The sequence below is a fragment of the Mesorhizobium sp. M0778 genome, from assembly GCF_040320105.1.
In the GTDB taxonomy this organism is placed as follows: domain Bacteria; phylum Pseudomonadota; class Alphaproteobacteria; order Rhizobiales; family Rhizobiaceae; genus Mesorhizobium.
In genome coordinates this window covers 1-55907 of the sequence record NZ_JAMYPA010000002.1, presented here as the reverse complement: position 1 = coordinate 55907, position 55907 = coordinate 1, and the positions used below count along the sequence as shown (strand labels likewise).

Genomic DNA, 55907 nt, shown 5'->3' with positions numbered 1-55907 from the left:
AGCCTGGGATCGAAACCCTCGGCATAGAGATCGCAGTCGTCCACGACATGGCCGGCGGCCTTCAGGCGCTCGACGATGGTCCGGTGCAGGCCGGCATTGAAGCTGGTCTCGACCGGATGAGCGTAGAGGACGAGGACGTTCAACCCGTCTTCTCCAGCCCCTTGAACAGGAACGACTTGCCTGAGCGATAATCATAGTCCGGGTTTTCCCAGGCGATCATCTTGCCCGGATTGAGCAGCCCTTGCGGGTCGGTCTCACGCTTGAAAGCCAGTTGCACTTCATCCGTCCGCTTCATGCCGCCTTCTTCCAGCGTGTAGCGGTGCGGGTTGAAGATCCAGCAGCCATTGTCTTCGTGGATGCGGATGATCTCGTCCAGCCGCTCCGCCGTGGTGAAGCGCACCAGCGGCAATCCGGCGATGCCGATGGCGCCATCGAAGCGGATAAATTCGAGATGCGCCGGCACCTCGTCGCCGAAGCGTTCGACCATCGCCTTGACGTGACCGAGGTGGTCCGGCGACGGGTAGCGGGTCTGCAGATAGGTGATCGTCGGGTCGACCCGGATGGCGCGCAGCGTGGTGTGGTTCCAGGTCAGCTCATAGGCCGGCGGCAGCCCCTTGAGATCGGCCTCCTTATCGGCGCGAAAGACGATCTCGCCCTTACTGCGCGCAGTGAAGGCGAGGAAGGCATCCATCGCATGCGGCGCGATCATCAGGACGACGATGCTTTGGCCGCGCCGAAAAAACCGCTGGTGGCGCTTGAAGTAATCGTAGGGGATGGGTGCTGCTATCGGCGTGATCAGCTTCGCCAGGATGCCGTCCTGGATGGCGAGATCGTTGCCGAAGCCGGCCGCATCCATGAAATCGTCGAAGCCGACGATGACGTCGATCCAGTCATAACTGGCGGTTAGCGGCATCTCGACTTCGGTGATGATGCCGTTGGTGCCGTAGGCGTGCATCACTTTCAGCACGTCCTCGCCGGTGAGCTCCATGACGCGGGGCTGTGCCTCCATCGTCACGGTCCTCAGCCGGATGACGTTGCCGAGGTCGCGCAAGCCGCCCCAGCGGATCGAGCCAATACCGCCGGAGCCGCCGGCGACGAAGCCGCCGATCGATGCCGTGTTGTAGGTCGACGGCGACATGCGGAGCTCCTGGCCGGAATGCGCCCGCGTCGCCTTGTCGATGTCGGCGAGCACGGCGCCGGGACCGGTGACGACACGACCGGGCGCGATCGCCTTGATCGCGTTCATCTCGGCGAGATTGAGCACGACGCCGCCGGACAGAGGCATCGCCTGCCCGTAATTGCCGGTGCCGCTGCCGCGCGGCGTCACCGGCACGCCATGCCGGTGGCAGGCGGCGAGCACGCGGACGACCTCGTCTTCCGTTTTCGGCGTCACGATCAGGTCGCCGGTGACATGCTCGAGCTGCTGCTTCAGCACCGGGCTGTACCAGTAGAAGTCGCGGCTCTTCTGCTGGACGATCGCCGGATGGTCGTCGACCTTGAGGCCGTCCAGGTCGCGCTTGAGCGCCGCAATATCCATCATTCCACCATCAGATCATCGAGTTCGGCATAATCGGGCAGCTGGCGTTCGATCGCCTGGCCGTCGCGCACCACGATGCGATCCGATTCGGGCCGCGACAGCAATTCCGTCCAGCTTCGCCCCTTGAAGACGACGAAATCGGCCGGCCCTCCGGCGGCAAGCGTGCCGAAACCATCGAGCCGCATCACCTTGGCCGGCGTCGCTGTCACCGCTTGCGGCCAGTCAGCGACGGGATGGTCGAGATGCAGGATGCGCGTCGCCATGCGATAGACCTCCAGCATGTCGAGATCGCCATAGGCGTAGAACGGGTCGCGCGTATTGTCGGAGGCGATGGCGACGGCAATGCCGCGCGCCTTCATCTCGTGCAGCAGCGTCACCCCGCGCCAGCGCGGCGTGGTGTTATCGCCGCGCCGGTCCTGCAGATAGAGATTGCACATCGGCAGCGACACCACCGCCAGGCCGGCCTTGGCGACCTTGTCCAGCGTGTCGAGCACGTCGAGATCGGGCTGGCGCGCCAAAGAGCAGCAATGGCCGACCAGGATGTTCCCGTCAAAACCGTTCCAGAGGGCGGCTTCGGCAATCTTCTTGAGCGAGATCGCCGAGACATCGTCGGTCTCGTCGGCATGGAAATCGAGGTCGAGGCCATGCTTGATCGCCTGCGCAAACACCTGGTCAAGCAGTTCCTCGAGGTCCGGCACCATATAGGGGACGACGCCGAGCACGCCCTTGGCGGCAGCCACCCGCTTGGCCAACCTCTCGAACCATTTCCTGTCGCGCACGCCTTCGATGCCGAGCAGGCAGGCCGCCTGCAGCTCGATGCGGCCGCGCCATTTCTCCCGCATCGTCTCGAACACCGGCCAGGAGATCTCTTCCTGCGGCGCAACGCTGTCGAGATGCGTACGCAGCGCCTTGGTGCCATGCGCATAGGCAGAGCGCAGCGAAAAATCCATGCGGCGGGCAACGTCGTCGGCGCTCCAGCGCGCCGCGCGGTCGGCGCCGGTCGCGTTCAACGCGCCCATGAAAGTGCCGTCGGGATTGGGCTTTCGCGGCCAGATATGGCCCTTGTCGATATGGGTGTGACAGTCGACGAAACACGGCAAGACGATCCGGCCGCCGAGGGCGAGGGCGTCCGCCGATGCGTTGGATCGATGCGCCGTAATCCCGGAGATCTTGCCATCGGCGATGGCGATATCGGCGAGCCCAAACCCGTCGGTATCGAAGGCTCCAGAAAAGCCCGGCGTCAGTGAGGCATGAAGCCGAACCTTGGCGAGATGGTAGGAACCAGAAGCTAGTATCAAGGCGTACCCCCCTCTGTCCTGCCGGACATCTCCCCCTCAAGGGGGGAGATTGGCAGCTTCGCCGATGGCACTCGTCTTGCAAGGTTGGCGATTGGCGAAATCCTGTATGGCATCCAATCTCCCCCCCTGAGGGGGAGATGTCCGGCAGGACAGAGGGGGGTGCTGGCGCTGCCCACCATCACCGCTCCTGCCTCAGCGCGCTCTCGTGCCAGCGCCGCAAAATGAGATGCGAAATCAGCGACAGCACCAGGAAGATCAGGATGCCGGTGAGCGAGATCAGGATCAGCGCCGCGAACAGCCTCGGCGCGTTGAGCCGGTAGCCGGCCTCGATTATGCGCGAGGCGAGGCCGGACGACTGGCCGGTGGCGCCGGCGACGAACTCGGCCACCACCGCACCGATCAGCGACAGGCCGCCGGCGATCTTCAGCCCGCCGAGGAAATAAGGCATCGCCGCCGGCAGCCGCAGATAGCGCAATTGCTGCCAGCGGGTGGCGCCGTTGAGCTTGAACAAATCGCGCAGATTGCGGTCGACGGAATTGAGGCCGAGCGTGGTGTTGGAGAGGATCGGGAAGAAGGCGACGATCCAGGCGCAAAGCAGCAGCTTTGTCGTCTGGTTGTCGACATAGATGTTGATCAGCGGAAAAATCGCGACGATCGGCGTCACCTGCAGCACGACGGCGAACGGAAAGAACGACATCTCCACCCATTTCGACTGCGCGAACAGCACCGCCAGCCCGACGCCGCCGACCACGGCGAGGAGCAGGCTGAAGAAGGTGATCCTGAGCGTCACCAGCAGCGAGGAGAACAGCAGCCCGGCATCGTCGTGCAGCGTCTGCAGCACCACGCCGGGACGCGGCAGGATGTATTTCGGGATGTCGTTCCAGACGCAGACGCGGTCCCACAGCCAGATGGCCAGGATCATGATTGCCAGCGGCAGCAGCCATCTGCCGATGCGCTCGAAGCGCTCCTGGCGAACGCGGCGCGCCTCCTCCGGGTCGAGCGCCAGGACTTGTTCTTCAATGGCCGTCATGATGCGGTCCGGCAGTTGAGTTGATGGCGCCGATCAGCACGTCGGATGCCTGGCGGCAGAGCGCGGCATAATCGGGCGAGGTGCGAAACGCCTCGTCGCGCGGATAGGATGCATCGACGGCAAGCTCGGCAAACACCCGGCCCGGCCGCGCCGCCATGACGACGACGCGGTTGGAGAGGAAAACGCTTTCGAAGACGCTGTGAGTGACGAAAACGACGGTAAAACGCTCATCCTGCCATAGCTCCAGAAGATCGTTGTTGAGCTTGAAGCGGGTGATCTCGTCGAGTGCGGCGAATGGCTCGTCCATCAACAGAATGCGCGGCTTGGTCACCATGGCGCGGGCAATCGAGACGCGCATCTTCATGCCGCCTGATAATTCGCGCGGCACGGCATTCTCGAATCCGGTCAGGTGAACCCGCGCCAGCATCTCCATCACCGCCGGCGCCGCCTTGGCCCGCGACACACCCTTCAGCCGCAGCGGCAGCCAGACATTGTCGAAGACATCGGCCCAGGGCAGCAGCGTCGGCTCCTGGAAGACGAAGCCGATATTCGAGCGGTCGCCGATATTTGAACGATCGAGGGCGCCGCTGCCGCGCCAGTCGAGCACACCCGAGGTCGGCGTCGACAGGCCGGCAATCAGCCGCAGCGCCGTCGACTTGCCGCAGCCCGACGGTCCGAGCAGGCTGAGGAAATCGCCTTCCCGGATCGTCAGCTCGACATTGCTGAGCGCGGTGACGCCGTTGGAAAACACCTTGCCGACGCCACGCAGCGCCAACAGCGTCGGCCCCGATACGCTTCCTGGCTGTTGCGCCACTTTCTCCAGCTTCACGGCCTACTTCTTCAGGTCGAGCCCGACGCTCTTGTTGACGAAGGCCAGCGTGTAGGCCTTCTTGATGTCGATGCCCGCCGGTGTTACCTTGGCCTTGACCATCTTGTCGTAAAAACTCTGGATGCGCGCATCGGTCATGGCGCCGATGCCGAGCTTTTCGCTGTCGCCGGAATCGACCACGCCGAACTTCTTCAGCTGCTCGATCGAGAAGGCGATCTGCTCATCCGTCATGTCCGGATTTTCCTTCTTGATCATCTCGTTGGCGGCCTTGTTGTCGCCGTAGAGATAATTGTACCAGCCCTTGGCCGAGCCATCGACGAAGCACTGGACCACCTCGGGCCGCTTGTCGACCGTCTCCTGCATGGTTTCGACCGTCGTTGCATATGTGTCCCAGCCATAGTCGGCCAGCAGGAACTGGTTCGGCGTGAAACCGCCCTGCTTCTGGACGGCGAATGGCTCCGAGGTGACGTAGCCCTGCTGGATCGACTTCTTGTTGGCGATGAACGGAGCCGGGTTGAAAGTGTAGGGCACGCGTTTTGCGGCATCGAAGCCGAGGTCGGTGACCATCCACTGGAAGAAGGTCTGCGCACCTTCGTCGCCGAGGATGTACTGGTCGGCGTTCTTCAGGTCTTCCCATTTGTCCAGCCCCTGGCCGGGATGGGACATGATGACCTGCGGGTCCTTCTGGAAGTCGGCGGCCACGACGCGCATCGGTATGCCTTGCTGCACGGCATCGAAGGCCGACAGCAGATTGCCGCCCATGTAGAAATCGATCTTACCTGCGAGCAGCAGCGGCCGGCCGCTGACCTGTGGGCCGCCCTGCATGATCGTCACGTCGATGCCGCATGCGGCATAGGTACCATCCACCACGGCTTGGTAGTAACCGCCATGTTCCGGCTCGGCCAGCCAGTTGGTGCCGAAGGTGACTTTTTCGTTCGCTGCCGCGGCAAGCGTACCTGCGCCAAGCAGCACGATCACGCCCGCCGAAATCTTGAGTCTTCCGTACATCCACACCACCCTTTGTTCGCTCCGGCGCATCACGCGCCGGGCTCGACACCATTGTTTCAAGAAGCAAGACACATGCCACCGGCGCGTTGCGTCGGGACCGCCCGCTTGTGCAATGCCCGCCTGTGCAATGGCGGCGCGAAGGCCGGACGGGTCATGCTGTACGGAAGGCATCGTGCCTATTTTTTGATCGCCTGTCCACAATCGCCCTCGTGACATGCACCGCCATCTTGATGCCCGCCTACATCCAGCTTTACGCTGCCGTGAACGGAGATTGCCATGTTCAAATTTCTCACGCCGAAGTCGATCAAGCCGCCCTTCGCCCGCTACAGCCATGGCGTCGAGCTGCCGCCCGGCAAGCGGCTGGTGCTGTGTTCGGGCCAGGTCGCGATCACAGCGGACGACCAGATCCCCGAGGAGGCCGGCGCACAGGCCGAGCTCTGTTTCCAGAACATAGCGGCGATTCTCGGCGAGGCCGGGCTCGGCCTGTCCGACATCGTCCGCATCAACGCCTACGTCACCGACCGCGCCTTCCTGCGGCCCTATATGGAGGTTCGCGACCGGCTGTTCGCCAGTCCGGCGCCGGCCTCGACGCTGATGATCGTGTCCGGCTTTGCCCGGCCGGAGTTTAAGGTCGAGATCGAGGTCATCGCGTCGGGTTGAGGAGCGCTGGCCAGCGGCTGGAATCGACAGGCCGATGATCTCAAGTTACACGACAAAGGTTGGTGCCGCCCCTCATCAAGCGCGCATCCAGTCTCTTCGAGGTAAAAAATGGCCGGAACAAAAAAACGCGTATGGTGGGGTGACTACCGGACCACCGAATACGCGACCGTCGATCCTGAGGCGACCATTGCCGTTCTGCCGCTGGCGGCGATCGAGCAGCACGGGCCCCATCTGCCGGTTTCGACCGACACCTCGATCATGAACGGCATGCTGGAAACGGTGATCGCGCGCCTGCCCGGCGATCTCGACATCCGCATCCTGCCGGTTCAGGCGGTGGGCAAGTCGAACGAGCATTTGCATGCGCCCGGCACCCTCACTCTGCCGGCGACGACCCTGGTCGAGGCGTGGACCGAACTTGGCCTGTCGGTCGCACGCGCCGGCGTGCGAAAACTGATTGTCGTCAACTCGCATGGCGGCAATGAGGAGATCATGGGCATCGTCACCCGCGAATTGCGCGTGCGGGCAAAGATGCTGGCGGTAAAGACCAGCTGGCAACGGTTTGGCCGGCCGGCCGGCATGTACACCGACCTCGAAGACCGCCACGGCATTCATGGCGGCGACGTCGAGACCTCGCTGATGCTGCACTTCCGGCCCGACCTCGTCGACATGGCCAAGGCCGACAATTTCGTCTCCAAGGTTGCGCGCGCCGAAAAGGAATTTTCGCTGCTGCGCCACACCGGAACGCACGCCTTCGCCTGGATCGCCAGCGACCTCAACCCGAATGGCGTGGTCGGCGACGCCAGCATTGCAACCGCCGAAAAAGGCCGGCTCACCGCCGAGCATCAAGCCGACGGCTTCATCAGCTTGCTGAAGGACGTGCGCAAGGCAAAGCTGGCGGATTGGCTGGCGTAACTAGCCCTCGATCCTCAGCGCAAACGGCGTGCCCTCAAACGCTTCGGCGCCGCGCCCGATCGCCTCGATGGCGCGGCTCATGCGGCCGTCGCGCTCGAGCAGTGCGTCGGCAATTGCGATCAGCCGCGGATTGGGTGTCGCCGTGGGCGACAGCGCGCGCAGCGTCTTGGCCAGTTCGGCTTCGTCGCGCTTCGGCGCCAGCGCTGCCGCGATAATGTAGGCCGAGGCGGTCGACCGGCTGATGCCGGCATAGCAATGCACCACCAGCGGCCGCGAGCGATCCCATTGGCGGGCGAAATCGAGCAGGTTCAAGACATGCTCCTCGCCCGGCATGGTCATGCCCTCCTGCGCTACCGCAATGTCGTGCATGACCAGGTGCAGATGGTTTTCCCTGGTGATCGAGGCCGGCCGCATCACCTCCGTGCCGGCAGCGAGCAGCGAAAGCAGCCGCCCGGCCCCGGTCTTCGTCACCGTTTCCTCGACTTTGGACAGCGAGCAGACATGGATCATTGGATCGTTTCTCCCTTGGCATCATCGTCGCGCCGCGAGGCCCAGCCGGCAAGCGCTGATTCGAGCCGCCGCCATTCTTCGTCGGCTCCCGGCAGGCCGGCGCGCAACACATCCGGCCGGTCGGCGAAATGCCGAAGCAGGATGCCGCGCTGGCCGAGCACCGAAAACAGGCGGGCGGCGTTCGCCAGCCTGATATAGCGGAACAGCGCGGTGCCAGCGGCGACAGGCACGCCGAACCGGCCGAACAGCGCATCGAGCCGTGCGGCATCCTCGGCCAATCGGCGCCGCATCCCGGCCTGCCAGCCGGTATCGGCAAGCGCCCTTATGCCATATTCGAGCGCCGGCCCGGAAATCGCCCATGGCCCGAATTGCGCCTGCAGCCGCTCGACCGTCAGCGCCTCGGTCAATGCAAAGCCAAGCCGCAGGCCGGCCAGGCCGAAGAACTTGCCGAACGAGCGCAGCACGACGATGCCGCCCTGGTCGACGTCGCCAGCGAGACTTTCGCTGCGTGGGCCGACATCCATGAAGGCCTCGTCGACGACCAGCAGCCCGCCTCTGGCGCGCAATTTTGCGGCAAGTCGAAGCAATCTTTCGCGCTCGACGACGCGCCCGTCCGGGTTGTTGGGATTGACGACGACGGCAAGGTCGGCCGCCGCCAAGGCTTCGAAATCATCGACTTCAGCCGCCGCATGGCCGGCGATCGCCGCTGCCCGCCGATGCTCGGCATAAGTCGGCCCGAGCACCAGCGCCCTGCCCGGGCTGACCAGCGAAGCGACGCGCGGCAACAGGATCTGCGTGCCGGGCGCCGCTGCGACATTCGCCGCCGATGGAGCGCCATAGGCGCTTGCCGCGACTTCGGCCAATTCGCGGGCACGCGCTGCTTCCGGCAATCGCGACAGGGCGGTGGCGGGCAAATCGAAAAGCGGGTAGGAGTGCGGATTGATCCCGGTCGAGAGGTCGACGAAAGGCAGCGGCGCGTGAGGGAAAAGCGCCCTCGCCCGGCCAAGGCTTCCGCCGTGGTCCACTGCCGCCGTCACTCCATCAAGAGACTTCATGTCGATCCTGATCACTTTCCTGTCGCTGGCCATCGAACTTGTACTCGGCTACCCGGCCCAGCTCTTCGATGCCATTGGCCATCCCGTCACCTGGTTCGGCAGGCTGATATCCTTTCTCGACGGCAGGCTCAACCGCGCCACTGATTCCGACGCCCACCGTCGCCGCTGGGGCGTGCTCGCGCTGCTGGTCATCGTGCTGGTGCCGGCCGCCCTCGCCTTCTGGATCGAAGCCATGCTTTGGAGCATTCCCCTCGGCTTGTTGGTCATCGCAATCCTGGCGACGTCGCTGCTGTCGCAGAAGAGCCTGGCCGAGCATGTCGAAGCGGTGGCCGACGCCCTCGACAGCGGCGGACTGGACATGGGCCGCATTGCCGTCTCGCGGATCGTCGGCCGCGACCCGGAAAAGCTCGACAGGGCCGCTGTCTGCCGCGCCGCGATCGAAAGCCTGGCCGAGAACTTCTCCGACGGCGTCGTCGCGCCGGCGTTCTGGATCGGCGTTGGCGGGCTCGCCGGCGGCGTCGCCTACAAGGCCGCCAACACCGCCGATTCGATGATCGGCCACCGCACCCCGCGCCACGAGGCCTTCGGCTGGGCGGCGGCGCGCTTCGACGATTGGATCAACCTGCCGGCATCACGGCTGACGGCGCTGCTGATCGTGCTTGCCGCTTTCCTGGTCAAGGGCGCCGATGCCAAAGCCGCCTGGCATGCTGTGCGGCGCGATGCGAAAAAACACCGCTCGCCCAATGCCGGCTGGCCGGAAGCAGCGATGGCCGGTGCGCTCGGCCTGGCGCTCGCCGGCCCCCGTTCCTATGACGGCGTCATGGTCGAAGACGCGTTGATGGGCGAAGGCGGCCGCCGCGACGATATCGAGAGCACCGACATCCGACGGGCGCTGAAACTTTACCGGGTCGCCGACTTACTGCTGATCGCGCTGTTCGGGGTGATCGCAGTGGTTGTTATCTTGGCGTGACCTGCGCCCGAGATCGAGCGGAAACAAAAAACCCGCCAAGCGGCGGGTCGTTGGAGCCAGTTAGCACCATAGCGAGATTAGTACCATAGCTGCCGGCACAAAGCAAGAACAAAATTGCTGTGCCCAAAGAATAATCGCCCCAGCTTTGCGCTTCTCATTCCCTGCCTTTGACGTTCGAGGTTGGCGAAATCCGAAGCGCCATCCAATCTCCCCCCTCGCGGGGGAGATGTCCGGCAGGACAGAGGGGGGCGCGAAGGATCGCCAGCCTCTTGACCGTTCACCTGCTAATGACGGTCTGACGACGTAGTTGTCTCCGACTGACAGGCCGAGGGACAGTGCCCCCCTTTGCCCTGCCGGGCATCTCCCCCACAAGGGGGGAGATCGGCAGCTTCGCCGGCGCCGCCTGCTCCGAAACGCCCTTCCCCGATCGCCAAACCCCTCAGAACTCTATCCCTTGCTGCGCCTTCACGCCGGCGGAGAAGTGGTGCTTGGTCACGCCCATCTCGGTGACCAGATCGGCTGCCTCGACCAATACCGGCTTGGCATTGCGGCCGGTGACGACGACATGCAGGCCCTCGCGACGCGCCTTCAGCGCTGCGACCACCTTTTCGAGGTCGAGATAATCGTAGCGCAACGCGATGTTGAGTTCGTCGAGCACCACGAGGCTGATCGACGGCTCGGCCATCAGCTCGAGCGCCTTGGCCCAGGCGGCCTCAGCGGCCGCGATGTCGCGCTTCAGGTCCTGCGTTTCCCAGGTAAAGCCCTCGCCCATGGCGTGCCAGACGACGCGGTCGCCGAAGCAGGCAAAAGCATCCTTCTCGCCGGTGTGCCATTTGCCTTTGATGAACTGGACGACGCCGACGCGCTTGCCGTAGCCGAGCATTCTGAGCGCCAGCCCGAAGGCGGCCGTGGTCTTGCCCTTGCCCGGACCGGTGTTGACGATCAACAGCCCTTTCTCGACCGTCTTGGCTGCAACCTCGGCGTCCTGCACCGCCTTGCGCTTGGCCATCTTCGCGCGGTGGCGTTCCTCGTCCTTGGGATCGATGTGGTCGGTATCAGCCATGTCATTTCACCCTGAGCGGCAGCCCCGCCACCATCAAAAGCACGGTGTCAGCGACGGCGGCAACGTCCTGGTTCAACCGGCCGGCCGCGTCGCGAAACCGTCTTGCCAGCGCATTCTCCGGCACGATGCCCTGGCCGACCTCGTTGGACACCACGAACCAGGGTCCACGCGGCCGCGACAGCACATCTGCCAGCCTTCGGCATTCGGCCTCGACATCATGTTCGGCCAGCATATGGTTGGTCAGCCACAGCGTCAGGCAATCGATCAGCACCGGCTGGCCGTCAGGCAGTGCCTCGATCGCGCCGGCAAGGTCGAGCGGCGCCTCGATGGTCGTCCAGCCGGCGCTGCGGCGCGAGCGGTGCAGCGCGATCCGTTCGCGCATCTCCTCGTCATAGGCTTGCGCCGTCGCGATATAGCTCCATGGCGCCGGACAGGCACTCACCAGCCTCTCGGCATGCACGCTCTTGCCGGAGCGCGCACCGCCGATGATCAGGGTCAGCGCCCCGGCAGCGCGGTCAGGCAAAGCTGTCGCGCAGGCTGGTCGCCGTGCCGGTGAAGCGGCCGCGCACCACGCCGACGACCGCGCCGAGCACCAGCCAGAACACCAGATTGGTCAGCGTCACCGCCACCACGAACTGATGATGCAGGCCTTCCGGGATTGTCGTCTCGAAGCTGTCGGGCTGCGGCGCGCCGACAATATGCGGCGCCACCATCAACGCCACGGCAAGGACCGCCAGCGGCAGCGATCTGCGGAAGGCGAGCAGGCCGAGACCGGCGGCGGTCGCCACCACCGTTGCCCACCACCAGATCTGGCGTTGGACAAGGTCGGCCGCCGGCATTGCCGGCAATTCCGGCGGCAGGCCGAGGCCGGGCGCCAGCGTGAACACGGCAAAGCCGGCAAGCCCCCAGAACAGGCCCTGGCGCCAATTGCCGATGCCGCCGGCGAATTCCGAAACCGCAACCAGGATCAGTGCGAAGCCGATGCCGGTGACGATATTGGCAACGACGCTGAAGGCAAAGCGTTCGAAACCGTCGGCCGGCGCCCAGCCTTCGTCCTCAGCCGAAGCCATTGCTTCAGCCGGTGCCGGCGCGGCGCTGCTCATAGCCATCGTGCCCGTGGCGGCCGGTGCCGCAGGTGCGGCGGCATGGTCATGGCCGCCGCCGGCCTGTTCGTAGACTTCCGCCTTCAGGATCAGCGGCACCGTGGCATAGGCCTGCATGCAGGCGAGAACGACGCCGGCCACGAGCCCTGCGATCGCCGCGATGAACACGACGTTGCGAAACAGTGTCATGATGTCAGCCCCTTGTCAGTGGCAGGGAAAGCCCATCGAGTGGCGATAGTCGTGGGCGGCATTGTGGACCGCATCGATGTGCGAGAAGCCGACAAAGCCCATGACGAAAATGCCGAGGAATGCAGCAAGCGCCAGCTGCATGAAACGCGACTGCGAGGAGACGGAAGCGCCGAGCGAGACGGAAGCGGTATTCATGTCTTGTCCTTTCGCCCTCCACCCGAGGGCATAGAAGTCAGTTTCCTGTCGCCGGCAGGTCTCCTGGCTCGCGGATCAGCGCCCTTCCCCACCTTCCCGAAGAAAATCTTCAGTGGCATATGGAGAGGACTACCGCTCACAGTTGCGGGGGCAGCCACGGCATTGGGCAAGAATTTCGCCCGCACCGCATTCCCTCTTGGTTCCAAACGGAACCGACGACATCAGCGACTATAGGCAGAATCGCCGCGCCCGGCAAACCAAATTCCGCCGGATCGTGTGGCGAATGCGCCGCCTCGCCAAGCTCGCCGGCCGGCGCCGCAATTGACAATTCTCACAGCCGGGTGTCGGCTGGCGGATGGGGAGGAAGCCGGCATGCAACCCAGCCCGAATGAGCGCGGTCCCTATAACGGCCTGACGCGGGCCGAGCCGACGCTGCCGTCATCGGCCTATTGGGACATCGCAGGCTATCAGCGCGATCTCGAGGCCATCTGGTATCGCAACTGGCTGCTGGTCTGCCGCGAGGCCGACCTTGCCCAGCCGCTGGCTTTCAGGACGTTTCGCATAGGCACGCAGGAGGTCGTCGTGCTGCGCGACGAGACCGGCGAATTGCGCGCCTTTCACAACACCTGCCGGCATCGCGGCTCGCAGCTTTGCCAGCAGAGCGAAGGACGGCTGAAGGCGCGGCTCATCACCTGCCCCTACCACGCCTGGTCCTATTCGCTGCGCGGCGATCTGGTGCGCGTGCCGTCGAAATCGCTGCCGGACGGTTTCGACAAGGCCGATCATCCGCTCTACCGCGTCGCGCTTTCGGTGTGGCGCGGTTTCGTTTTCGTCAACCTCGCGCAAGACGCTGCCGGTTCGGCTGAAACATCCTTCGATCCGGCATCCGGCAACCTCGCCAACTGGCCGCTGGAAACGCTGCTGAGCGGCCATGTGCTGCGCAAGGTTATGAACTGCAACTGGAAGATATTTTGGGAGAACTTCAACGAGTGCCTGCACTGCCCTGGCGTCCACAAGGACCTGTCGCGGCTGGTGCCGATCTATGGCCGCGGCCTGATGGGCCGGCACGACGACCCCGAATGGGCGCGCCACGCCGACAATGACGCGCCGGAATTTGCCGGCGGCTTGCGGGCCGGGGCCGAAACCTGGTCGCGCGACGGGCGCGTCCACGGCTCGGTCTTTTCGAGCCTGACGCCGGCCGAGCGTGCTGCCGGGCAGACCTATGCCACCAACTTGCCGTCGATGTTCGTCGTCGGCCATGTCGACTATGTCAGGACCGTGCGGCTGGTGCCGCTTGGGCCGGAGCAGACCGAACTCACCGCCGAATGGCTTTTTTCGCCCGAAGCGCTCGCCGATCCGGCAGCGGATATCGACAACATCGTCGCCTTCGGCACCCAGGTGCTGGAGGAAGATGCTGATATCTGCGAGGTCAACCAGAAGGGCCTGCGCTCGATGCGCCACAAGGCCGGCGTGCTGATGCCCGAGGAATATGACTTGCACCGCTTCCACAACTGGGTGCTCGAGCGGCATGCGGCGCTTGAACATCAAAGCGATTTGGGCAGATAGCGCCAGGTGACGAAGCCGCAGACCGCCGCCAGCAGGCCGAGCGTCGCGAAAACCGCGCCCAGGCCGCAGAACGCCAGCACCACCGAATAGACCAGCGGCGGCGTCAGCTCGGAAAAGTCGAGATAGGTGCGGTAGACCGCCGCCATCTGCGCCCGCTCATACGAGCGCACCGAGCGCATGAACGCGGTCGAGCCCAGCGCATCGAGCGCGATGGTGAAGAAGGCACCGCAAAGCAGCAACGCGCCGGTGACGAGCGGCGCGGCCTCGCCGACGGCGCCGGCCGCCAGCAGCGTCGCCGACATGGCGAAATAGGCAAACGTCATGGTGCGCCGGCCGCCGAAACGCTTTCCCGCCCTGCCCCAGAAGATGGCCATGAACAAAAGCGCATTGCCGGCCGAAATCAAGAGGCCGCCGGCGAGCTTGCCCTCGCCGGTGATCACCATGAACAGCGGCCCATAGACAAAGGACGTCGTCCAGAAGCAGGAACGGCCGAAGGCGATCAGCCAGGCCAGCCTCAGCCTTGGCTGCGCGACGAAGCGGCCGATATTGGCCAGCGGATTGACCGGCCGCGTCTTGCCCGGGCGGATCGACGGGTTGTCGCCAAGCCGGTAGGTCCAGAACAGCGCCAGCAGGGCCATGGCGAAGACGGCCACCGCGCTATGCGCGGCATAGATGCCGAAACGCGTGTAGAGGAAAATGCCGAGCGTCGGCCCGGCGGTCCAGGCAAGCATCGACCACGCCATGCGCAGCGACTCGGCCTGCATGAAATCGGTCTTGCGGATATGGTCCATGATGTAGAGGTTGAGCGTGATCGCCAGCGCGCTGGCGCCGATGACGCGGCAGAGCATGCCGACCGTTTGGCCAGCAAGCGTATGAGTGACGAAGAACAGCGAGCCGACGGCCAGCAGGCAGGCACCGGCGGTATAGACCCAGCGCCGGGCAAAGCGCCGGATCAGCATCGGCATGAACAGCGTCGCCGAGAGGCCGAGCATTGCCACGACCGTGTAGAGGATCGAGACGATCTGCTCGTTGTGCAGGATCTCATAGGCCTGGATCGGGATGACGCTGGAGACGGTGGCGCGCGCGAACGATTCGACCGCATAAAGCGAGGCGAAGGTGCGTGCATCCGCCGGCCGCAAGGCCGCAAGCCAGATAGGATGGCGCACATGGGTAGCCATTGCTTTCCCCGAAGCAGAATCGCCCAAAGCAAGGGTTTGGAGCACAAATCTGCCGCGGCGATTCCTGGCCGGGTAACAGGAAACCGACGCCTTCACGGCAAAAAGCGAAGCCGGCCAAAGGCTTTCCGGCTCTGGCCTAAAGCGAGTTCTAATGCTGACCCGCGCCAACGCGACGCGAGGACTGCTTCTTTTGACGGTGGCAACCGTGATAGTCGTCTTGCCGGGGCTGAACCAAGACAGCGAGACCGATGAGCATCGCCACGCCGACCACCGCCGTTCAGGATCAACCGAAGGCGAAGCGCATCGCCGCCATCGACATCGCACGCGGCATCGCTTTGCTTGCCATGGCGAGCTATCATTTCACCTGGGATCTCGAATTTTTCGGCTACACCGATCCCGGCCTCACCGCCTTCGGCTGGTGGAAAATCTACGCGCGCTGCATCGCCTCGAGCTTCCTGTTCCTGGTCGGCGTCAGCCTCTATCTCGCCCATGGCAAGAAAATCCGCTGGACAGGCTTCTGGAAGCGCTTCGCCATGGTTGCCGGGGCGGCTCTCGCAATATCGCTGGTCACCCGAATCGCCACGCCCGACGGCTTCATTTTTTTCGGCATATTGCACGAGATCGCGCTCGCCAGCCTGCTCGGCCTGGCGTTCCTGCGGCTGCCGGCGCTGCTGACACTGCTTGTCGCGGCGTTTGTCATCGCGGCGCCCTTCTACCTCAGATCCGAGGCCTTCGATCATCCGGCTTTGTGGTGGGTCGGTCTATCGGCGACCAATCCGCACTCCAACGACTATGTTCCGCTACTGCCCTGGTTCGGCGCCGTGCTTGCCGGCATCGCGGTTACCAAACTCGCCGCCACCTCCGGCGTGCTGACCCGGCTGTCGGCCATGACGCCAGGCCGCTGGGCAAACCCGCTGGTCTTCATCGGCCGGCACAGCCTTGCCTTTTATCTGATCCATCAGCCGCTGCTGATCGGCTCGGTCTGGCTGTTTTCGCAATTCATGCCGGCGCGGGTCGAAAGCAGGGAGGTCAACTTTCTGAAATCCTGCCAAATATCCTGCGAGCAGGCGCGCGACACCGAGTTCTGCTCCAGCTATTGTGCCTGCATGCTGGACACTCTCCAGGGCGAAGCCTCGCTTGACCGGCTCTACAGCAACGACCAGTCCCCGGAGTGGAAGACGCATATTGGCGAGCTCGCCGGCACCTGCACCGCCCAAACCGAGACGGCGGAACCGAGAACGCGCTAATCGAGGGAGGACAACAATGACCGACAGTCACCCGAAACCCGTGCAGCAAAATCCTGGGCAGCCGAAGCTGGGGCACATCCCATGGCCGCCGCTGATCTATGTCGCCGCCATCATCGTCAGCGTCGCGCTAGGGTTTTTCTATCCACTGCCGTGGATCGGCGATCTTCTCGGCGACATCCTGTTCGCCGCCGGCCTTGTGGGGTTGGTGGCGGTCGCCGCGCTCTGGTTCACCGCGATCCGCACCATGATCCGCGCCAAAACGACGCTCAACCCCAACGGCGTGCCGGACCATCTGGTGACCACCGGACCCTTCGCCGTCAGCCGCAACCCGATCTACCTCGCCAACACATTGCTGCTGGTCAGCCTCGCCTTTGTCTCGGGGATCGCCTGGTTCCTGCCGCTGGCGGTCATCGCGGCGTTCCTGACGCAGAAGCTGACGATCGAGAGCGAGGAGAAGGTGCTGACGGCCAAATTCGGCAAGAAGTACCGGGACTACGCGAAAAGGGTGCGGCGCTGGATTTGAGCCGGGGCTGACACCGCGCTTACGTGGTGACGCCGAGTTCAACCAGCCGCTCGACGCAGGATTCCTCGGCCTGGTCGAGCTCGGCCAGGGTCTCCTCGAGGTCGCGGCGTTTCTGGCGAAGATCCTCGCGCTTTTCCTCGATGCGCTTGATCATCAGCTTGAGTTGGCCGACCTCGCCGGGCGGCTCCCTGTACATCTGGATGATTTCGCGGATCTCGTTGATCGAGAAGCCGAGCCTCTTGCCGCGCATGATCTGGCGGATGAGATGCCGGTCCGACGGACGGAACAGCCGGGTGCGGCCGCGCCTTACCGGCTGCACCAGCCCTTCGTCCTCGTAGAAGCGTAACGTCCGCGTCGACACGTCGAATTCGCGGGTCAGCTCCGTGATCGAATAATATTCCCGCATCGCCACTCCAATGCCCCGGCCACGCCGCGAGTTCCAACTGGCCGGCGCCGCCGGCATCCAGGCGCGTACCAGAATCGGCGGACAAGGCACCTTCCAAAGCCTCGCACGGCATTTACGTAAAAGTCAATTGAGGTGCCGTTCAGCCTACGCCGAACCACCATGTGGCAAGCCCGAGAAAGGCAAAGAAACCGACGACATCGGTGACCGTAGTGACGAAAACCGCCGAAGCCACAGCCGGATCGATCTTGAAGCGGTCGAGCAGCAGCGGGATCAGGATGCCCGCCAGAGCCGCCACGAACATGTTGATGATCATCGCTGCCGCGATGATGCCGCCGAGATTGCGATCGTGGAACCAGGCAGCCGCGACGATGCCGATCAGGATGGCGAAGATGATGCCGTTGATGAAGCCCACCCCGATTTCGCGGCGGATGATGCGGCCGGCATTGTAGATATCGAGGTCCCTCGTCGCCAGCGCCCGCACGGTGACGGTCATGGTCTGCGAGCCGGCATTGCCGCCCATGCCGGCGACGATCGGCATCAGCACCGCCAGCGCCACGATATGCTCGATGGTGCGGTCGAACAGGCCGATCACCGAAGCCGCGAGGAAGGCCGTCAAAAGGTTGACCAGCAGCCACGGCACACGCGAGCGCGAAGTCGAAAGGATGCTGTCCGAGAGTTCTTCGTCGCCGACGCCGCCCATGCGCAGCAGATCTTCCTCGGCCTCCTGCTGGATGACGTCGACGACGTCGTCGATGGTCAGCACGCCGACCAGCCGCTCGTTCTCGTCGACGACGGCGGCGGACAGAAGATCGTATTGTTCGAATTCGCGTGCCGCCTCCTCCTGGTCCATGGTGGCCGGGATGGCATGCCTGGTCTCATGCATGACTTCTTCGACCTTGACCGAGCGCTTGGTGCGCAGGATCTGGTCGAGGTCGATGGCGCCGAGCAGCTTAAAGCTCGGATCGATGACGAAGATCTGGCTGAAACGGTCGGGAAGGTTGTTGTCCTCGCGCATGTAGTCGATGGTCTGGCCGATCGTCCAGAATGGCGGCACCGCGACGAACTCCGTCTGCATGCGGCGGCCGGCGGTCTCTTCGGGATAGTCGAGCGAGCGCCGCAGCCTGATCCGCTCGGTGAACGGCAGTTGCGACAGGATCTCGTCCTGGTCCTCCTGGTCGAGGTCCTCGAGAATGTAGACGGCATCGTCGGAATCGAGCTCCTGCACGGCCTGGGCGATCTGCGCATTGGGCAGATTGTCGACGATGTCGCGCCTGATCGCCTCGTCGACCTCGGTCAGCGCGGAAAAGTCGAAATCCTTGCCCAGCAATTCGACCAGGGCGCGGCGCTGTTCCGGGTGCAGCGCCTCGAGCAGGTGGCCGAGTTCCGACTGGTGCAGATCGTCGACTTCGCGCTTCAGCGTCAGCGTATCGCGATCGGCGATCGCGGCACCGATCTGGGTGAGAAACGACGACAGGATGACGCCGTCCTCGTCATAGATGTCGGCGCGGCGCTCCTCGGCGGCCCTGGTGCCGGTCATGTGTTCGTCTTGGCCTCCCACCAGCGCCTCCCGCCATCGGATTTCCGGATAAGGTGCCAGTCAGGTCTAGACCATGATCCTGAAAAGTGGAAACCGGTTTTCCGAAAAGATCATGGTCAAACACAAAGATGGAGCGGCGGCGCGATTGGCTTGAGAATCGGCCTCTCCGTGCGCAACGGACGGATATCAGACGACCTTGCGAGCTGCCGGTTGCCCAAGATTGATAATTCAAGATTGATAATTAGAGGATTCTAATTTAGCATCTCTATAATTACCGGTAATAAAGGGAGGGTGTTTATGGGGAAGTATCTGTTTACCAGTCTTGCGCTGGTTTGTTCGGGAATACTTTTGAACCCGATTGCCGCCGATGCAAAGGCCTTCAAATTTTTTCAGGGCAAGGAATGCAAGCCTGACTACAAACGGCTTTGCCCAATGACACCGATCGGCAAATGCGACCTTCAGAGCATGATCGAGCAGTTGTCACCCGCCTGCAAGGCTTTCGTCGAGAAGCACCGGTAATCCAGCTCTGCCATCGCCGCCGACCAACTGCCGGGTAGTCCGCGACAACGCCAGGTGTGGTGTGCCCCGGTCGGGGAATCGGTCGCCCAACAACATTAGTCCCGGTGGTCGGGCAGAACGGCATATGCTGCACCGGGAATGAGGCGAGGCCGACGCTGCGACGGCCTCGCTGGATATCGGGCTTAGAGGCCTGCCGATCAGGCAGCGTAGCGTTTGGCCTCAGCCGCGTAGGCGCCAAGGACACCACTCCAGCCACGCTCCGATTCGAAGGCCTGGCGCGCTGCTTCTGCGGTCTCGCCCATGTTCTCCAGAAGCCGGTGCTCGAGTTCCACCCGCGTCGAATTCTCGCCGAGCGCGACAAAGCGGATGTCGACCTCGGTCAGCAATGCCGGATCGTAGCGCCAGTCGGCCCCGATACGCCAGGCGAGCGTCAGCCTCGACGGCGGATTCCAGGCGAGAACCTCGCCCCAATCGCATTGTGACCCATCCTCGCCGATCTCGTACCAGCGGCCGCCGGCTTTCGGTTCGATCACCGCGGTCGTCAGGGCGGATTTGCCGATTGAGTGCGAAGCCGGCCACCACCGTCCGAACCCTGTCGTGAACACATCGAATGCCTTGTCGAGCGGCACCTCCACGGTCACCGACTTCCTGACCGGTGCGGGCTTGATCATAGTCGTCATTTCCTCTTCTCCTTGCTGTTGTCGACTTCCCGTTTGAAGGCGTCGAGCGCATCGCCCCACATGCGATCGAGCCAGGCGCGCATCTCGCCGAGCCCATGCGGGTCGAGATGATAGATATTGCTGGCGCCCTTGGGCTCGGCACGGACCAGTCGGGCTTCCTTCAGCACTTTGAGGTGCTGCGATACCGCCGGCTGCGAGACCGGAAGCACCCGCGTCAGATCGATGACCGAGCGCGGCCGATCGGCGATGAGCTCGAACACCTTGCGGCGTGTCGGATCGGCCAAGGCCACCATTCCTGCATAATCATAAACCATGACTTATGATAAGCTAAAACTTATGATAGGTCAACCGAGGGAGTGGCGGGCCCGTGTTTAAGCACCGGCCGGTTCGACCCCGAGGCTCCGGGCAATTCCTTCGCGCGGGGCATGGACAGCAATGCGGATGCAAGATTGCTCAGGGAATCAATCCACCGCATGCGAGCCGGCAGGTGTCGACCACCGGGGAAAAGTAAACCTGACGGCAAGGTTTTTACCTTATCGGTGTATATGTCTCTCCGGCGAAACATTAAGAACGGGTAAATTGGCTTGGCCCTAACTACGGAAGCCTCTCGCCACAGGCCCTCAGCCATATGGCAATTGCGCCTCTCCTTGTTTATGGCAATGTACGTGTTAGGTGCATCTGCACTATATCCAGAAGTATTCCGTACATCAGCCCTAATCTATTCTCACAAGTTTCTTATTGGCATGCCGGTCTTGTTTATCGGTGGCGTCTGTTGTGCCGCGCTCATCCATGGCCGACGGCAACCGGTTCGCTACGCCCTGGATTTGGTTCAAGGGCGCTGGCGCGGCTGTCTGTTGGTGCTGCTGTTCTTCTTTGCCAGCTTGACCGCGTTCTCCACCTACAAGATCGCCATCCCGTCCGTCGTCCCATACTATGCCGACCACTGGTTAGCCGACGCTGATGAATGGTTGCACGGGATGCCGCCGTGGCAGATCGCCCATAAGCTCGACAGCAACGGGTGGTCGCTCGTCGTCTTCAACAGCTATGAAGTCATTTGGTTCTACCAGTGGTTCGGCACCATCCTTTTCGTGGCGCTCTGGTCGGACGAGATTGCGCGCATCCGCTATCTCAGCGCGGCAGCGCTGACGTTGTGCATCCTCGGAACTGTCTTGGCTTTGGCGCTGGCATCGGTCGGGCCGGTTTACTACCACCAGTTTGTTGGCGTGGATCGCTTCCACGGATTGAATGCCGCCTTGGACAGACTGGACCATAATTACATGGTGCGGGAACCCGCAGCATATCTCCTGATGGCTTACCGGAGTGGCCGGCCAAGCCTTGGCGGCGGCATCTCGGCCATGCCAAGCATGCATGTCGCCTTTGCCGCACTGAACGCCTATTTGCTGTCCTCGATCAATCTCTGGCTGGGCGCTCTGGGTTGGGCGTTTGCAGCCCTGATCCTGTACGGATCGGTGTACACTGGATGGCACTATGCCCTGGACGGCTACGTATCGATCGCTGCTGTATCTGTGATCTGGTGGGCAACCGGACGCCTGGTGCGCGAATAATTATCCACGCAAACCGCATATATGGCTACGCGCCGATGGCGTTTTCGCATCGGCCAAACTCGCGATCGCAGGCAAAAAAGCCTCGCGCCTGACAAAGACGCTCTTTGCCGTGCTCGAACTCAACGGGGCGCTTTCGAATTTAATGGTGCGGTCGAGAAGACTCGAACTTCCACGGGTTGCCCCACAGCGACCTCAACGCTGCGCGTCTACCAATTCCGCCACGACCGCACGTGGTAGGAGCCAGAACGAACCGGCCCGCGGCGTGTAGCAAATCGTTTCCGGTGAAACAAGTGCGCGGCCAGCAATAATCGGCCGGATATCGGCTTAACTCTGCAAAGCGCCGAACGTGCCCGGAACTGGACGTTTGTACCGATTGCCGCCATATGAGGGGCGAGACGAGATATCATGACAGAACGCAGCCAGATCGCCACGTCGTTCCTGCCCTCGCCCGGCTCGGCGCCGGTCGAATGGCGCATTGAGCCCGGGCTCACCGCCTATCCCGATGCGCTCGCCGTGATGGAGGCGCGCGCCGAAGCAATCCGCAGCGGCGCGGCTGGCGAGATGGTCTGGCTGGTCGAGCATCCGCCGCTCTATACCGCCGGCACCAGCGCCCGTTTCGAGGACCTGATCGAGCCGGACCGCTTCCCGGTCTTTGCCGCCGGGCGCGGCGGCGAATACACCTATCATGGGCCGGGCCAGCGCGTCGCCTATGTCATGCTCGACCTCAAGCGGCGGCGCGAGGATGTCCGCGCCTTCGTCGCGGCACTCGAACAATGGATCATCGGCACGCTGGCCGCCTTCAACGTACGCGGCGAACGCCGCGAGGACCGCGTCGGCGTCTGGGTGGTGCGGCCGGATCGCCCCGCTTTGCCCGACGGCTCGGTCGCCGAGGACAAGATCGCTGCCATCGGCATCAGGCTGAGGCGCTGGGTGAGCTTCCACGGCATTGCCATCAATGTCGAACCGGACCTCAGCCATTTCAGCGGCATCGTGCCGTGCGGCGTCCAGGATCACGGCGTCACCAGCCTCATCGATCTCGGCCTTCCCGTAACAATGGCCGATCTCGACCTGGCGCTGAAATCAGCCTTCGAAGATGTCTTCGGCCCGGCAGCGCCTTTGCAGGTCGAGGCGGCCCGCAAAGTCGGCTGACAGAACCTCACTGAAGACCGTAGTCCTACGCTGCGCCCCTCGCCTCCGCGAAGAACGGGTCGTCAGCGTTCGAGCCATGTCTTTCAGCGCATCCTCACATCGCGCCGATCCAGATTGCCATGGAAATGAGGAACGTGCTCATGCACACCAGCGAGACGACATCCTGAACAAGATCGGTCATAGCTCTCTCCTGTTGTTAGTATGTTCGTATTTTGTTCTAATTTTGTTCGAATGTCAACGACCGTCAGGGCGCGTAGATAGGTGGAATTTGGCACGGTTAGTGAAGGGTTAACCGAGCGCTATCTCTTCCTAGGTCACTCTCAACGTTGACAGGTGGCGATGGTGTTACAATACAAAGGGGCCATTTTAGCTGCGGGGAAATCTATGACAGAGTTATACGGTTTCGTATGGATGGGAGTGTTGCTTGTAGTCTTCGGCGGCCTCTATTGGGCCGCGACGTCCCGAGGAAGAAGGCGATATCATGACTTCACCGAGAGATGGGCTAAGGCGAGGGAGGAATCGGTTGCCAACACCAAGGCGGTCGAGGAGAACACAGTTGCGATCCGCGAGCTGATCCGTAAGTGGGATGAGCAGAAAAAGTAGCCTCACGAAGTCTATATCAAACCAAATTCACCCTATCGCAGTACGGAAGCGCAGGAGCTGCCATCCGCAGGCAGGCATCACCTGAATATCAATACACCCTAAAGCGGCACGACCTTGCCGTCGGCAAGCGTCACGCGGCGATCCATGCGCGAGGCAAGCTCGTGATTATGGGTGGCGATCAGTGCCGCCAGGCCCGATTGCCGGACCAGCGCTGCCAGCGCCTCGAACACGTAGGAAGCGGTCACCGGGTCGAGATTGCCGGTCGGCTCGTCGGCCAAAAGCACCAGCGGCGCATTGGCGACGGCGCGCGCAATGGCGACGCGCTGCTGCTCACCGCCGGAGAGCTCGGAAGGGCGATGATGCGCCCGCTTGCCGATCTGCATGTAGTCGAGCAATTGCGCCGCCCGCTCGGCCGCCTCCTTGCGCGCCAGCCCTTTTATCAGCTGCGGCATCATGATGTTTTCCAGCGCCGAGAATTCCGGCAGCAAGTGATGGAACTGATAGACGAAGCCGACATCGTTGCGGCGGATCGCCGTGCGCTCGTCGTCGGAAAGCCGACCGCAGGCGCGCCCCGCCAGGATCACGTCGCCGGCGTCCGGCCGCTCCAGCAGCCCGGCGGTGTGGAGCAGCGTCGACTTGCCGGTGCCCGAAGGCGCCACCAGCGCCACCATCTCACCACGCTTTAGCGAAAAATCGGCGCCGCTCAGGATGGTCAGCTTGCGCGGCCCCTGCACATAGTGCCGTTCGACGCTCTTCAGCTCGATAATGGCCTCGGCCATCATTCGTACCTCAGCGCTTCGACCGGATCGAGCCTGGCGGCGCGCCACGCCGGAAACAGTGTCGCCAGGAACGACAGCGCCAAAGCCATGAGAACGACCGAGATCGTCTCGCTGGCATCCATGCGGGCCGGCAGCTGGCTTAGGAAATAAAGCTCGGGATTGAACAGCCGCTCGTTGGCCAGCCAGGAGAAGAACTGGCGGATGCGCTCGACGTTGAGGCAGATCAAGATACCGAGCAGCACGCCGGCGATGGTGCCGACAACGCCGATCGCAGCGCCTGTCATCAGGAAGATGCGCAGGATCGCGCCGCGCGTCGCTCCCATGGTGCGCAGGATGGCGATGTCGTGGCCCTTGTCCTTGACCAGCATGATCAGGCCCGAAATGATGTTGAGGGCCGCCACCAGCACGATCAGCGTCAGGATCATGAACATGACGTTGCGCTCGACCTGCAGCGCGTCGAAGAACGTCTTGTTGCGTTGCCGCCAATCGACAAGGCTGATCGGCCGCTGCGCCGCCTCTTCGACCTTCGGCTTCAGCGCGTCGATATTGTCGGGATTGTCGGTGTAGATCTCGATCGTCTGCGCCCGGCCGTCCATGTTGAAATAAAGCTGCGATTCCGAGAACGGCATGTAAACGATGGAGCTGTCATATTCCGACATGCCGACCTCGAAGATCGCGGTGACCGGATAGCCCTTCATGCGCGGCGTCGTGCCGAGCGGCGTGACGTCGCCCTCGGGCGAGATCAGCGTGATCGTATCGCCAAGCACAAGGCCGAGATTCTCGGCCATGCGGCTGCCGATGGCGACGCCCTCGCCGGTGTCGAAGCCGACGATCGAGCCCTCCTTGATGTTGTTGGCGACGATGGTGATCTTGCCGAGGTCCTCGCCGCGTATGCCGCGCACCAGCGCGCCGGTGCCGCCGCCGACATTGCCTTGCGCCAGCACCTGCCCGTCGATCAGCGGAATGGCGTATTTGACGCCGGGCACGCCGTTGATGCGGCCGGCGACCTGGGCATAGTCCTCCAGCGGCATGTCGAGCGGCTGCACGATCAGGTGCCCGTTGACGCCGAGGATGCGCGTCAGCAGTTCGGCGCGAAAGCCGTTCATGACCGCCATGACGACGATCAGCGTGGCAACGCCCAGCATGATGCCGAGGAAGGAGATCGAGGCGATGACCGAGATCACCGTCTCCTTGCGGCGCGAGCGCAGATAGCGCCACGCAACCATACGCTCAAAGCCGGAAAAGGGTCCTGCCCCCGAAGGTTTGGCTGCTGCCGCTTCGTTCATGCGGCGGCACCGAAACGCTTTTTCACGTCGCCGATCGGCAGCGTCTCGCGCTCGCCGGTCCTGCGGTTCTTGATCTCGACCTCGCCGGCTGCGACGCCGCGCGGCCCCACGATCACCTGCCACGGAAGTCCGATCAGGTCGGCGGTAGCGAACTTGCCTCCCGGCCGCTGGTCGGTGTCATCGTAGAGCACCTCCTTGCCGGCGGCGGCAAAGGCGGCATGCATCTCACCGCAGACGCGGTCGCATTCGGCATCGCCAGCCTTCATGTTGATCAGGCCGATGTCGAACGGCGCCACCGCTTCCGGCCAGATGATGCCGTTATCGTCATGGCTGGCCTCGATAATCGCCGCGACCAGCCGCGACGGACCGATGCCGTAGGAACCGCCAGAGACGAAATGATCCTTGCCGTCCGGCCCGGTCACCTTGGCGCCCATCGGCTTGGAATATTTGTCGCCGAAATGGAAGATATGGCCAACCTCGATGCCGCGCGCCGAGACCTTGTCGGCTTCGGAGAGCTTTTCCCATGCCGCCTCGTCATGCATTTCGTCGGTGGCGGCATAGGGCGTCGTCCATGTCTTGACGATCTCGGCAATCTCGGCGTCATTCGAAAAGTCGGTATTCGCCCCTGGTACATCAAGCGAGAGATAGTCGCGATGGCAAAACACCTGGCTCTCGCCGGTGTCGGCCAGGATGATGAACTCATGGCTGAGGTCGCCGCCGATCGGCCCGGTGTCGGCGCGCATCGGGATCGCCTGCAGCCCCATGCGCGTGAACGTCCTGAGATAGGACACGAACATACGGTTATAAGCGGCCTTGGCGCCTTCATAATCGAGGTCGAAGGAATAGGCGTCCTTCATTAGGAATTCGCGCGAACGCATGACGCCAAAGCGCGGGCGCACCTCGTCGCGAAACTTCCACTGGATATGATAGAGGTTGAGCGGCAGGTCCTTGTAGGACTTGACGTAGGAGCGGAAGATCTCGGTGACCATCTCCTCGTTGGTCGGGCCGTAGAGCATGTCGCGATCTTGCCGGTCCTTGATGCGCAGCATCTCCTTGCCGTAGTCTTCGTAGCGGCCGCTTTCGCGCCACAGCTCGGCCGATTGGATGGTCGGCATCAGGATTTCGAGCGCGCCGGCGCGATTCTGCTCCTCGCGAATGATCCGGCAGACCTTGTCCAGTACCCGCTTGCCGAGCGGCAGCCAGGAGAAGCTGCCTTGCCCCTGCTGGCGGATCATGCCGGCGCGCAGCATCAGCCGATGCGAGACGATCTCGGCCTCGCGCGGATTTTCTTTGAGGATGGGCAGGAAATAGCGCGACAAACGCATGAACTGGTCCGTGAGAGAGGATGGCGGCGCCGGAATCGGCGCAGCGCAGGCTTGCTTGCCCCGGCTTCATAGCCATTTCATGGCGGAATGGAAACCCGGCCCAGGCGCTGCACAGACGCCGCAATTGCCGCACACGGCTTGCTGGGCGTTTCGCAAGCAACGCCTGCCGTACTATTGTGCACTGCAGCACGAGATTGCCTGTTTCCGGGCAAAATTCTTCGTGACATTTTCACCCGCCTTAGGCTAGTGTGCCCCGATAACCGAGAGGGCGGAGAAAAATCTGCCCTCCTACGCGGTCAAAGTCTTGGGAGGATGCGATCTAGGCGCGGTAACTCGCTGCCGCCGGACACCGGAAACAGATCGGACGCGTTTAAATTGCAAGGCCTCGCGCCTTGCATTTTTTTTGTGCAATCATTTGGTTAGCAAGACAGATTGCCAAACTACATGACGTTGCGTCAGCCCAAATCCGGCCCACGGCCTTTACTTGGGTTGACCTTGCTGGCTGAGCTTGATTTCAGGGCGTCGGCATAGGTCTTGGATAGCAGGACATTGGGTAGCCGGCTAATGCGCTGGGCTCTGGTTGAAATCCGGCACGATGTGCGGGATGTCGTCGATGCCGAGACCAAGCCCTCTCGTGATGCCGTAGAAGATGCCCATCAGGACCAGTGTGGCGATCGTCGTGCGCAGTGCGGCGCGCACCATATGCGGTCCGCGCGGCGCGCTCGGAACCGTACCCAGCGTCACATCCTGGTCCTCGTCCTGCGTCCGCATGCTGAACGGCAGGACGGCGAACAACACCACCCACCATGTGGCGAAGAACAGGGCGATGAAAGAGACCCAGCTCATGCTTGCTCCAGTTCGACCAGCGTGCCGAAAAAGTCCTTGGGGTGCAGAAACAATACCGGTTTGCCATGCGCGCCGGTCTTCGGATTGCCATCGCCCAGCACGCGCGCGCCGCTGGCCTTGAGACGGTCGCGCGCCGCAACAATGTCGTCAACCTCGTAGCAGACATGGTGCATGCCGCCGGACGGATTCTTCTCGAGGAATGCCGCGATCGGCGAGCCTTCGCCGAGCGGCTCCAGCAACTCGATCCTGGTATTGCCGACGTCGACGAACACCACCGTCACGCCATGCTCCGGCAGCGCCTGCGGCGCGGTCACGCGGGCGCCAAGCGTATCCCGATAGGCCGCCGCCGCCGCAGCCAGATCCGGCACGGCAAGCGCGACATGGTTGAGGCGTCCGAGCATTGACTGCGTCCTTAGGGCAGTAAGGCAATAGGGCAGTATGGGAGTAGGGAAAACTACTTTCTCCCCTACTGCCGTACTGCCCTACTCCCCTATTCCCTTACCGCGTGACGAACACCGTCACCAGCGGCTTCTTGCCCCAGGCTTCGTTGGCCGCGCCGCGCACCGCGCGCCGCACCGCCTCCTGGACCAGGTCGAGGTCTTTTCGGCGCTGGCGGGGGATGGAGTCCACGGCGCCGATTGCCGCATCGATCATCAGGTCTTCCAGGCTCTCGCCGCTGCCATCGGCCTCGGCGACGCCGATGGCGACGAGATCGGGATCGCCGGCGAGTTCGTATTTGTCGTCGAGCACGACATTGACGGCGACGTGGCCGGCGAAGGACAGCTTGCGCCGGTCGCGAATGCCCATCGCCTGGTCGGTGCCGACCAGCCTTCCGTCCTTGTAGATGCGGCCGAACGGCACCTGGTCGATGATCGCAGCCGCACCCGGATAGAGCCTGAGCATGTCGCCGTCGCGCACCTGCGCCACCTGGCCGATGCCGGACGTCGACATCAGCGAGCCCTGCGCCACCAGATGCGCCGCCTCGCCATGCACGGGAACGCCGATCTGCGGCCGCACCCATTCATACATCTTGCGCAATTCGCTGCGGCGCGGATGACCGGAGACATGCACCAGCGCATCGCCGTCCTCAATGATCTTGATGCCGAGATCGATCAGGCGGTTCTTGATCTCGAGGATCGCCTTCTCATTGCCGGGAATGGTGCGCGAGGAAAACACCACCGTGTCGCCGGCAGTCAGCGCCACCGACTTCATCTCGTCGCGCGACAGCTTGGCGAGTGCGGCAAGCGGCTCGCCCTGGCTGCCGGTACAGATGATGACGAGGTTTTCGCGCGGGATGAAGCCGTAATCTTCCTCGGCGATGAATTCCGGCAAGCCGTCCATATAGCCGAGTTCATCAGCCACATCGATGACGCGCTTCATCGAGCGGCCAAGCACCAGGCACTGGCGGCCGGCATCCCGCGCTGCCTTGGCGATGGAGACGATGCGCCCGACATTGGAGGAGAAGCTGGTGACGGCGACACGGCCCTTGGCGTTCTGGATGACGCTCTTGATGCCCTCGCCCACCGCCACTTCGGACGGCGATTCCCCTTCCCGCAACGCATTGGTGGAATCGCAGATCAGCGCCAGCACGCCCTTGTCGCCATAGGCGCGGAAGCGTGACTCGTCGGTCATCGGCCCCACCGTCGGCGCCGGATCGATCTTCCAGTCGCCGGTATGGATGACGACGCCGGCCGGAGTGGTGATCGCCAGCGACATCGGCTCGGGAATGGAGTGCGCGACGGGGATGGCCTCGATCTCGAACGGACCGACGGTGAATTTCTCGCCGGCCCGGTAGATCGTCACCGGAATTTTCGGCGCCCCTTGCTCGCCCTGCCGCTTGGCTTCCAGCAGGCCGGCGCTGAACGGCGTCATCCACACCGGCGCCTTGAGCTTCGGCCAGATGTCGTGCAGCGCACCGTAGTGGTCCTCATGCGCATGGGTGATGACGATCCCGCGCAGATTGGCGACATTCTCCTCGATGAAGCGCGTGTCGGGCAGCACCAGGTCGACGCCGGGCAGGGTTGCATCGGGAAAGGTGACGCCGACATCGACGACGATCCATTCGCGCGCATTGGCCGGGCCATAGCCGTAGAGGGCGAAGTTCATGCCGATCTCACCGACACCGCCGAGCGGCACGAAGACAAGTTCGGCGTTTTCCGCTTTCGCCATGATCTTTCCTTCCTTGCCCGTCAAACTCTTGGGCCGGTCAAATTCAAGCTGGTCAAATACAGGCCAGTCAAACGTATTGGCCAGTCAACCGCCGGCCGAGGCAACCGCGCCGAAATGCACGTCGCCGGCGGCGATCGTCAGAACCGAACCTTCATCGTCGCGGATCACGAAACGGCAGTCCTCGTCAATGGTCTCGAAGGTGCCGCGCACCACATTACCGTCAATTCTGACAGCAACCTGCCCGCCAAGCCCCGCCGCACGCGCCAGCCACCGCTGCCTGACGGCGGCAAGCCCACGCCCTTCGTTCCACAGCCGAGCATTCTCGCTCCATGCATCCGACAGCGCCAGAAACAGCGTCTCGGCATCGCAAGCAGACCCCAGCGCGTTGAGCGACGTCGCTGGATAGGGCAAATCCTCAGGGTATGCCACCACATTGACGCCGATGCCGACAGCCACTGCGGAACGGCCCCCCTCCAGCATCGCCGATTCCAGTAGGATGCCGGCGAGCTTGGCGCCCGAGGCAAGCACATCGTTCGGCCATTTCAGCTCGAAACGGTTCTTGCCTTGGCTCGCACCATCGAGGCCGATCGCGATCCTGCCCTTCGGCACGACAGCGTCGAGCGCGTCGGCCAGCGCCAGTCCGGCAACGAAGCCGAGCGTCGCGGCAAGCCGAAGCTCGGTGTTGGTGATCACCAGCAGCGTCGCTGCCAGATTGCCTTCGGGCGTCGCCCAGGCGCGGCCACGGCGGCCACGCCCGGCTTCCTGCTTTTTTGAGACGACCCAGAGCTTGCCCGGATCGCCGGCCCGCGCGTGCTCCAGCGCCAGCGCATTGGTGGAGCCGACCGTGTCGTGCGCCTCGAGCCGGAACCCTTCCGAAGCCGCGGTTGGAGCCAGCCTGAATGTCATTCCGTCAGAAGAAGGTCTTGGCTGCGGCAGCGGCATAGGTTCCGATCGGGCCGCCGATCAGCACATAGAACAGCACGAAGGCGCCGCAGACGCCGAGCACGACGCGCAGTTCGGTCGCCATCGGAACGAAGCCGCCGACCGGTTCGTCGAACCACATGATCTTGATGATGCGCAGATAATAATAGGCGCCCACCACCGAGGCCAGCACGCCGATGATCGCCAGCGCGTAGAGATTGGCATTGATGGCGGCAAGGAACACGTACCATTTTCCCCAGAAGCCGGCGAGCGGCGGGATACCGGCCAGCGAGAACATCAGGATGGTGAGGATCGTCGCCATGATCGGGTTGGTCGCCGACAGGCCGGCGAGATCGCTGATCTGCTCGACATTGCCCTCCTTGCGCCGCATGGCGAGGATGAAGGCGAAGGTGCCGAGCGTCATCACCAGGTAGATCAGCATGTAGATGGCGACGCCGCGCACGCCGTCCTGGCTGTTGGCGGCAAGGCCGACCAGCGCATAGCCCATATGGCCGATGGAGGAATAGGCCATCAGCCGCTTGATGTTGGTCTGGCCGATCGCCGCAAAGGCGCCGAGCGCCATCGACGCGATCGAGATGAAGACGATGATCTGCTGCCAGTCGGCGGCGATCGGCTTGAAGGCGCCCATGGTGACGCGCACCATCAGCGCCATCGCCGCCATTTTGGGTGCCGCCGCCAGAAAAGCCGTCACCGGCGTCGGCGCACCTTCATAGACGTCGGGCGTCCACATATGGAACGGCACCGCCGAGATCTTGAAGGCAAGGCCGGCCAGCACGAAAACCAGGCCGAAGACGAGGCCGAGCTGGCGCTCGCCGCCGCTCAGCGCCGCGGCGATCTCCTGGAAGCCGGTATTGCCGGTGTAGCCGTAGACCAGCGAGATGCCGTAAAGCAGCATGCCCGAAGACAGCGCGCCAAGGACGAAATACTTCAGGCCGGCCTCGGTCGAACGCAGACTGTCGCGGTTGATCGCCGCCAGCACGTAGATCGCCAGCGACTGCAGCTCGAGGCCGAGATAGAGCCCGATCATGCCGTTGGCCGAGATCATCAGCATCATGCCGAGCGTGCAGAGCAGGCTCAGCACCGGATATTCGAACTTGTCGAAATGCTCCGCCTGGGCAAAGCGGACCGACATGACCAACGTCACCGCCGAGCCGATTAGCGCCAACACCTTCATGAAGCGGGCGAACGGATCCTGGATGAAGGCTTCGCCATAGGCGTTGCCCTGCCCCGGGGAAAAGATCAGCCAGGCGCCAGCGATCACCAGCACGGCGACGGCAAGGCCGCTCACTGTGACGGTGGTGTTGGCGCGCGAATAGGCGCCGAGCATCAACAGCGCCAAGGCGCCGATGGCGAGGATCAGCTCTGGCGTCGAGAGCGACAGGCTGGAGAGAAGGTCCGGCGTCATGGTTCGCAAAACCCCAGTCAGTTCGCCGCCGCGGTCTGCGCGGCGCCGATGGATGCAGTGACATTGGTGACGAGCGCCTTGACCGATTCGGCCGTCGCGTCGAAGATCGGCGCCGGATAGACGCCGAAGAAGATGACCAGCGCGACCAGCGGATAGATGATCACCTTCTCGCGTGTCGACAGGTCCAGCAGGCCTTTCAGGCTTTCCTTGGTCAATGCGCCGAAGATCACCTTGCGGTAGAGCCAGAGCGCATAGGCCGCCGACAGGATGACGCCGGTGGCGGCGAAGAACGCCACCCAGGTGTTGACCCGGAACACGCCGAGCATGGTCAGGAACTCGCCGACGAAGCCGCTGGTGCCGGGCAGGCCGACATTGGCCATGGTGAAGATCATGAACACGGTTGCATATTTCGGCATGTTGTTGACCAACCCGCCATAGGCGTCGATGTCACGCGTGTGCATGCGGTCGTAGACGACGCCGACGCAGAGGAACAGCGCGCCTGAGACCAGGCCGTGCGAAAGCATCTGGAAGATCGAACCCTGGACGCCTTCCTGGTTCATCGCGAAGATGCCCATGGTAACGAAGCCCATGTGGGCGACCGACGAATAGGCGATCAGCTTCTTCATGTCCTCCTGCATCAGCGCCACCAGCGAGGTGTAGATGATGGCGACGACGGAGCGCGTGAAGATCAGCGGCGCGAACATTTCGGATGCGATCGGAAACATCGGCAGCGAAAAACGCAGGAAGCCATATCCGCCCATCTTGAGCAGGATGGCGGCCAGGATCACCGAGCCGGCCGTCGGCGCTTCGACATGGGCGTCCGGCAGCCAGGTATGCACCGGCCACATCGGCATCTTCACCGCAAAGGAAGCGAAGAAGGCAAGCCATAGCCAGGTCTGCATATTGGCCGGGAAGTTGTGGGTCAGAAGCGTCGGGATGTCGGTGGTGCCGGACTGGAAGAACATCGCCATGATAGCGAGCAGCATCAGCACCGAGCCGGCCAGCGTATAGAGGAAGAACTTGAACGAGGCATAGACGCGCCGCTTGCCGCCCCACACGCCGATGATAATGAACATCGGGATCAGGCCGGCTTCGAAGAAGACATAGAACAGGACGATGTCGAGCGCGCAGAACACGCCGATCATCAGCGTCTCGAGCAGCAGGAAGGCGATCATATAGGCCTTGACGCGCTTCTCGATCGATTCCCACGAGGCGAGGATGCAGAGCGGCATCAGGAAGGTGGTCAGGATGACGAACAGCATGGAGATGCCATCTACGCCCATATGGTAGGAGATGCCGGAATCCAGCCAGGCAATCTTCTCGACGAACTGGAAGCCGGGCTGCGAATTGTCGAAGCCGGTCCAGATGAACAGCGAAACCACGAATGTGAAGGCGGTCGTGAACAGCGCAATGGCGCGGATGTTGCGGCGCGCATTGTCGCTGTCGTCGCGCACGAAAAGGATGAGCAGCACACCAACCAGCGGCAGGAAGGTGACCAGCGATAGGATCGGCCAGGCGGTCATCAGAGCATCATCCAGGTGACGAGTGCGGCAACGCCGATCAGCATGGCGAAGGCATAGTGGTAGAGATAGCCGGTCTGCAGCTTGACGACGCGGTTGGTGACGTCGACGACGCGCGCCGAGATGCCGTCCGGCCCGAGCCCGTCGATGATAGTGCCGTCGCCGGTCTTCCACAGGAAGCTGCCGAGGCGCTTTGCCGGCCGCACGAACAGGAAGTCGTAGAGCTCGTCGAAATACCATTTGTTGAGCAGGAAGGCGTAGAGCAGGCGATGGTTGGCCGCGACGCTCCGAGGCATTTCCGGCGCGCGAATGTAGAATTGCCAGGCTATCGCAAAGCCGATCAGCATGGCGATGAACGGCGCGAGCTCGACCCAAAGCGGCAGTTCGTGGATCTCGTGCAGGATGTGGTTGTCAGGCAGCGTGAACAGCGACACCTTCCAGAATTCGGCATAGCCCTCGCCGATGAAGGCGCCGTGGAAGATCACGCCGGCGAACAGGGCGCCTGCCGCCAGGATGAACAGCGGCACCAGCATGACCGGCGGCGATTCATGGACATGGTGCATCACCTCATGGCTGGCCCGCGGCTCGCCATGGAAGGTCATGAAGATCAGCCGCCAGGAATAGAAGGAGGTGAAGCAGGCGGCAATGACCAGCAATATGAAGGCAAACCCGGCGACCGCATTGTGGCTGGCAAAAGCGGCTTCGATGATGGCGTCCTTGGAGAAGAAACCGGCCGTGCCGATGATCGTCACCGGGATGCCGACGCCGGTCAGCGCCAACGTGCCGATCACCATCATCCAGTAGGTCGTCGGGATGAGCGTCCTCAGGCCGCCCATCTTGCGCATGTCCTGCTCGTCGGAGACGGCGTGGATGACCGAACCCGAGCCGAGGAACAGTAGCGCCTTGAAGAAGGCGTGCGTGAACAGATGGAAGATCGCCGCGCCATAGGCGCCGACGCCGAGCGCCACGAACATGTAGCCGAGCTGTGAGCACGTCGAATAGGCGATGACGCGCTTGATATCGTTCTGGACGAGACCGACTGTCGCCGCGAAGAAGGCGGTGAAGGCGCCGATGAAGGTGACCACGGTCAGCGCCGAATGCGACAGCTCGAACAGTGGCGACAGCCGCGCCAGCATGAACACGCCTGCCGTCACCATGGTGGCGGCATGGATCAGTGCCGAGACCGGCGTCGGGCCTTCCATGGCATCCGGCAGCCAGGTGTGCAGCGGCACCTGCGCCGACTTGCCCATTGCGCCCATGAACAGGAGCAGGCAGACGACCGTCATCGCAGCCTGCTTGTCAAGCGCATAGCCGAGGAAGGTCAGTACGGCCGGACCCTGCTGCGCGCCTTCGGCCGGAATGAAGGTCGCCGCATTGGCGAAGATAGTGCCGAGATTGACCGAGCCGAAAAGCACGAACACGCCGAATATGCCAAGCGCGAAGCCGAAATCGCCGACGCGGTTGACGACGAAGGCCTTGATCGCAGCCGCATTGGCCGACGGCTTCTTGTACCAGAAGCCGATCAGCAGATAGGAGGCCAGACCGACACCTTCCCAGCCGAAGAACATCTGCACGAGGTTGTCGGCCGTCACCAGCATCAGCATGGCGAAGGTGAACAGCGACAGATAGGCGAAGAAGCGGGGCCGGTCCGGGTCGTGATGCATGTAGCCGATCGAGTAGATATGGACCAGCGCCGACACCGTATTGACGACGACCAGCATCACTACGGTCAGCGTGTCGATCCGCAGCGCCCACGACGCTTCGAGGCCGCCCGACTGGATCCAGCGCATCACCGGCAGGGTGAACACCTCGCCGCCGCCGAAGCCGACCGAGAAGAAGGCAACCCACGACAGCACAGCCGCGATCACCAGGAAGCCTGAGGTGATGTATTCGGAAGCCTTGGCGCCGAGCGAGGTGCCGAACAGGCCGACGATCAGGAAGCCGAGCAGCGGAAGGAAGACGATGGCCTGATACATGGTGGTTCCGTCAACCCTTCATCATGTTCACGTCTTCGACCGCGATCGAGCCGCGGTTGCGGAAGAAGACGACGAGAATGGCAAGGCCGATCGCCGCCTCGGCCGCCGCGACGGTCAGCACGAACAGTGCGAACACCTGGCCGACCAGGTCGCCCAGCGCCGCCGAAAAGGCGACGAAATTGATGTTGACCGCAAGCAGGATCAGCTCGATCGACATCAGGATGACGATGACGTTCCTACGGTTCAGGAAGATGCCGAACACGCCGAGCGTGAACAGGATCGCCGATACGGTCAGGTAGTGCGCGATGCCGACGACCATCTCAGACTCCTTCGCCCGTCTTGACCTTGCGGATTTCCACTCCGGTTACCGGCGTGCGGCCGACCTGGGCGGCGATCGACTGCCGCTTGACGCCCGGCTTGTGGCGCAGCGTCAGCACGATGGCGCCGATCATGGCGACCAGCAGCACCAGCCCCGCCACCTGGAAGTAATAGAGGTAATCCGTATAGAGGATGTCGCCGAGCGCCGCCGTGTTGGAGCGCGCGGCCAGGTCCGGGATGGGCTTCGAAACCGTCGCCGCCAGTTTCGGCGCAAATGTGTAGCCGCCGAGCACGATGATCAACTCCGCTGCCAGGATCAGGCCGACCAGCGCGCCGATCGGCGCGTATTGCAGGGCGCCTTCCTTCATCTCGGCGAAATCGACGTCGAGCATCATCACGACGAACAGGAACAGCACCATAACCGCGCCGACATAGACGACGAGCAGGATCATCGCCAGGAACTCGGCGCCGGTCAGCATGAACAGGCCGGCGGCGTTGAAGAAGGTCAGGATCAGGAACAGCACCGAATGCACAGGATTGCGCGCCGAAATGACCATGAACGCCGACGCCACCGCGACAAAGGCGAAGAGGTAGAAAAAGGCCGCCTCTAGTCCACTCAGCATGGGTTCCCCCGGGTTTCCTGTCCGAACAGGACATTCGTCCTGTTTTTTGCCACCGCCTCCGGCCGGCAAGTTGCGTGTTCCTTAAACGAGGCCCCTCGCCCCGTCCATGCGTCAAATATCAGCGGTAAGGCGCATCCAGCGAGATGTTGCGCGCAAGTTCACGCTCCCAGCGGTCGCCATTGGCCAGAAGCCTGTCCTTGTCGTAATAAAGCTCCTCGCGCGTCTCCGTCGCGAATTCGAAATTCGGCCCCTCGACGATAGCGTCGACCGGGCAGGCTTCCTGGCAGAAGCCGCAATAAATGCATTTCACCATGTCGATGTCGTAGCGCACGGTGCGCCGCGTGCCGTCATTGCGGCGCGGGCCGGCTTCGATGGTAATGGCCTGCGCCGGGCAGATCGCCTCGCACAATTTGCAGGCGATGCAACGTTCCTCGCCGTTCGGATAGCGGCGCAGCGCATGTTCGCCACGGAAGCGCGGGCTGACCGGCCCCTTCTCATGCGGATAATTGATCGTCTCCTTCGGCGCGAAGAACTGGCGCATCGACAGGAAGAAAGCACTGACGAAATCCTGCAATAGCAGTGACTTGGCGGCCTGGGACAATGCTGACATCAGGCAAACCCCGTGATCTTGAGGAAGGCGGCGGTGGCGACCACCATGAACAGCGAGATCGGCAGGAAGACCTTCCAGCCGAGCCGCATCAGCTGGTCGTAGCGATAGCGCGGCACGAACGCCTTCACCATCGAGAACATGAAGAACACCAGGCAGACCTTGAGCACGAACCAGATCAGCCCCGGCACCCAGGTGAACGGCGCGAAATTGAAGGGCGGCAGCCAGCCGCCAAGGAACAGGATGGTGGCCAGTGCGCACATCAGGACGACGGCGACATATTCGCCCAGGAAGAACAACAGGAACGGCGTCGAGGAATATTCGACCATATGGCCGGCGACGAGTTCCGATTCGGCTTCCACGAGGTCGAAGGGCGGACGGTTGGTTTCCGCCAGCGCCGAGATGAAGAAGACGATGAACATCGGAAACAGGGACAGCCAATGCCAGTCGAGGAAGGTATTGGGCAGGCCGATCCTCGTGCCCAGCCCATCCTGCTGCGACAAAACGATATCGGTCAGGTTGAGCGAGCCGACGCAAAGCAGCACGGTGACGATGACGAAACCGATGGAGACTTCGTAGGACACCATCTGCGCCGCCGAGCGCAGCGCACCGAGGAACGGGTATTTCGAATTGGACGCCCAGCCGCCCATGATCACGCCATAGACCTCGAGCGAGGAGATGGCGAAGACGTAGAGGATGCCGACATTGACGTTGGCGATGGCCCAGCCCTCATTGACCGGGATCACCGCCCAGGCTGAGATCGCAAGCACCGCCGACACCAGCGGCGCCAGCAGGAAAACGCCCTTGTTGGCGCCGGACGGAATCACCGGCTCCTTGAAGACGAATTTCAAAAGGTCAGCGAAGGCCTGCAGCGTGCCCCATGGGCCGACGACGTTCGGTCCGCGGCGCAATTGCACCGCCGCCCAGATCTTGCGGTCGGCGTAAAGCACATAGGCGACGAAGATCAACAGAACGACGATCAGCACGACCGACTTCAAAAGGATCAGCAGCGCCGGCAGCACGTAGAAGGAGAAGAAGGTGTCCATGTCTACTCCGCCGCCTGCCTGAAGCCGTTCTTCGCCAAAGCCGAGCACTCGGCCATCACCGCGGAAGCCCGCGCGATCGGGTTGGTCAGGTAGAAATCCTTGACCGGCGAGGTGAAGGTGCCCTTGTTCAGCCGCCCGCCGAGCTTGGCCACCCTGGCGATGTCGGCCGGGTCGCCGGCCGCGACATGGTCGATGCGGGCAAGATGCGGGTATTCCGCATAGAGCCTAGCGCGCAATTGCGGCAGCGAATCGAACGGCAGCTTCTTGCCGAGCACATCCGACAGTGCCCGAAGGATCGCCCAGTCCTCGCGCGCCTCGCCGGGCGCGAAGCCGGCCCGGTTGGTCTGCTGCACGCGGCCTTCGGTGTTGACGAAGGTGCCCGACTTCTCGGTATAGGCGGCACCCGGCAGGATGACGTTGGCGCGATGCGCGCCCTTGTCGCCATGCGTGCCGATATAGACGACGAAAGCGCCGCCGGTCTTGGCCATGTCGATTTCGTCGGCGCCGAGCAGGAACAGCACATCGGTCTCGCCCAGCATGCCGGCGACGTTCCTGCCGCCCTCGCCCGGCACAAAGCCGACATCGAGGCCGCCGACCCGCGCCGCCGCGGTGTGCAGTACGGCAAAGCCGTTCCAGTCGGCCCTTGCGGCGTTGACGGCGACGGCGAGCTTCGCCGCCTGGCCGAGCACGGCCGCGCCGTCCGGACGCGCCAGCGCACCCTGGCCGACGATGATCAGCGGATGCGTCGCCTTCTTCAGCAGTTGAAAGAATTTGCCGTTGCCATCGGCAAGATCCTTCAGCGATTCCGGCCCGGCGCCGAGTTGCTCGTAATCATAGCGCGTATCGCCGACATCGCCGATGACGCCGACCGGCAGATTGCCGGCCCGCCAGCGCTTGCGGATGCGGGCGTTGAGCAAGGACGCCTCGAAGCGCGGATTGGCGCCGATGATCAGCACCGCATCGGCCTGTTCGATGCCTTCGATGGTCGGGTTGAAGACATAGCTCGCCCGGCCGAGCGACGGATCGAGTGCGGCACCGTCCTGGCGGCAGTCGGTGTTCTTCGAGCCAAGCGAAGCCATCAGAAGCTTCAGCGCGTAGATCTCCTCGACGGCGGCAAGATCGCCGGCAATGGCACCGATCTTTTCGGGTGCGGCATTCGACACCGCTTCCTTGATCGCGGCAAAAGCCTCGGCCCAGCTTGCGGGGGCCAGTCTGCCGTCCTTGCGCACATAGGGCCGGTCGAGGCGCTGCGTGCGCAAGCCGTCCCAAATGAAGCGGGTCTTGTCGGAAATCCATTCCTCGTTCACCGCCTCGTTGGTACGCGGCAGGATGCGCATCACTTCGCGGCCTCGGCTATCGACGCGGATCGCCGAGCCGACGGCGTCCATGACGTCGATGGATTCGGTCTTGGTCAGTTCCCACGGCCGTGCCTGGAAGGCGTAGGGTTTGGAAGTCAGCGCACCGACCGGGCAAAGGTCGATGACATTGCCCTGCAGTTCCGAAGTCATCGCGCTTTCGAGATAGGTGGTGATCTCGGCATCCTCGCCGCGGCCGATCAGACCGAGTTCCGATATGCCGGCAATCTCGGTGGTGAAGCGGACGCAGCGCGTGCAATGGATGCAGCGGTTCATGATCGTCTTGACCAGCGGCCCGATATACTTGTCTTCGACCGCCCGCTTGTTCTCGTGGTAGCGCGAGGAATCGACGCCGAACGCCATCGCCTGGTCCTGCAGGTCGCACTCGCCGCCCTGATCGCAGATCGGGCAATCCAGCGGATGGTTGATCAGCAGGAATTCCATCACGCCTTCGCGCGCCTTCTTGACCATCGGCGTGTTGGTGAAGATTTCCGGCGGCTCGCCGTTCGGGCCGGGGCGCAGGTCGCGCACGCCCATGGCGCAAGACGCCTGCGGCTTGGGCGGCCCGCCCTTGACCTCGATCAGGCACATGCGGCAATTGCCGGCGATCGACAGCCGCTCGTGGAAGCAAAAGCGCGGAACTTCCGCGCCGGCGTCCTCGGCCGCCTGCAGCAGCGTGTAATGGTCGGGTACAGTGATCTCTTTCCCGTCGACCTTGAGCTTTGCCATTTCGCCTCAAACCCCTGCGGACGTTCCGCAATCTTTCCTTCCGGACGCAGCCGAGACCGCGCACGATATTGAATTCACTTTTTGACCCCGGCCAACGCGGCCGCCTGACCGATCCAGCCGTCACGGCCGATGCGGCCCTTCAACGACAGGTAATCTTCGACCCAGGCGATCTCTTGCGGCGTCCACGCGGCGATCTGGGCGTATGTCCAGATGCCAAGGCCGTTCAGCACCTTTTCCAGTTTCGGCCCGATGCCCGATATCGCCTTGAGGTCGGCCGGCTCAGCTGGCCGGTCCATCGCTTTGGGCTGCTTGAAATCTTCCGGCATCAGCCCGGCCGAGGCATCCGCTGCAACGGTGCTCGCATTCGCCAAGCTCCGCGCCGCGGTGCTCGTCGCAATGTCGGTCACGTCATTGGCGAAGGACTGCGCCTCGGCAATCAGGGTTTTGGTCGCTGCGCGCGCCTTTGTCGAGGAGCTTTTGCCGGTCGCGGAAAAGCGTTCCGTCCTGGCTTCGAAATCCTCGGCGACCGGCTGCCAAAGCCGCTGCGAAGTTTCGGCCGCGCCCGAAAGCACGCCCATCCAGATGCCAAAGGCGTGGTTGGCAAGACCGATGCCGAGTGCCGCCATCGCCGCCGCACTCGCGACAGGATGCGCCAGGAGATTGACGGCATTGGCCATCTCCTTCGGCATCATCCTGGTCAGATCCTGGTTCATCTTCAACAACGGGTCCATATCGGGCGTAAAATCGTCGGGTGTCGAAAACAGCGACATAGGTGGTCTCCTGGTCGTTTCCGTCTGCCCCGCGCTCGTTTCCTCGTCTCGGACATTCGCCCGCATTTTTGAATTCTTCTATTCTGCCGCCGCCAGCACCGGTTCGGCGCGGTGTGCGTTGCGCGAAAACTCGTCGATGCGCCGCTCCACCTCGCCGCGGAAATGTCGCATCAGGCCCTGGATCGGCCATGCCGCCGCGTCGCCAAGCGCACAGATCGTGTGGCCCTCGACCTGCTTGGTCACATCGAGCAGCATGTCGATCTCGCGCTTCTGCGCCTCGCCGCGCACCAGCCGTTCCATCACCCGCCACATCCAGCCGGTGCCCTCACGGCAGGGCGTGCACTGGCCGCAGCTTTCGTGCTTGTAGAAATAGGAAAGCCGCGCGATCGCTTTCACGATATCGGTCGATTTGTCCATGACGATGACAGCTGCCGTGCCGAGGCCCGATTTCAGGTCGCGCAGCGCGTCGAAATCCATCGGCTCGTCGATGATCTGCTCGGCCGGCACCAGCGGCACCGACGCTCCGCCCGGAATGACCGCCAGCAGATTATCCCAGCCGCCACGAATGCCGCCGCAATGCGTCTCGATCAGCTCGCGGAACGGGATCGACATCGCCTCTTCGACGGTGCACGGATTGTTGACGTGGCCGGAGATGCAGAACAGCTTGGTGCCGACATTGTTGGGCCGGCCGAAGGACGAGAACCAGGCGGCACCGCGGCGCAGGATGGTCGGCGCGACAGCGATGGACTCGACATTGTTGACCGTCGTCGGGCAGCCATAGAGGCCGACATTGGCCGGAAATGGCGGCTTAAGCCGTGGCTGGCCCTTCTTGCCCTCGAGGCTTTCGAGCAGCGCCGTTTCCTCGCCGCAGATATAGGCGCCGGCGCCATGATGCATGTAGATGTCGAAATCATAGCCGGAGGTGTTGTTCTTGCCGATCAGCTTGGCCGCATAGGCCTCGTCGATGGCGCGTTGCAGCGCCTCGCGCTCGCGGATGAACTCGCCGCGCACATAGATGTAGGCGGCGACCGCGCCCATGGCGAAGCCCGCAAGCAGGCAGCCTTCGACCAGCGTGTGCGGGTCGTGGCGCAGTATGTCGCGGTCCTTGCAGGTGCCGGGCTCGGACTCGTCGGCATTGACGACGAGATAGCTCGGCCGGCCGTCGCTTTGCTTGGGCATGAACGACCATTTCAGCCCGGTCGGGAAGCCCGCGCCGCCACGTCCGCGCAGGCCGCTGGCCTTCATCTCATTGACGATCCACTCGCGCCCCTTGGCGATGATGCCGGGCGTGTTGTCCCAGGCACCGCGCGCCATGGCGCCGGCCAGCGACTTGTCGAAGCGGCCGTAGATATTGTTGAAGATGCGGTCTCTGTCCTGAAGCATTGCTCGTTCCTCAGACCGGCTTCTTGCCGGTCGGCCGGCTTTTGTTTCCGGGCGACGGCGTGGCCGCCTTGGCGGCAGTCTTCGCCGGTTTAACCTTGGCCTCCGGCGCTTTGAAAGCAGACGCCGGCTCGGCCTTGTTCTTGGGGCCTTTGCGCTGTTTCGAGACGTCCTCGACCTGCGGCTCGGCCTTGTTGGCATTGGCGGCCGAATGCAGCGGCGCTGCAACGCTCGCCGCCTTTTCCGCCGCGGGCGCGACTTTTGTCGCCGATGGCGATTTCAGCGCCGGACTGGTCTCGACAGCGTCGGTCTTCGGCTTGCTGGCATTCGAGGGCGCAACCGGCGCCGGCGCGGCAGAAGCGGCTGGCGGGGCCGGCGCCGCGGGTGCTGCGGCGGCAGCCGCCGGCGCCGCTTCCTTGGCGGCCTTGGTCGCCGCCCTGGTTTCCCGGTCGCGGGTCGCCTTCAGGATCGCCTTTTCACTCTTGAGGGTCGTCAGGCCACTGGCCGGCTCTGAGGTGACGCGGCCGTTTTGCGGTCCTGGCGTCACCGAAGCACCCTTGCCGGCGTCATAGAGGTCGATGATCTCGGCAAGCCGCTCCGGCGTCAAATCCTCGTATGTGTCCTTGAAGACCATAACCATCGGTGCGTTGACGCAGGCGCCGAGGCATTCGACCTCCTCCCACGACAGCGTGCCCTTGTCGTTGGTGTGGAACTGGTCGTGATGGATCTTCGAGCGGCACACATCCATCAGCGATTCCGAGCCGCGCAGCATGCAGGGCGTGGTGCCGCAGACCTGGACATGCGCGCGGGTGCCGACCGGATTGAGCTGGTATTGCGTATAGAAGGTGGCGACTTCTAGCCCGCGAATATAGGGCATGCCGAGCATGTCGGAGATCGTCTCGATCGCCGCCTTGGTCACCCAGCCTTCCTGCTCCTGCGCCAGCATCAGCAAGGGGATGATCGCGGATTGCTCGCGCCCCTTCGGATATTGCTTGATCCACTGCTTCGCCGCTGCCGCATTCGCCCGGTTGAAGGCGAAGGAGGCTGGCTGGAGGCTGGCTTCTGCGAGACGGCGGACTGACATTTAGCGATCGACCTCACCAAAGACGTATAGGTTCGTCATCTTGCTGCGGCCTCCTTACAAAGTTTCGCCGTACCGTCGAAACATTGGAAAGTCGGCGAATTTGTCATGACAGGCGGGCAAACGCCGGATTTACCAGCCAAGCGAGCAACAAGCCGCGCGAACCCTGTTTTGCCGGAAGCGGCTGCCGATACCTCCGCCTTAGAGAAACTCGCGCCATCCGGCGCTGCGACGCTACACTCGCATGTATCTCTCTTGAAATAGAAAGCATCGACATCGGCGGATTCTGCTGTCGCACTTTCTTGCATGCCAAGCGTGACGTAGCTCAGCTTGAAGTGCTGCTTCACAAGATCGGAAGCATCGATAGACGCTCCGCACTCGATTGCATATGCAGGGTGCATTGCGACAGCAATGACGATTAACATGAGGCTCAGAATGCGATTCACCGATCGACCTCACCAAACACGATGTCGAGGGAGCCGAGAACGGCGGTGACGTCGGCCAACATGTGGCCGCGGCACAAAAAGTCCATCGCTTGCAGATGCGCAAAGCCGGGGGCGCGCAGCTTGCAGCGGTAGGGCTTGTTGGTGCCGTCGGAGACGAGATAGACACCGAACTCGCCCTTCGGCGCCTCGACCGCGGCATAGACCTCGCCGGCCGGAACGCGGTAGCCTTCGGTGTAGAGCTTGAAGTGATGGATCAGCGCTTCCATCGAGCGCTTCATCGCCGCGCGCTTCGGCGGCACCACCTTGCCGTCGAGGTTAGACACCGGCCCGCTGCCCTCCTTACCGAGCAACAGGTCGACGCACTGGCGCATGATTTTCGCCGACTGCCGCATCTCTTCCATACGCACCAGATAACGGTCGAAGCAGTCGCCGTTCTTGCCGATCGGAATGTCGAAGTCCAGCTCGGCATAGCATTCGTAGGGCTGCGATTTGCGCAGATCCCACGGCGCACCCGAGCCGCGCACCATGACGCCGGAAAAGCCCCAGGCCCAAGCGTCGGCCAGGGAGACGGTAGCGATGTCGACATTGCGCTGCTTGAAGATGCGGTTGCCGGTCAAAAGCGCGTCGAGGTCGTCGACCGACTTCAGGAACGGGTCGATCCACTTGCCGATGTCCTCGATCAGCTTCTGCGGCAGGTCCTGGTGGACGCCGCCCGGCCGGAAATAGGCCGCGTGCATGCGCGAGCCCGAGGCGCGCTCATAGAACACCATCAGCTTTTCGCGCTCGACAAAACCCCAGAGCGGCGGCGTCAGCGCGCCGACATCCATCGCCTGCGTCGTCACATTGAGGATGTGCGACATAATGCGGCCGATCTCGGAGTAGAGAACTCGAATAAGCTGCCCGCGCTTCGGCACCTCGATACCGAGCAGCCGCTCGGCGGCGAGCGCAAAGGCATGCTCCTGGTTCATCGGCGCGCAATAGTCGAGCCGGTCGAGATAGGGCACGGCCTGCAGATAAGTCTTGTGCTCGATCAGCTTTTCCGTGCCGCGATGCAAAAGCCCGATATGCGGATCGACGCGATCGACGACTTCTCCGTCAAGCTCCAGCACAAGGCGCAAAACGCCATGCGCAGCAGGGTGTTGCGGGCCGAAATTGATATTGAAGTTGCGAACGGAGGTTTCAGCCATTTACTGCTTTGCCTTCTCATCTCCCGGAAGCACGTAATCCGTACCTTCCCACGGAGACAGAAAATCGAAATTGCGGAATTCCTGCTTGAGCTCGACCGGCTCGTAGATGACGCGCTTGGCTTCGTCGTCGTAGCGCACCTCGACGAAGCCGGTCAGCGGAAAGTCCTTGCGCAGCGGATGGCCCTCGAAGCCGTAGTCGGTCAGGATCCGGCGCAGATCGGGATGGCCCGAAAACAGCACGCCATAGAGGTCGTAGGTCTCGCGCTCGAACCAGTCCGCGCCGGGATATATGCCGGTGATCGACGGCACCAGCGTCTCTTCGTCGGCCTGGACCTTGATGCGGATGCGGATATTCTGCCTCGGCGACAGCAGGTGATAGACCACGTCGAAGCGCTTTGCCCGCGACGGATAATCTGCGCCGCAAACGTCGATGATCGAAATGAACTGGCATTTCGGGTCGTCGCGCAGGAAGGTCACCACCTCGATCAGGTCGCGCGGCTCGACCGAGATAGTGAGTTCGCCATAGGCGAGCACCGCTTCGCCGATCCGGCCGGTCAGCTTCTCGCCAAGATAGGTCGAGAGGTCATTCAACGCCTGGGTCATGCCGCTCACCGTTCGATCGTGCCGGTGCGGCGGATCTTCTTCTGCAGCAGAAGGATGCCGTAGAGCAGCGCTTCAGCGCTCGGTGGGCAGCCGGGCACGTAGATGTCGACCGGCACGATGCGGTCGCAGCCGCGCACCACCGAATAGGAATAATGATAATAGCCGCCGCCATTGGCACAGGAGCCCATCGAGATGACGTAGCGCGGCTCCGGCATCTGGTCGTAGACCTTGCGCAGCGCCGGCGCCATCTTGTTGGTCAGCGTGCCGGCGACGATCATGATGTCGGACTGGCGCGGAGACGCGCGCGGCGCGACACCGAAACGCTCGCTGTCGTAGCGTGGCATCGAGGTGTGGATCATCTCGACGGCGCAGCAGGCGAGGCCAAAGGTCATGAACATCAACGAGCCGCTGCGCGCCCAGGTGATCAGCGCCTCGGTCGAAGTGACGAGAAAACCCTTGTCGGCGAGTTCGTTGTTGATCTCCAGGAAGAACGGATCATCCTCCCCCACCGGTCTGCCGGTGTTGGGGTCGATGAGGCCCTTGGGCTTCGGCGCGACGAGCGTGCCGGAACTGTCGTTCAATCCCATTCCAGCGCTCCTTTTTTCCATTCATAGGCAAAGCCGATGGTCAGCACCGCCAAAAACACCATCATCGACCAGAAACCGAGCATGCCGATCTGACTGAACGACACTGCCCAAGGAAACAGGAAGGCCACCTCCAGATCGAAGATGATGAACAGGATCGACACCAGGTAGAAGCGGATGTCGAACTTCATGCGGGCGTCGTCGAACGAGTTGAAGCCGCACTCATAGGCGGAAAGCTTTTCCGGATCGGGGTTGCGGTAAGCCACCAGGAACGGTGCGGCGAGCAGCGCCAGGCCGACGACCAGCGCCACGCCGATGAACAGGACGATGGGCAGGTACGAACCTAAAAGTGCGTTCATGCTGCAGTTTTCCGTTGGCGGCCAATCCACTCTGATTACAGCACCGGACCCACTTGCGGAAGCGTGACAGATTAACCACTGAACCGTTTTAAGGGGGCTCTATGCTGCAACGCGGCGAGGGTTAGCGCAGCGCTTTCGGCGAAGCAAGTCAAACCTTGTTCAAATCGCGGTGCTGGACGGCATATCCGGGAAAACTGGTCCGATCCGCTCCTGTTTGATTTCCTTCACTTTTCACTCCACTTTTCTCTCCTGACATAGATGCCGCCAAAACCTTGCTAGCATGGGGCGGAATCGCAGGTCATTTTCTCTGTCTAACATCGTCCGGATACCGCCTTCATGAAAGAAAAAATCTCGCTTGCCCTGGCCCGTCGCATTGCGCTTGCGGCACAGGGATTCAATGACCCGCGCCCCAGCGGCACGCCTGACCGCCGGCATCTGGCCCGGGTGCTTGCACGTACCGGCCTGCTGCAGATCGATTCCGTCAGCGCCGTGGTTCGCGCCCATTATATGCCGCTCTATTCGCGGCTTGGCCCCTACAAGCTGGCGCTGCTCGACGACGCCGCGGTGACACGCAAGCGCATGGTCTTCGAATATTGGGCGCATGAAGCCTCGTTCTTGCCCGTCGAGACCTATCCGCTGATGCGCTGGCGCATGCGGCGGGCCGAGCGCGGCGAGGAAATGTACAGCGGACTGGCAAAATGGGGCCGCGAGCACGCCGCCTACATTGAGGACATCTATCGCGAGGTCGCTGAACGAGGCCCGATCGCGGCGTCGGCTTTCGAAGGCCAGAAGGGCTCGGGCGGCTGGTGGGGCTGGAGCCATGCCAAGCATGCCTTCGAATGGCTGTTCTGGGCGGGCCGCATCACCACGGCGCACCGGCGTGGTTTCGAGCGGTTCTACGATCTGCCGGAGCGCGTGCTGCCGCCAACGGTACTCGCTTTGCCAGTTCCGTCCCCCGCGGACGCCCACCGCGAACTGCTGCGCATCTCCGCCCGCGCCCATGGCGTCGCCACGGCGGGCGATCTGCGCGACTATTTCCGCCTCTCGCCCGCCGACATCAAGGGCCGCATCGAGGAACTGGTCGAGGCTGGCGACCTGTTGCCGGTGAGCGTCGAAGGCTGGAGCAAAACAGCCTATCTCCACAAGGACGCCCGTTTGCCGCGCAGGATCGAGGCGCGCGCCTTGCTTGCGCCGTTCGATCCCGTCGTCTTCGAGCGGTCGCGCACCGAGCGGTTGTTCGACTTCCACTACCGCATCGAGATCTACACGCCGGCCGAAAAGCGCCAGTATGGCTATTATGTGCTGCCGTTCCTGCTCGGCGACAGCATCGTCGGGCGCGTCGACCTCAGGGCCGACCGCCCGGCCGGCGTATTGCGCGTCCATGCCGCCTATTCGGAGCCCGGCGCCCCGCCGCAAACTGCCGCCGCCCTTTTCGAGGAATTGAAGCAGATGCAGGGTTGGCTCGGGCTCGAGCGCATCGAGGTGACGGCTGCCGGCGACCTCGGCCAGCCGCTCGCAGATATCGCCGCGTCATAGACGTGCGTTGACACGACTGCCTTCACAAGCCTAAATCCGTTCCAGACGGTCCCCTGCCCGCAACGGCAAGGGCCAAGAGGGAATGCGGTGCGAAATCTCGATTTCAAATCCGCGGCTGTCCCCGCAACTGTAAGCGACGAGCCAAGGCCGAAAACCACTGGGATATTCCCGGGAAGGCGGCACCCAGGCGATGACCCGCGAGCCAGGAGACCTGCCGTCTAGGACATAAGAATCCGATCGCCTGGCGGGTTTTCCGGGCAAGGAGCCTGATTTGGAACGCGACAGCAGTTTTCCGGCTGAGACAGCGGATTTATTGTCCGGCCATGGTGATTCCCCGGCCGGCGTTACCGTCATCGTCTGCTCGTCCTGCCGTGACGAGACCGGTTCGGACGCTTATCCCCGCGCCGGCGAACTGCTCGCCGAGGACACGCGCCGCGCCGCTTCCAGCGAAAACATTAAAATCCGCACCGTCGAATGCCTCGGCAATTGCAAGCGCCGGCTCAGCGCCGCGATGCTGCGCGACGGCTGCTGGAGCTATGTCTTCGGCGACCTGACCACGACCAGCGGCACCGATCTGGTGACGGGGGCAAAGCTGTTCGCTACTTCGACGGACGGCCTCATTCCGTGGCGCGGCCGTCCCGATTGCCTGAAGCGCGGCTTGGTTGCCCGCATCCCTCCCCTCGACCTTTTGAAGGACTTGATATGACTTCCCCAGATTCGGCCGCCAACGTTTCGCGCGTCCCCTGCACCGTCGTCACCGGCTTTCTCGGCGCCGGCAAGACGACGCTGATCCGCCATTTGCTCGAAAACGCCAAAGGCAAGCGCCTGGCCATCATCGTCAACGAGTTCGGCGATATCGGCATCGACGGCGAGATCCTGAAGGGCTGCGGCATCGACACTTGCCCCGAGGAAAACATCGTCGAGCTGGCCAATGGCTGCATCTGCTGCACTGTCGCCGACGACTTTGTCCCCGCGCTCGACCAGATCCTGTCGCTGACGCCGAAGGTCGACCACATCCTGATCGAGACGTCCGGGCTGGCCCTGCCCAAGCCGCTGGTCCAGGCCTTCCAGTGGCCGTCGGTGAAAAGCCGCGTCACGGTCGATGGCGTCATCGCCGTCGTCGACGGGCCGGCGCTGGCTGATGGCCGCGTTGCCAACGACATGGACGCCCTGCAGGCGCAGCGCGCGCAGGACGAGACGCTCGACCATGACGATCCTGTCGAGGAGGTGTTCGAAGACCAGCTCGCTTGTGCCGACCTGATCATCCTGTCGAAGAGCGACCTGCTGGACGCAGCCGGCGCGGCGCGCGCCAATGCCGTCATCGGCAAGCATGTTGCGCGGGCGGTGAAGATCGTGCCGACCTCGCAAGGCAAGGTCGATCCGTCGGTGCTGCTCGGCCTTGGTCTCGCCGTCGAGGACGACATCGAGAACCGCAAGACCCATCACGACGACGAGCTCGACCACGAACATGACGACTTTGACTCGTTCGTCATCGACATTGCGTCGGTGTCCGACCCGGACGAGCTGGCACAACGCGTCGCCACGGCGGCGGAGGAAGAAAACGTATTGCGCGTCAAGGGTTTCGTCGACGTCGGCGGCAAGCCGATGCGGCTCTTGCTGCAGGCCGTCGGTCCGCGCGTCAACCACTATTACGACCGCGCCTGGACCGCTGAAGACGATCGCCGCTCGCGCCTCGTCGTCATCGGCCTGAAAGGGCTGAACCGCCCGGCGATCGAGCGTATCCTCGCCGGCTGATCCCAGGTACGAGCCGCGATGCACATCCTCACCACCACATCCGCCTCGCTCGACGATCTCGCCGAGCCTGTCGATCTCAGGCAAACGCCTGCGGATGTCGTGGCGTTGTCCTTCACCGACAGCGACCTCGCCGGGCTGGCGGCGGCGTGGAAGGCAGATGCGGACCGCCTGCCGTCGATGCGGCTCGCCGCCTTGCGCGACCTGCGCCACCCGATGTCCGTCGACCTCTGGATCGACAGCGTCGCCCGCCACGCCAAGGTCGTCCTGGTCCGCATCCTCGGCGGTTACGACTGGTGGCGCTACGGCTGCGACCAGCTTGCCGTTGTCGCGCGAAATCGCGGTATTAAGCTGGCGCTCCTACCGGGCGAGAGCCACGACGAGGATTTGCGGCTGATCGAAGGCTCGACGCTGCCGCGCCAGGAACTTGATGGTCTGCTCGACTATTTCCGCGAAGGTGGCCCGGCGAATATGACGGCGCTGGTGCAGAGGTTGGCAAGTCTCGCCGGATCGGGTGCGGCGGTCGCTGAACCTGTCAGCGTGCCAAAGGCGGGATTTTACGAGCCGGGACGCGGCGTTATAGAAAGAATGGACTTATCAAGCGTCGGCATTCCTTCGCGCCCCCCTCTGTCCTGCCGGACAGAGGGGGGCGCGACGGAACGCAGCCTAAACCTACCGTCCGCCGAACCCGCCCCCATCATCCCCATCCTGTTCTACCGCTCGATGCTGCTCGCCGCCGATGTCGCGCCCATCGACGCGCTTTTCGAAGCGCTGGGCGCACGCGGCATGGTTCCCGTGCCTATTTTCGTCTCCAGCCTCAAGGACGCGGCATCGCTCGCCTTTGTCGAAACCGCGTTTGCCGCGCTGAACCCTGCCGCCATCATCACCGCCACAGCTTTCGCCTCGGGCGCCGAACCCGGCGTTGAGACGCTGTTCGACCGCGCCGGAGTGCCGGTGTTCCAGGTCGTCGTCGCGACCACCCGCCGCGACATCTGGCAGAACAACCAGCGCGGCCTGGCGCCCGCCGACCTTGCCATGCATGTCGTCCTGCCCGAGCTCGACGGCCGCATCCTGGCCGGCGCCATTTCCTTCAAGAGCGAAAGCGAGATCGATCCGGCATTGGCCTTCCGCGCCTTCGCCAACCGGCCAGAGCCTGACCGCGTGGCGCAGGTCGCGAACCGTATCGAGGCCTTCGTGCGTCTGCAGCGGACGCCGCGTGCGGAGCGCAAGCTCGCCATCCTGATCCCCGACTATCCGAGCGCGCCCGGCCGCACCGGCTATGCCGTCGGTCTCGACGTGCCGTCCAGCGTGCTGGCGATGCTGCACGACCTGAGCGAACAGGGCTACGCCGTTGAAGGGATTCCGCAAACGCCGCGTCAGTTGCTGGAGGTGCTGGAGCCAGCCGACCAGGGACTGGCTTTGCAGGATTATCTGACCTTCTCGAAGGAATTGCCGCCGGCGGCCATCGCTGCGGTGGAGGCCGCATGGGGGAATACGGATGATGAGACAGGTTCGCGCGAGGCACCCCCCTCTGTGCTGCCGGACATCTCCCCTTCGAGGGGGGAGATTGCGCTGTTGTCTCTGCTTTCGCCAACTACCAAGGGCGTTAAGGGAGAGCCGGCAGCCGAACTGCCAATCTCCCCCCTTGAAGGGGAGATGTCCGGCAGGGCAGAGGGGGGTGTCCAAGCGCCCACCACCGCAAAATTCCCCTTCCGCGCCGCCACCTTCGGCAATATCACCGTAGCCCTCGCCCCTGATCGCGGGCGCTCAGCCGACCGCCGCGCCGACTATCACGACCCGACACTGCCGCCGCGCCATGCACTGATCGCCTTTGGCTTGTGGCTGCGTAAGTCGCTCGGCATCCATGCAATTATCCATGTCGGCGCCCACGGCACGCTGGAGTGGCTGCCCGGCAAGACCGTGGCGCTCAGCGAAAACTGCTTTCCCGAAATCGTCACCGGCCCCCTGCCCGTCATTTATCCTTTCATCGTCTCCAACCCCGGCGAGGCAGCACAAGCCAAGCGACGCATTGCCGCCGTCACGCTTGGCCATCTGCCGCCGCCGCTGACCGGCGCCGGGCTGGAAGAAGAGCAGCATAAACTCGAGCGACTGGTTGACGAATATGCCCAGGCCGACGGGCTCGACCGCCGCCGCCGCGACCGCCTGGCGAAGCTGATCGTCGAGACTGCGGAAAAGACCGGCCTCGCCTCAGAGGCCGGCGTCGCCAGGACCGACGCAGCCGACGAAGCCTTGCGCCGCATCGACGCCTGGCTCTGCGATCTCAAGGATTTCGCCATCAAGGACGGCCTGCATATCTACGGTCGCTCGCCTGAGGGCGAAACCGATCCTTTGCGCGAGCAGAGTGCGGCAGCCGAGAAAGTAGCACTCATCGCGGCCCTCGACGGCCGCCATGTCGCCGCCGGTCCGGCCGGTGCACCGGCGCGTGGCCGGCGCGATGTGCTGCCCACCGGCCGCAATTTGTTTACCGCCGACCCACGCACCATGCCGACGCCGACCGCCTATGATCTGGGCAAGGTGGCAGCGGAAGAAGTCGTCCGCAGCTACATGCAATCGCATGGCGACTGGCCGCGCTCGCTGGTCATCGACCTCTGGGGCTCGGCCTCGCTGCGCACCGGCGGTGAGGAGATCGCGCAAGGCCTGGCGCTGATGGGCTGCCGGCCGCAATGGGATTCCGCCACCGGCCGCATCACCGGCATCGAGGTGCTGCCGCCGGCAACGCTCGGCCGCCCGCGCGTCGACGTCACCTGGCGCATATCCGGCCTGTTCCGCGACATGTTCCCAACCCAGATCGCGCTGATCGATGCCGCCGCCAACGCCGTCGCGACCCGCGACGAGGACGATTCGGAAAACCCGCTGGCGGCGAGAACCCGTGCAGACGGCAAGATCAGCCCGCGCATATTCGGCACCTCGCCCGGCACTTACGGCGCCGGCATCGAGGACTTGCTATCAAGCGGCGACTGGGCCGCGCGCGAAGAGATCGGCCGCGCCTATCTCGCCGCCACCTCGCATGCCTATGGCGGCGCCGAGGGCGAAGGCATTTCGGCGCCCGGCGCTTTTGAGGGCCGCATCGCTGAGGCCGACCTTCTGGTTCATACCGGCGACGATCCCGGCCGCGACATCCTCGAAGGCTCGGCCGACGTCGCCTTTATCGGCGGCTTTTCGGCAGCGCTTGCCGCGCTCGGCAAAAACGCTGACGTGATCGTGCTCGACACCACGGATCCGCAAAAGCCCAAGCCACGCTCGGTTGGGGACGCCGTATCCCGCGTCGTACGGGCACGCGCCGTCAATCCGCGCTTCATTGCCGGCCAGATGCGCCACGGGCCGCGCGGCGCCTCGGAATTCGCCGAGACGGTCGACCGGCTTGTCGGCTTTGCCGAGACCACTCATGCCATATCTGGCGCGCTGATCGAGGCCGTGCACGACGCCTATCTCGGCGACCCCGTTGTCCGCGCCTTCATCCTGCGCGAGAACCCGTCGGCGGCGAAGGTCATGGCCGAACGTTTCATGTCGGCACGACGGCGCGGTCTGTGGCATCCGCTGCGCAATTCGATCGATGACGATCTCGCCGCACTGATTGCCGAAGCCCAGGCGCTTGGGGTGGCGGCATGAACGCTTTCTCCCGACGCAGCGCCTGCCCTGCTTTGTCGGCACCGATGCAAACCGGCGACGGGCTGCTGGTGCGGCTCAATCCGGTCGCTGGAGGACTGTTGCCGAAGTCGTTGATCGGACTCTGCGAATCCGCCCTGCGCCACGGCAACGGCATTATGGAAGTGACCGCCCGCGGCAGCTTGCAGATACGCGGCCTGACGCCCGAAAGCGCCCGGCTGCTGGCGATGGAGGTCGATGCGCTGGGTGTTGCCGTTCGCACCGGCGTGCCGGTCGAGACTGGTCCGCTGGCCGGGCTCGACCCGGAGGAAATCGCCGATCCGCGCCCGCTAGCGGAGCGGATTCGGGCGGCAATCGAGGGCGCCGGCGTCACGCAGCGTCTTGGCCCGAAGGTCTCGGTGATTGTCGACGGTGGCGGACAGCTGACCTTGGATGCAGTGACGGCCGATGCCAGGCTGGCTGCGGTGCGGACCGATGCGGGGACGCAATGGCAGGTGGCTATCGCCGGCGACGGTCAGACTGCGATCCTACTCATTATGGCCGAGGAAGATGCGGCCTGCGACATCGCCGTTGCGATCCTAAGGATGGTTGCCGAAAAGGGGCGCGATGCCCATGCGCGGGATTTGACAGAAAGACAGCTGAGATCTCTAGCAAATTGGCGATCCTTCGCGCCCCCCTCTGTCCTGCCGGACATCTCCCCCACTTGGGGGGAGATTGCGCCCTCATCTCAGCTTTCGCCAATCGATAAGGATGCTAAGAGTGAGCCACCGGCGAAGCTGCCGATCTCCCCCCAAGTGGGGGAGATGTCCGGCAGGACAGAGGGGGGCGCGAAGGATCGCCGGCCCATCGGAGTTTTCGACTTGGCTGCAGCCGGAACCGCCCTCGGCATCGGCCTACCCTTCGGCAGCATGCCGGCGAACCAGATCATCGCTCTCGCGCAGAGCGCGCTGGCCCTTGGCGCCACCGAAATCCGCCTAGCGCCGGGCCGCGCGCTGGTTTTCCTCGGCCTCGCGCCAGCGGCCTGCCCGCCGCTCCACCAAGCCGCCGCAACCCTCGGCTTCGTCACCGACGCCGCCGACCCGCGCACGAAAATCGCCGCTTGCCCGGGTGCTCCCGCCTGTGCCTCTGGCCGCATCGCGACGCGCGAAATCGCCGAGATCATCGCCCTCGAAAACCGCGACATCTTCGATTCTTCCTTGACGCTGCACATCTCCGGCTGCGCCAAGGGCTGCGCCCATGCCGGTCCGGCGGCGCTGACATTGGTCGGCGGCGAAAACGGAGCCGGACTTGTCGTGGACGGGACGGCTAAGGCATTGCCCGCCGGATACAGGCCGGGGGACGACGCTGCGCACGGCATCGGCGGCATTGCAGCGGCAATCCGCAGAAAACGACTTCGAGGCGAGACTGCCGCCGCCTGTCTGGCAAGGCTTGGCACGGCCGGCGTCGTCAAAGCTTACCGACAGGAATGAGCATGCCCGCCCAGAACCCCATCACCTACGACTATATTCATGATGGCACGGCGATCTATGAGCGCTCCTTCGCCATCATCCGCGCCGAGGCCGACCTGTCGCGCTTTTCCGAAGCCGAGGCCGATGTCGCCATCCGCATGATCCATGCCTGCGGCCAGGTCGAGGCTGCGCGGCATTTCGTTTTCTCCAGCGATTTCGTCGCCGCCGCGCGCACAGCGTTGAGCGCCGGCGCGCCGATTTTCTGCGACGCACAGATGGTCTCGCATGGCGTCACGCGCGCGCGGCTGCCGGCCGGCAACGAAGTGACCTGCACGCTGCGCGATCCGCGGACCGCCGACATCGCGAGAAAAATCGGCAACACCCGCTCGGCCGCGGCGATCGACCTGTGGGGCGAGCGCATGGCGGGTTCGGTTGTCGCGATCGGCAATGCGCCGACCGCCCTGTTTTATCTGCTGGAAAAGCTGCGCGATGGTGCGCCGAAGCCGGCGGCGATCATCGGTATGCCGGTCGGGTTTGTCGGTGCCGCCGAATCGAAGGATGCGCTGGCCGAAAATTCCTATGGCGTGCCCTTCGCCATCGTGCGCGGCCGGCTGGGCGGCAGCGCCATGACCGCCGCCGCGCTCAACGCTTTGGCGAGGCCGGGCCTATGAATGCGATCGTAAGAGGTCGGCTGGTCGGCGTTGGCACCGGTCCTGGCGACCCAGAACTTTTGACGCTGAAGGCAGTGCGCGCGCTGGCGGAGGCCGATGTCGTTGCGCATTTCGCCAAGCGCGGCAACAACAGCAACGCGCGCGCCATCGTCGGAGCCCATTTTCGCGCTGATTTGATAGAGTTGCCGCTGCTCTATCCGGTGAC

The 55907-nt window shown here is 63.4% G+C and carries 56 protein-coding genes, 1 tRNA gene and 2 riboswitches (1 of these 59 running past the window's edge); of the genes, 16 read left to right on the top strand and 41 right to left on the bottom strand.

All coding sequences use genetic code 11. The features are described from left to right. The 6 genes from NKI22_RS04070 to NKI22_RS04045 all read right to left on the bottom strand — a co-directional run. A protein-coding gene (locus tag NKI22_RS04070) for an NAD(P)H-dependent oxidoreductase (RefSeq protein WP_023719909.1) crosses the window boundary here: on the bottom strand, positions 1–143 show its start. 439 nt of this gene lie to the left of the window's left edge; the window shows 143 of its 582 coding nt (coding positions 1–143); the start codon lies at positions 141–143; its stop codon lies off the left edge, out of view. Next, positions 140–1537 carry an FAD-binding oxidoreductase gene (locus NKI22_RS04065; protein WP_352495955.1) on the bottom strand — a complete coding sequence of 466 codons (1398 nt, stop codon included), beginning with the start codon at positions 1535–1537 and terminating at the stop codon, positions 140–142. Before NKI22_RS04065 ends, NKI22_RS04070 begins: the two co-directional genes overlap by 4 nt. Beyond that, on the bottom strand, positions 1537–2835 hold the full coding sequence (locus tag NKI22_RS04060) for a cytosine deaminase (protein WP_352852344.1): 1299 nt from the start codon (positions 2833–2835) through the stop codon (positions 1537–1539). Before NKI22_RS04060 ends, NKI22_RS04065 begins: the two co-directional genes overlap by 1 nt. A 178-nt stretch (positions 2836–3013) precedes the next feature. Continuing rightward, positions 3014–3865 carry an ABC transporter permease gene (locus tag NKI22_RS04055; protein ID WP_352640493.1) on the bottom strand — a complete coding sequence of 284 codons (852 nt, stop codon included), beginning with the start codon at positions 3863–3865 and terminating at the stop codon, positions 3014–3016. Beyond that, positions 3852–4694 carry an ABC transporter ATP-binding protein gene (locus NKI22_RS04050; RefSeq protein WP_023719906.1) on the bottom strand — a complete coding sequence of 281 codons (843 nt, stop codon included), beginning with the start codon at positions 4692–4694 and terminating at the stop codon, positions 3852–3854. Before NKI22_RS04050 ends, NKI22_RS04055 begins: the two co-directional genes overlap by 14 nt. Before the next feature lie 3 nt (positions 4695–4697). Further along, positions 4698–5702: an ABC transporter substrate-binding protein gene (locus tag NKI22_RS04045; RefSeq protein WP_023719905.1), complete on the bottom strand. Its 1005-nt coding sequence runs from the start codon at positions 5700–5702 to the stop codon at positions 4698–4700. Between the two features lie 276 nt (positions 5703–5978). On the opposite strand from NKI22_RS04045, the gene NKI22_RS04040 reads away from it, so the two are divergent. Together NKI22_RS04040 and NKI22_RS04035 are read left to right on the top strand one after the other, a co-directional pair. Further along, positions 5979–6362, top strand: a complete 384-nt coding sequence (locus NKI22_RS04040) for a RidA family protein (protein WP_352484505.1) — start codon at positions 5979–5981, stop codon at positions 6360–6362. Positions 6363–6470: 108 nt separating this feature from the next. After that, a complete protein-coding gene (locus tag NKI22_RS04035) occupies positions 6471–7274 on the top strand; it encodes a creatininase family protein (RefSeq protein WP_023719903.1) in 804 nt (267 codons plus the stop codon). Here the strand turns inward: NKI22_RS04035 and NKI22_RS04030 are convergent, their stop codons facing one another. Beyond that, positions 7275–7784 (bottom strand): tyrosine phosphatase family protein, encoded by a 510-nt coding sequence (locus NKI22_RS04030; protein WP_023719902.1) that lies wholly within the window; start codon positions 7782–7784, stop codon positions 7275–7277. It abuts the gene before it with no gap. Beyond that, positions 7781–8839, bottom strand: coding sequence for a threonine-phosphate decarboxylase CobD (cobD, locus tag NKI22_RS04025; RefSeq protein WP_352484504.1), 1059 nt, complete (start codon positions 8837–8839; stop codon positions 7781–7783). Before cobD ends, NKI22_RS04030 begins: the two co-directional genes overlap by 4 nt. Here cobD and cbiB point away from each other — a divergent pair. Then, positions 8838–9809, top strand: a complete 972-nt coding sequence (gene cbiB, locus NKI22_RS04020) for an adenosylcobinamide-phosphate synthase CbiB (protein WP_352814633.1) — start codon at positions 8838–8840, stop codon at positions 9807–9809. The genes cobD and cbiB overlap by 2 nt on opposite strands. Positions 9810–10248: 439 nt before the next feature. On the opposite strand, the gene cobO is transcribed toward cbiB, so the two are convergent. The 4 genes from cobO to NKI22_RS04000 are packed head-to-tail and all read right to left on the bottom strand — an operon-like array spanning position 10249 to position 12359. Beyond that, complete coding sequence (gene cobO, locus NKI22_RS04015) at positions 10249–10872, bottom strand: cob(I)yrinic acid a,c-diamide adenosyltransferase (protein ID WP_352483070.1); 624 nt, start codon at positions 10870–10872, stop codon at positions 10249–10251. A gap of 1 nt (position 10873) precedes the next feature. After that, positions 10874–11395 carry a bifunctional adenosylcobinamide kinase/adenosylcobinamide-phosphate guanylyltransferase gene (cobU, locus tag NKI22_RS04010; RefSeq protein WP_352483069.1) on the bottom strand — a complete coding sequence of 174 codons (522 nt, stop codon included), beginning with the start codon at positions 11393–11395 and terminating at the stop codon, positions 10874–10876. After that, entirely contained in the window at positions 11388–12164 is a 777-nt protein-coding gene (locus NKI22_RS04005) for a CbtA family protein (RefSeq protein ID WP_352814635.1), read from the bottom strand. Before NKI22_RS04005 ends, cobU begins: the two co-directional genes overlap by 8 nt. A gap of 15 nt (positions 12165–12179) precedes the next feature. Beyond that, the gene (locus tag NKI22_RS04000; protein WP_023720718.1) at positions 12180–12359 is read right to left on the bottom strand and encodes a CbtB domain-containing protein; all 180 of its coding nucleotides are present in this window, start codon (positions 12357–12359) and stop codon (positions 12180–12182) included. A gap of 36 nt (positions 12360–12395) precedes the next feature. After that, positions 12396–12591: riboswitch (cobalamin riboswitch) on the bottom strand. A 140-nt stretch (positions 12592–12731) separates the two neighbouring features. On the opposite strand from NKI22_RS04000, the gene NKI22_RS03995 reads away from it, so the two are divergent. Continuing rightward, positions 12732–13925: an aromatic ring-hydroxylating oxygenase subunit alpha gene (locus tag NKI22_RS03995; RefSeq protein WP_352814637.1), complete on the top strand. Its 1194-nt coding sequence runs from the start codon at positions 12732–12734 to the stop codon at positions 13923–13925. Here NKI22_RS03995 and NKI22_RS03990 read toward each other — a convergent pair. Continuing rightward, positions 13904–15103, bottom strand: coding sequence for an MFS transporter (locus NKI22_RS03990; RefSeq protein WP_352814639.1), 1200 nt, complete (start codon positions 15101–15103; stop codon positions 13904–13906). The genes NKI22_RS03995 and NKI22_RS03990 overlap by 22 nt on opposite strands. A 248-nt stretch (positions 15104–15351) precedes the next feature. Here NKI22_RS03990 and NKI22_RS03985 point away from each other — a divergent pair, with 248 nt between their 5' ends. Together NKI22_RS03985 and NKI22_RS03980 are read left to right on the top strand one after the other, a co-directional pair. Next, positions 15352–16350, top strand: coding sequence for a heparan-alpha-glucosaminide N-acetyltransferase (locus NKI22_RS03985; RefSeq protein WP_352814640.1), 999 nt, complete (start codon positions 15352–15354; stop codon positions 16348–16350). 16 nt (positions 16351–16366) lie between these two features. Beyond that, positions 16367–16873 (top strand): methyltransferase family protein, encoded by a 507-nt coding sequence (locus tag NKI22_RS03980; RefSeq protein ID WP_352483066.1) that lies wholly within the window; start codon positions 16367–16369, stop codon positions 16871–16873. A 19-nt stretch (positions 16874–16892) separates the two neighbouring features. Here the strand turns inward: NKI22_RS03980 and NKI22_RS03975 are convergent, their stop codons facing one another. Beyond that, complete coding sequence (locus tag NKI22_RS03975) at positions 16893–17279, bottom strand: MerR family transcriptional regulator (RefSeq protein WP_023676566.1); 387 nt, start codon at positions 17277–17279, stop codon at positions 16893–16895. Between the two features lie 139 nt (positions 17280–17418). After that, a complete protein-coding gene (mgtE, locus tag NKI22_RS03970) occupies positions 17419–18816 on the bottom strand; it encodes a magnesium transporter (protein ID WP_352814642.1) in 1398 nt (465 codons plus the stop codon). A 297-nt stretch (positions 18817–19113) separates the two neighbouring features. Here mgtE and NKI22_RS03965 point away from each other — a divergent pair, with 297 nt between their 5' ends. Beyond that, positions 19114–19335 carry a hypothetical protein gene (locus NKI22_RS03965; protein WP_352958237.1) on the top strand — a complete coding sequence of 74 codons (222 nt, stop codon included), beginning with the start codon at positions 19114–19116 and terminating at the stop codon, positions 19333–19335. 197 nt (positions 19336–19532) lie between these two features. On the opposite strand, the gene NKI22_RS03960 is transcribed toward NKI22_RS03965, so the two are convergent. Together NKI22_RS03960 and NKI22_RS03955 are read right to left on the bottom strand one after the other, a co-directional pair. Continuing rightward, the gene (locus NKI22_RS03960; protein ID WP_352814645.1) at positions 19533–20015 is read right to left on the bottom strand and encodes an SRPBCC family protein; all 483 of its coding nucleotides are present in this window, start codon (positions 20013–20015) and stop codon (positions 19533–19535) included. Then, complete coding sequence (locus NKI22_RS03955; protein WP_023720727.1) at positions 20012–20329, bottom strand: ArsR/SmtB family transcription factor; 318 nt, start codon at positions 20327–20329, stop codon at positions 20012–20014. Before NKI22_RS03955 ends, NKI22_RS03960 begins: the two co-directional genes overlap by 4 nt. A 429-nt stretch (positions 20330–20758) precedes the next feature. Here NKI22_RS03955 and NKI22_RS03950 point away from each other — a divergent pair, with 429 nt between their 5' ends. Beyond that, positions 20759–21580 carry a phosphatase PAP2 family protein gene (locus tag NKI22_RS03950; protein WP_352814646.1) on the top strand — a complete coding sequence of 274 codons (822 nt, stop codon included), beginning with the start codon at positions 20759–20761 and terminating at the stop codon, positions 21578–21580. A gap of 143 nt (positions 21581–21723) precedes the next feature. On the opposite strand, the gene NKI22_RS03945 is transcribed toward NKI22_RS03950, so the two are convergent. Further along, positions 21724–21808, bottom strand: a tRNA-Leu gene (locus tag NKI22_RS03945). A gap of 177 nt (positions 21809–21985) precedes the next feature. On the opposite strand from NKI22_RS03945, the gene lipB reads away from it, so the two are divergent. Beyond that, complete coding sequence (gene lipB / locus NKI22_RS03940) at positions 21986–22729, top strand: lipoyl(octanoyl) transferase LipB (RefSeq protein WP_352814647.1); 744 nt, start codon at positions 21986–21988, stop codon at positions 22727–22729. 701 nt (positions 22730–23430) lie between these two features. On the opposite strand, the gene NKI22_RS03935 is transcribed toward lipB, so the two are convergent. The 23 genes from NKI22_RS03935 to NKI22_RS03825 all read right to left on the bottom strand — a co-directional run bounded on the left by NKI22_RS03935 (position 23431) and on the right by NKI22_RS03825 (position 46668). Beyond that, entirely contained in the window at positions 23431–24114 is a 684-nt protein-coding gene (locus NKI22_RS03935; protein WP_352814649.1) for an ABC transporter ATP-binding protein, read from the bottom strand. After that, positions 24111–25397, bottom strand: a complete 1287-nt coding sequence (locus NKI22_RS03930) for a lipoprotein-releasing ABC transporter permease subunit (RefSeq protein ID WP_352814651.1) — start codon at positions 25395–25397, stop codon at positions 24111–24113. Before NKI22_RS03930 ends, NKI22_RS03935 begins: the two co-directional genes overlap by 4 nt. Beyond that, entirely contained in the window at positions 25394–26722 is a 1329-nt protein-coding gene (gene proS, locus NKI22_RS03925) for a proline--tRNA ligase (protein WP_352483058.1), read from the bottom strand. Before proS ends, NKI22_RS03930 begins: the two co-directional genes overlap by 4 nt. Positions 26723–27283: 561 nt before the next feature. Further along, complete coding sequence (locus NKI22_RS03920) at positions 27284–27568, bottom strand: DUF1467 family protein (RefSeq protein ID WP_023720733.1); 285 nt, start codon at positions 27566–27568, stop codon at positions 27284–27286. Continuing rightward, the gene (gene mce, locus NKI22_RS03915) at positions 27565–27969 is read right to left on the bottom strand and encodes a methylmalonyl-CoA epimerase (RefSeq protein WP_352483057.1); all 405 of its coding nucleotides are present in this window, start codon (positions 27967–27969) and stop codon (positions 27565–27567) included. The genes NKI22_RS03920 and mce overlap by 4 nt, the downstream gene beginning before the upstream one ends. Before the next feature lie 97 nt (positions 27970–28066). Next, the gene (locus tag NKI22_RS03910) at positions 28067–29737 is read right to left on the bottom strand and encodes a ribonuclease J (protein ID WP_023720735.1); all 1671 of its coding nucleotides are present in this window, start codon (positions 29735–29737) and stop codon (positions 28067–28069) included. Between the two features lie 84 nt (positions 29738–29821). Beyond that, the gene (locus NKI22_RS03905; protein WP_352814652.1) at positions 29822–30643 is read right to left on the bottom strand and encodes a biotin--[acetyl-CoA-carboxylase] ligase; all 822 of its coding nucleotides are present in this window, start codon (positions 30641–30643) and stop codon (positions 29822–29824) included. A gap of 4 nt (positions 30644–30647) precedes the next feature. Beyond that, a complete protein-coding gene (gene nuoN / locus NKI22_RS03900; protein WP_352958235.1) occupies positions 30648–32084 on the bottom strand; it encodes an NADH-quinone oxidoreductase subunit NuoN in 1437 nt (478 codons plus the stop codon). A 17-nt stretch (positions 32085–32101) separates the two neighbouring features. Beyond that, entirely contained in the window at positions 32102–33607 is a 1506-nt protein-coding gene (locus tag NKI22_RS03895; RefSeq protein ID WP_352958233.1) for an NADH-quinone oxidoreductase subunit M, read from the bottom strand. Next, positions 33607–35580 (bottom strand): NADH-quinone oxidoreductase subunit L, encoded by a 1974-nt coding sequence (gene nuoL, locus NKI22_RS03890; protein ID WP_352814654.1) that lies wholly within the window; start codon positions 35578–35580, stop codon positions 33607–33609. The genes NKI22_RS03895 and nuoL overlap by 1 nt, the downstream gene beginning before the upstream one ends. A 10-nt stretch (positions 35581–35590) precedes the next feature. Beyond that, the gene (gene nuoK, locus NKI22_RS03885) at positions 35591–35899 is read right to left on the bottom strand and encodes an NADH-quinone oxidoreductase subunit NuoK (RefSeq protein ID WP_023676620.1); all 309 of its coding nucleotides are present in this window, start codon (positions 35897–35899) and stop codon (positions 35591–35593) included. Between the two features lies 1 nt (position 35900). Beyond that, entirely contained in the window at positions 35901–36521 is a 621-nt protein-coding gene (locus NKI22_RS03880; protein ID WP_352483053.1) for an NADH-quinone oxidoreductase subunit J, read from the bottom strand. A 118-nt stretch (positions 36522–36639) separates the two neighbouring features. Beyond that, positions 36640–37131 carry an NADH-quinone oxidoreductase subunit NuoI gene (gene nuoI / locus NKI22_RS03875; RefSeq protein WP_023676622.1) on the bottom strand — a complete coding sequence of 164 codons (492 nt, stop codon included), beginning with the start codon at positions 37129–37131 and terminating at the stop codon, positions 36640–36642. After that, complete coding sequence (gene nuoH, locus NKI22_RS03870) at positions 37131–38174, bottom strand: NADH-quinone oxidoreductase subunit NuoH (protein WP_352483051.1); 1044 nt, start codon at positions 38172–38174, stop codon at positions 37131–37133. Before nuoH ends, nuoI begins: the two co-directional genes overlap by 1 nt. Positions 38175–38176: 2 nt before the next feature. After that, entirely contained in the window at positions 38177–40258 is a 2082-nt protein-coding gene (gene nuoG, locus NKI22_RS03865; protein WP_352483050.1) for an NADH-quinone oxidoreductase subunit NuoG, read from the bottom strand. A gap of 74 nt (positions 40259–40332) precedes the next feature. Next, on the bottom strand, positions 40333–41028 hold the full coding sequence (locus NKI22_RS03860; RefSeq protein WP_352483048.1) for a helix-hairpin-helix domain-containing protein: 696 nt from the start codon (positions 41026–41028) through the stop codon (positions 40333–40335). Between the two features lie 78 nt (positions 41029–41106). Beyond that, positions 41107–42411 (bottom strand): NADH-quinone oxidoreductase subunit NuoF, encoded by a 1305-nt coding sequence (gene nuoF, locus NKI22_RS03855; protein ID WP_352814655.1) that lies wholly within the window; start codon positions 42409–42411, stop codon positions 41107–41109. Positions 42412–42421: 10 nt separating this feature from the next. Then, entirely contained in the window at positions 42422–43492 is a 1071-nt protein-coding gene (gene nuoE, locus NKI22_RS03850; protein WP_352496386.1) for an NADH-quinone oxidoreductase subunit NuoE, read from the bottom strand. Between the two features lie 35 nt (positions 43493–43527). Further along, positions 43528–43935, bottom strand: coding sequence for a hypothetical protein (locus NKI22_RS03845; RefSeq protein WP_352483044.1), 408 nt, complete (start codon positions 43933–43935; stop codon positions 43528–43530). Then, positions 43932–45122 carry an NADH-quinone oxidoreductase subunit D gene (locus tag NKI22_RS03840; RefSeq protein WP_023720747.1) on the bottom strand — a complete coding sequence of 397 codons (1191 nt, stop codon included), beginning with the start codon at positions 45120–45122 and terminating at the stop codon, positions 43932–43934. The genes NKI22_RS03845 and NKI22_RS03840 overlap by 4 nt, the downstream gene beginning before the upstream one ends. Next, the gene (locus NKI22_RS03835) at positions 45123–45725 is read right to left on the bottom strand and encodes an NADH-quinone oxidoreductase subunit C (RefSeq protein ID WP_023720748.1); all 603 of its coding nucleotides are present in this window, start codon (positions 45723–45725) and stop codon (positions 45123–45125) included. It lies immediately after the preceding gene. Positions 45726–45730: 5 nt separating this feature from the next. Beyond that, a complete protein-coding gene (locus NKI22_RS03830) occupies positions 45731–46312 on the bottom strand; it encodes a NuoB/complex I 20 kDa subunit family protein (RefSeq protein WP_023720749.1) in 582 nt (193 codons plus the stop codon). Continuing rightward, entirely contained in the window at positions 46303–46668 is a 366-nt protein-coding gene (locus tag NKI22_RS03825; RefSeq protein ID WP_023720750.1) for an NADH-quinone oxidoreductase subunit A, read from the bottom strand. The genes NKI22_RS03830 and NKI22_RS03825 overlap by 10 nt, the downstream gene beginning before the upstream one ends. A 336-nt stretch (positions 46669–47004) precedes the next feature. Between NKI22_RS03825 and NKI22_RS03820 the strand changes: the two genes are divergently transcribed. The 7 genes from NKI22_RS03820 to NKI22_RS03790 form a co-directional block, all read left to right on the top strand. Further along, on the top strand, positions 47005–48204 hold the full coding sequence (locus NKI22_RS03820) for a winged helix-turn-helix domain-containing protein (RefSeq protein WP_023720751.1): 1200 nt from the start codon (positions 47005–47007) through the stop codon (positions 48202–48204). Between the two features lie 29 nt (positions 48205–48233). Next, positions 48234–48437, top strand: a riboswitch (cobalamin riboswitch). Positions 48438–48475: 38 nt separating this feature from the next. Further along, positions 48476–48910 carry a DUF1636 family protein gene (locus tag NKI22_RS03815; protein WP_352814657.1) on the top strand — a complete coding sequence of 145 codons (435 nt, stop codon included), beginning with the start codon at positions 48476–48478 and terminating at the stop codon, positions 48908–48910. Beyond that, positions 48907–49959, top strand: coding sequence for a cobalamin biosynthesis protein CobW (gene cobW / locus NKI22_RS03810; RefSeq protein ID WP_023720753.1), 1053 nt, complete (start codon positions 48907–48909; stop codon positions 49957–49959). Before NKI22_RS03815 ends, cobW begins: the two co-directional genes overlap by 4 nt. An 18-nt stretch (positions 49960–49977) precedes the next feature. Continuing rightward, positions 49978–53586: a cobaltochelatase subunit CobN gene (locus tag NKI22_RS03805; RefSeq protein WP_352937408.1), complete on the top strand. Its 3609-nt coding sequence runs from the start codon at positions 49978–49980 to the stop codon at positions 53584–53586. After that, entirely contained in the window at positions 53583–55052 is a 1470-nt protein-coding gene (gene cobG / locus NKI22_RS03800) for a precorrin-3B synthase (RefSeq protein WP_352483040.1), read from the top strand. Before NKI22_RS03805 ends, cobG begins: the two co-directional genes overlap by 4 nt. After that, entirely contained in the window at positions 55049–55702 is a 654-nt protein-coding gene (locus tag NKI22_RS03795; RefSeq protein WP_352483039.1) for a precorrin-8X methylmutase, read from the top strand. Before cobG ends, NKI22_RS03795 begins: the two co-directional genes overlap by 4 nt. Continuing rightward, positions 55699–55907, top strand: a 209-nt coding sequence (locus tag NKI22_RS03790) for an SAM-dependent methyltransferase (protein WP_352958230.1), incomplete at its 3' end; no start/stop codon positions are given. The genes NKI22_RS03795 and NKI22_RS03790, both read left to right, overlap by 4 nt.

Bases quoted from the DNA above. Each gene is read 5' to 3' on its own strand.
- NKI22_RS03880 (WP_352483053.1), bottom strand. From the start codon at position 36,521: ATGCTGAGTGGACTAGAGGCGGCCTTTTTCTACCTCTTCGCCTTTGTC.
- cobO (WP_352483070.1), bottom strand. From the start codon at position 10,872: ATGGCTGATACCGACCACATCGATCCCAAGGACGAGGAACGCCACCGC.
- nuoE (WP_352496386.1), bottom strand. From the start codon at position 43,492: ATGTCAGTCCGCCGTCTCGCAGAAGCCAGCCTCCAGCCAGCCTCCTTC.
- NKI22_RS03955 (WP_023720727.1), bottom strand. From the start codon at position 20,329: ATGGTTTATGATTATGCAGGAATGGTGGCCTTGGCCGATCCGACACGC.
- nuoF (WP_352814655.1), bottom strand. From the start codon at position 42,411: ATGCTTCAGGACAGAGACCGCATCTTCAACAATATCTACGGCCGCTTC.
- NKI22_RS03980 (WP_352483066.1), top strand. From the start codon at position 16,367: ATGACCGACAGTCACCCGAAACCCGTGCAGCAAAATCCTGGGCAGCCG.
- NKI22_RS04045 (WP_023719905.1), bottom strand. From the start codon at position 5,702: ATGTACGGAAGACTCAAGATTTCGGCGGGCGTGATCGTGCTGCTTGGC.
- NKI22_RS03795 (WP_352483039.1), top strand. From the start codon at position 55,049: ATGAGCATGCCCGCCCAGAACCCCATCACCTACGACTATATTCATGAT.
- proS (WP_352483058.1), bottom strand. From the start codon at position 26,722: ATGCGTTTGTCGCGCTATTTCCTGCCCATCCTCAAAGAAAATCCGCGC.
- NKI22_RS03930 (WP_352814651.1), bottom strand. From the start codon at position 25,397: ATGAACGAAGCGGCAGCAGCCAAACCTTCGGGGGCAGGACCCTTTTCC.
- cobW (WP_023720753.1), top strand. From the start codon at position 48,907: ATGACTTCCCCAGATTCGGCCGCCAACGTTTCGCGCGTCCCCTGCACC.
- NKI22_RS03825 (WP_023720750.1), bottom strand. From the start codon at position 46,668: ATGAACGCACTTTTAGGTTCGTACCTGCCCATCGTCCTGTTCATCGGC.
- nuoL (WP_352814654.1), bottom strand. From the start codon at position 35,580: ATGTATCAGGCCATCGTCTTCCTTCCGCTGCTCGGCTTCCTGATCGTC.
- NKI22_RS03835 (WP_023720748.1), bottom strand. From the start codon at position 45,725: ATGACCCAGGCGTTGAATGACCTCTCGACCTATCTTGGCGAGAAGCTG.
- cobG (WP_352483040.1), top strand. From the start codon at position 53,583: ATGAACGCTTTCTCCCGACGCAGCGCCTGCCCTGCTTTGTCGGCACCG.
- nuoI (WP_023676622.1), bottom strand. From the start codon at position 37,131: ATGTCAGCATTGTCCCAGGCCGCCAAGTCACTGCTATTGCAGGATTTC.
- NKI22_RS03990 (WP_352814639.1), bottom strand. From the start codon at position 15,103: ATGGCTACCCATGTGCGCCATCCTATCTGGCTTGCGGCCTTGCGGCCG.
- NKI22_RS04040 (WP_352484505.1), top strand. From the start codon at position 5,979: ATGTTCAAATTTCTCACGCCGAAGTCGATCAAGCCGCCCTTCGCCCGC.
- NKI22_RS03975 (WP_023676566.1), bottom strand. From the start codon at position 17,279: ATGCGGGAATATTATTCGATCACGGAGCTGACCCGCGAATTCGACGTG.
- NKI22_RS03820 (WP_023720751.1), top strand. From the start codon at position 47,005: ATGAAAGAAAAAATCTCGCTTGCCCTGGCCCGTCGCATTGCGCTTGCG.
- NKI22_RS03910 (WP_023720735.1), bottom strand. From the start codon at position 29,737: ATGGCGAAAGCGGAAAACGCCGAACTTGTCTTCGTGCCGCTCGGCGGT.
- mce (WP_352483057.1), bottom strand. From the start codon at position 27,969: ATGCTCGGACGCCTCAACCATGTCGCGCTTGCCGTGCCGGATCTGGCT.
- NKI22_RS03895 (WP_352958233.1), bottom strand. From the start codon at position 33,607: ATGACCGCCTGGCCGATCCTATCGCTGGTCACCTTCCTGCCGCTGGTT.
- cobD (WP_352484504.1), bottom strand. From the start codon at position 8,839: ATGAAGTCTCTTGATGGAGTGACGGCGGCAGTGGACCACGGCGGAAGC.
- nuoN (WP_352958235.1), bottom strand. From the start codon at position 32,084: ATGACGCCGGACCTTCTCTCCAGCCTGTCGCTCTCGACGCCAGAGCTG.
- NKI22_RS03905 (WP_352814652.1), bottom strand. From the start codon at position 30,643: ATGACATTCAGGCTGGCTCCAACCGCGGCTTCGGAAGGGTTCCGGCTC.
- mgtE (WP_352814642.1), bottom strand. From the start codon at position 18,816: ATGACCGGCACCAGGGCCGCCGAGGAGCGCCGCGCCGACATCTATGAC.
- NKI22_RS03995 (WP_352814637.1), top strand. From the start codon at position 12,732: ATGCAACCCAGCCCGAATGAGCGCGGTCCCTATAACGGCCTGACGCGG.
- NKI22_RS03935 (WP_352814649.1), bottom strand. From the start codon at position 24,114: ATGATGGCCGAGGCCATTATCGAGCTGAAGAGCGTCGAACGGCACTAT.
- NKI22_RS03965 (WP_352958237.1), top strand. From the start codon at position 19,114: ATGGGGAAGTATCTGTTTACCAGTCTTGCGCTGGTTTGTTCGGGAATA.
- NKI22_RS04065 (WP_352495955.1), bottom strand. From the start codon at position 1,537: ATGGATATTGCGGCGCTCAAGCGCGACCTGGACGGCCTCAAGGTCGAC.
- NKI22_RS04030 (WP_023719902.1), bottom strand. From the start codon at position 7,784: ATGATCCATGTCTGCTCGCTGTCCAAAGTCGAGGAAACGGTGACGAAG.
- NKI22_RS03950 (WP_352814646.1), top strand. From the start codon at position 20,759: ATGCCGGTCTTGTTTATCGGTGGCGTCTGTTGTGCCGCGCTCATCCAT.
- NKI22_RS03920 (WP_023720733.1), bottom strand. From the start codon at position 27,568: ATGAGCTGGGTCTCTTTCATCGCCCTGTTCTTCGCCACATGGTGGGTG.
- NKI22_RS03985 (WP_352814640.1), top strand. From the start codon at position 15,352: ATGAGCATCGCCACGCCGACCACCGCCGTTCAGGATCAACCGAAGGCG.
- lipB (WP_352814647.1), top strand. From the start codon at position 21,986: ATGACAGAACGCAGCCAGATCGCCACGTCGTTCCTGCCCTCGCCCGGC.
- NKI22_RS04055 (WP_352640493.1), bottom strand. From the start codon at position 3,865: ATGACGGCCATTGAAGAACAAGTCCTGGCGCTCGACCCGGAGGAGGCG.
- NKI22_RS03840 (WP_023720747.1), bottom strand. From the start codon at position 45,122: ATGGCTGAAACCTCCGTTCGCAACTTCAATATCAATTTCGGCCCGCAA.
- NKI22_RS03830 (WP_023720749.1), bottom strand. From the start codon at position 46,312: ATGGGATTGAACGACAGTTCCGGCACGCTCGTCGCGCCGAAGCCCAAG.
- nuoG (WP_352483050.1), bottom strand. From the start codon at position 40,258: ATGGCAAAGCTCAAGGTCGACGGGAAAGAGATCACTGTACCCGACCAT.
- nuoK (WP_023676620.1), bottom strand. From the start codon at position 35,899: ATGGTCGTCGGCATCGCGCACTACCTGACCGTATCGGCGATCCTGTTC.
- NKI22_RS04005 (WP_352814635.1), bottom strand. From the start codon at position 12,164: ATGACACTGTTTCGCAACGTCGTGTTCATCGCGGCGATCGCAGGGCTC.
- cbiB (WP_352814633.1), top strand. From the start codon at position 8,838: ATGTCGATCCTGATCACTTTCCTGTCGCTGGCCATCGAACTTGTACTC.
- NKI22_RS03960 (WP_352814645.1), bottom strand. From the start codon at position 20,015: ATGACGACTATGATCAAGCCCGCACCGGTCAGGAAGTCGGTGACCGTG.
- NKI22_RS04035 (WP_023719903.1), top strand. From the start codon at position 6,471: ATGGCCGGAACAAAAAAACGCGTATGGTGGGGTGACTACCGGACCACC.
- nuoH (WP_352483051.1), bottom strand. From the start codon at position 38,174: ATGGACACCTTCTTCTCCTTCTACGTGCTGCCGGCGCTGCTGATCCTT.
- NKI22_RS04000 (WP_023720718.1), bottom strand. From the start codon at position 12,359: ATGAATACCGCTTCCGTCTCGCTCGGCGCTTCCGTCTCCTCGCAGTCG.
- NKI22_RS03805 (WP_352937408.1), top strand. From the start codon at position 49,978: ATGCACATCCTCACCACCACATCCGCCTCGCTCGACGATCTCGCCGAG.
- NKI22_RS03860 (WP_352483048.1), bottom strand. From the start codon at position 41,028: ATGTCGCTGTTTTCGACACCCGACGATTTTACGCCCGATATGGACCCG.